The sequence below is a fragment of the Neobacillus sp. MER 74 genome, assembly GCF_023714155.1.
Map to the genome: position 1 here is coordinate 288,358 of NZ_JAMAUV010000002.1, position 57,671 is coordinate 346,028.

Annotated in this window: 65 protein-coding genes and 1 riboswitch (2 of these 66 only partly in view); of the genes, 23 read left to right on the forward strand and 42 right to left on the reverse strand. The window is 37.6% G+C overall.

Annotated elements, in window-relative coordinates; genetic code table 11:
- Positions 1-1,491, reverse strand: the 5' portion of a protein-coding gene (locus tag M3610_RS05805; RefSeq protein ID WP_251457235.1) for a vitamin B12-dependent ribonucleotide reductase. 1,068 nt of this gene lie to the left of the window's left edge; only the first 1,491 of its 2,559 coding nucleotides appear in the window; its start codon is at positions 1,489-1,491; its stop codon lies off the left edge, out of view.
- A 329-nt stretch (positions 1,492-1,820) separates the two neighbouring features.
- Entirely contained in the window at positions 1,821-2,657 is an 837-nt protein-coding gene (locus M3610_RS05810; protein ID WP_251457238.1) for a lipoate--protein ligase family protein, read from the reverse strand.
- 192 nt (positions 2,658-2,849) lie between these two features.
- On the opposite strand from M3610_RS05810, the gene M3610_RS05815 reads away from it, so the two are divergent.
- Both M3610_RS05815 and M3610_RS05820 read left to right on the forward strand, forming a co-directional pair.
- Entirely contained in the window at positions 2,850-3,233 is a 384-nt protein-coding gene (locus M3610_RS05815; RefSeq protein WP_251457240.1) for a rhodanese-like domain-containing protein, read from the forward strand.
- A gap of 40 nt (positions 3,234-3,273) precedes the next feature.
- On the forward strand, positions 3,274-3,477 hold the full coding sequence (locus M3610_RS05820) for a hypothetical protein (protein WP_251457242.1): 204 nt from the start codon (positions 3,274-3,276) through the stop codon (positions 3,475-3,477).
- A 41-nt stretch (positions 3,478-3,518) separates the two neighbouring features.
- Here M3610_RS05820 and gcvPB read toward each other — a convergent pair whose 3' ends face one another.
- From gcvPB to gcvT, 3 genes are read right to left on the reverse strand one after another with little or no spacing between them, the layout of a single operon-like run.
- On the reverse strand, positions 3,519-4,979 hold the full coding sequence (gcvPB, locus tag M3610_RS05825) for an aminomethyl-transferring glycine dehydrogenase subunit GcvPB (RefSeq protein WP_251457244.1): 1,461 nt from the start codon (positions 4,977-4,979) through the stop codon (positions 3,519-3,521).
- Complete coding sequence (gcvPA, locus tag M3610_RS05830; RefSeq protein WP_251457246.1) at positions 4,972-6,318, reverse strand: aminomethyl-transferring glycine dehydrogenase subunit GcvPA; 1,347 nt, start codon at positions 6,316-6,318, stop codon at positions 4,972-4,974. Before gcvPA ends, gcvPB begins: the two co-directional genes overlap by 8 nt.
- A gap of 18 nt (positions 6,319-6,336) precedes the next feature.
- Complete coding sequence (gene gcvT / locus M3610_RS05835) at positions 6,337-7,443, reverse strand: glycine cleavage system aminomethyltransferase GcvT (protein WP_251457248.1); 1,107 nt, start codon at positions 7,441-7,443, stop codon at positions 6,337-6,339.
- Positions 7,444-7,615: 172 nt separating this feature from the next.
- A riboswitch (glycine riboswitch) is annotated at positions 7,616-7,703 on the reverse strand.
- A gap of 174 nt (positions 7,704-7,877) precedes the next feature.
- Between gcvT and M3610_RS05840 the strand changes: the two genes are divergently transcribed.
- The 12 genes from M3610_RS05840 (at position 7,878) to M3610_RS05895 (ending at position 15,979) form a co-directional block, all read left to right on the forward strand.
- The gene (locus tag M3610_RS05840; protein ID WP_251457250.1) at positions 7,878-9,566 is read left to right on the forward strand and encodes a DEAD/DEAH box helicase; all 1,689 of its coding nucleotides are present in this window, start codon (positions 7,878-7,880) and stop codon (positions 9,564-9,566) included.
- The gene (locus M3610_RS05845; RefSeq protein WP_251457252.1) at positions 9,544-10,335 is read left to right on the forward strand and encodes a YqhG family protein; all 792 of its coding nucleotides are present in this window, start codon (positions 9,544-9,546) and stop codon (positions 10,333-10,335) included. Before M3610_RS05840 ends, M3610_RS05845 begins: the two co-directional genes overlap by 23 nt.
- Before the next feature lie 157 nt (positions 10,336-10,492).
- Positions 10,493-11,575: a competence type IV pilus ATPase ComGA gene (gene comGA / locus M3610_RS05850; RefSeq protein WP_311315810.1), complete on the forward strand. Its 1,083-nt coding sequence runs from the start codon at positions 10,493-10,495 to the stop codon at positions 11,573-11,575.
- Entirely contained in the window at positions 11,556-12,593 is a 1,038-nt protein-coding gene (comGB, locus tag M3610_RS05855; protein ID WP_311315811.1) for a competence type IV pilus assembly protein ComGB, read from the forward strand. Before comGA ends, comGB begins: the two co-directional genes overlap by 20 nt.
- Positions 12,594-12,614: 21 nt before the next feature.
- On the forward strand, positions 12,615-12,926 hold the full coding sequence (gene comGC / locus M3610_RS05860; RefSeq protein WP_251457255.1) for a competence type IV pilus major pilin ComGC: 312 nt from the start codon (positions 12,615-12,617) through the stop codon (positions 12,924-12,926).
- Between the two features lie 6 nt (positions 12,927-12,932).
- The gene (gene comGD / locus M3610_RS05865; RefSeq protein WP_251457259.1) at positions 12,933-13,373 is read left to right on the forward strand and encodes a competence type IV pilus minor pilin ComGD; all 441 of its coding nucleotides are present in this window, start codon (positions 12,933-12,935) and stop codon (positions 13,371-13,373) included.
- Complete coding sequence (locus M3610_RS05870; protein ID WP_251457262.1) at positions 13,357-13,695, forward strand: hypothetical protein; 339 nt, start codon at positions 13,357-13,359, stop codon at positions 13,693-13,695. Before comGD ends, M3610_RS05870 begins: the two co-directional genes overlap by 17 nt.
- Positions 13,643-14,119 carry a competence type IV pilus minor pilin ComGF gene (gene comGF / locus M3610_RS05875; RefSeq protein ID WP_251457264.1) on the forward strand — a complete coding sequence of 159 codons (477 nt, stop codon included), beginning with the start codon at positions 13,643-13,645 and terminating at the stop codon, positions 14,117-14,119. Before M3610_RS05870 ends, comGF begins: the two co-directional genes overlap by 53 nt.
- Positions 14,116-14,502 carry a competence type IV pilus minor pilin ComGG gene (gene comGG / locus M3610_RS05880; protein WP_251457266.1) on the forward strand — a complete coding sequence of 129 codons (387 nt, stop codon included), beginning with the start codon at positions 14,116-14,118 and terminating at the stop codon, positions 14,500-14,502. Before comGF ends, comGG begins: the two co-directional genes overlap by 4 nt.
- A 49-nt stretch (positions 14,503-14,551) precedes the next feature.
- Positions 14,552-14,737: a YqzE family protein gene (locus M3610_RS05885; RefSeq protein WP_026563593.1), complete on the forward strand. Its 186-nt coding sequence runs from the start codon at positions 14,552-14,554 to the stop codon at positions 14,735-14,737.
- Between the two features lie 217 nt (positions 14,738-14,954).
- Positions 14,955-15,653: a helix-turn-helix transcriptional regulator gene (locus M3610_RS05890; RefSeq protein ID WP_098571130.1), complete on the forward strand. Its 699-nt coding sequence runs from the start codon at positions 14,955-14,957 to the stop codon at positions 15,651-15,653.
- A gap of 83 nt (positions 15,654-15,736) precedes the next feature.
- Positions 15,737-15,979 (forward strand): DUF2626 domain-containing protein, encoded by a 243-nt coding sequence (locus tag M3610_RS05895; RefSeq protein ID WP_088088969.1) that lies wholly within the window; start codon positions 15,737-15,739, stop codon positions 15,977-15,979.
- A 44-nt stretch (positions 15,980-16,023) separates the two neighbouring features.
- Here the strand turns inward: M3610_RS05895 and M3610_RS05900 are convergent, their stop codons facing one another.
- Positions 16,024-17,115: a class I SAM-dependent methyltransferase gene (locus tag M3610_RS05900; protein WP_098571129.1), complete on the reverse strand. Its 1,092-nt coding sequence runs from the start codon at positions 17,113-17,115 to the stop codon at positions 16,024-16,026.
- A 163-nt stretch (positions 17,116-17,278) separates the two neighbouring features.
- Positions 17,279-17,914 (reverse strand): MBL fold metallo-hydrolase, encoded by a 636-nt coding sequence (locus M3610_RS05905; RefSeq protein WP_098571128.1) that lies wholly within the window; start codon positions 17,912-17,914, stop codon positions 17,279-17,281.
- A gap of 216 nt (positions 17,915-18,130) precedes the next feature.
- On the opposite strand from M3610_RS05905, the gene M3610_RS05910 reads away from it, so the two are divergent.
- Positions 18,131-18,307 (forward strand): DUF2759 domain-containing protein, encoded by a 177-nt coding sequence (locus M3610_RS05910; RefSeq protein ID WP_098571127.1) that lies wholly within the window; start codon positions 18,131-18,133, stop codon positions 18,305-18,307.
- Between the two features lie 95 nt (positions 18,308-18,402).
- Here the strand turns inward: M3610_RS05910 and M3610_RS05915 are convergent, their stop codons facing one another.
- The 20 genes from M3610_RS05915 to M3610_RS06010 all read right to left on the reverse strand — a co-directional run bounded on the left by M3610_RS05915 (position 18,403) and on the right by M3610_RS06010 (position 36,453).
- The gene (locus tag M3610_RS05915) at positions 18,403-18,720 is read right to left on the reverse strand and encodes an MTH1187 family thiamine-binding protein (RefSeq protein ID WP_098571126.1); all 318 of its coding nucleotides are present in this window, start codon (positions 18,718-18,720) and stop codon (positions 18,403-18,405) included.
- A 91-nt stretch (positions 18,721-18,811) separates the two neighbouring features.
- Positions 18,812-19,957, reverse strand: coding sequence for a YqgU-like beta propeller domain-containing protein (locus M3610_RS05920; protein ID WP_251457268.1), 1,146 nt, complete (start codon positions 19,955-19,957; stop codon positions 18,812-18,814).
- A 174-nt stretch (positions 19,958-20,131) separates the two neighbouring features.
- A complete protein-coding gene (locus M3610_RS05925) occupies positions 20,132-21,103 on the reverse strand; it encodes an ROK family glucokinase (RefSeq protein WP_251457270.1) in 972 nt (323 codons plus the stop codon).
- Between the two features lie 14 nt (positions 21,104-21,117).
- Positions 21,118-21,324, reverse strand: a complete 207-nt coding sequence (locus M3610_RS05930; RefSeq protein ID WP_098571123.1) for a YqgQ family protein — start codon at positions 21,322-21,324, stop codon at positions 21,118-21,120.
- A 113-nt stretch (positions 21,325-21,437) separates the two neighbouring features.
- Entirely contained in the window at positions 21,438-23,000 is a 1,563-nt protein-coding gene (locus M3610_RS05935) for a rhomboid family intramembrane serine protease (protein ID WP_251457272.1), read from the reverse strand.
- 172 nt (positions 23,001-23,172) lie between these two features.
- On the reverse strand, positions 23,173-23,367 hold the full coding sequence (locus tag M3610_RS05940; RefSeq protein ID WP_251457274.1) for a hypothetical protein: 195 nt from the start codon (positions 23,365-23,367) through the stop codon (positions 23,173-23,175).
- A gap of 70 nt (positions 23,368-23,437) precedes the next feature.
- Entirely contained in the window at positions 23,438-24,394 is a 957-nt protein-coding gene (locus tag M3610_RS05945) for an L-lactate dehydrogenase (RefSeq protein WP_098571121.1), read from the reverse strand.
- 59 nt (positions 24,395-24,453) lie between these two features.
- Entirely contained in the window at positions 24,454-25,242 is a 789-nt protein-coding gene (locus tag M3610_RS05950; protein ID WP_251457276.1) for a DUF92 domain-containing protein, read from the reverse strand.
- Positions 25,239-25,805 carry a 5-formyltetrahydrofolate cyclo-ligase gene (locus M3610_RS05955; RefSeq protein ID WP_251457634.1) on the reverse strand — a complete coding sequence of 189 codons (567 nt, stop codon included), beginning with the start codon at positions 25,803-25,805 and terminating at the stop codon, positions 25,239-25,241. Before M3610_RS05955 ends, M3610_RS05950 begins: the two co-directional genes overlap by 4 nt.
- Before the next feature lie 61 nt (positions 25,806-25,866).
- Positions 25,867-26,016 (reverse strand): 50S ribosomal protein L33, encoded by a 150-nt coding sequence (gene rpmG / locus M3610_RS05960; protein ID WP_015594975.1) that lies wholly within the window; start codon positions 26,014-26,016, stop codon positions 25,867-25,869.
- A 105-nt stretch (positions 26,017-26,121) separates the two neighbouring features.
- The gene (locus M3610_RS05965) at positions 26,122-26,730 is read right to left on the reverse strand and encodes a hypothetical protein (protein WP_251457279.1); all 609 of its coding nucleotides are present in this window, start codon (positions 26,728-26,730) and stop codon (positions 26,122-26,124) included.
- Between the two features lie 218 nt (positions 26,731-26,948).
- The gene (gene phoU / locus M3610_RS05970) at positions 26,949-27,608 is read right to left on the reverse strand and encodes a phosphate signaling complex protein PhoU (RefSeq protein WP_251457281.1); all 660 of its coding nucleotides are present in this window, start codon (positions 27,606-27,608) and stop codon (positions 26,949-26,951) included.
- Positions 27,609-27,621: 13 nt separating this feature from the next.
- Positions 27,622-28,395: a phosphate ABC transporter ATP-binding protein PstB gene (pstB, locus tag M3610_RS05975; protein ID WP_251457284.1), complete on the reverse strand. Its 774-nt coding sequence runs from the start codon at positions 28,393-28,395 to the stop codon at positions 27,622-27,624.
- Between the two features lie 12 nt (positions 28,396-28,407).
- Positions 28,408-29,202: a phosphate ABC transporter ATP-binding protein PstB gene (pstB, locus tag M3610_RS05980; RefSeq protein ID WP_251457636.1), complete on the reverse strand. Its 795-nt coding sequence runs from the start codon at positions 29,200-29,202 to the stop codon at positions 28,408-28,410.
- A gap of 43 nt (positions 29,203-29,245) precedes the next feature.
- Positions 29,246-30,133 carry a phosphate ABC transporter permease PstA gene (gene pstA / locus M3610_RS05985; protein WP_251457287.1) on the reverse strand — a complete coding sequence of 296 codons (888 nt, stop codon included), beginning with the start codon at positions 30,131-30,133 and terminating at the stop codon, positions 29,246-29,248.
- Positions 30,133-31,053, reverse strand: a complete 921-nt coding sequence (pstC, locus tag M3610_RS05990; protein ID WP_251457289.1) for a phosphate ABC transporter permease subunit PstC — start codon at positions 31,051-31,053, stop codon at positions 30,133-30,135. The genes pstA and pstC overlap by 1 nt, the downstream gene beginning before the upstream one ends.
- Before the next feature lie 79 nt (positions 31,054-31,132).
- A complete protein-coding gene (locus M3610_RS05995; RefSeq protein WP_251457292.1) occupies positions 31,133-32,050 on the reverse strand; it encodes a phosphate ABC transporter substrate-binding protein in 918 nt (305 codons plus the stop codon).
- A gap of 194 nt (positions 32,051-32,244) precedes the next feature.
- A complete protein-coding gene (locus tag M3610_RS06000) occupies positions 32,245-34,323 on the reverse strand; it encodes a peptidoglycan D,D-transpeptidase FtsI family protein (protein ID WP_251457639.1) in 2,079 nt (692 codons plus the stop codon).
- 191 nt (positions 34,324-34,514) lie between these two features.
- Positions 34,515-35,744: an MFS transporter gene (locus M3610_RS06005; RefSeq protein ID WP_251457295.1), complete on the reverse strand. Its 1,230-nt coding sequence runs from the start codon at positions 35,742-35,744 to the stop codon at positions 34,515-34,517.
- A 100-nt stretch (positions 35,745-35,844) separates the two neighbouring features.
- Positions 35,845-36,453 (reverse strand): superoxide dismutase, encoded by a 609-nt coding sequence (locus tag M3610_RS06010; RefSeq protein ID WP_251457298.1) that lies wholly within the window; start codon positions 36,451-36,453, stop codon positions 35,845-35,847.
- 347 nt (positions 36,454-36,800) lie between these two features.
- On the opposite strand from M3610_RS06010, the gene M3610_RS06015 reads away from it, so the two are divergent.
- The gene (locus M3610_RS06015) at positions 36,801-37,496 is read left to right on the forward strand and encodes a Crp/Fnr family transcriptional regulator (RefSeq protein WP_251457300.1); all 696 of its coding nucleotides are present in this window, start codon (positions 36,801-36,803) and stop codon (positions 37,494-37,496) included.
- Positions 37,497-37,781: 285 nt separating this feature from the next.
- On the opposite strand, the gene M3610_RS06020 is transcribed toward M3610_RS06015, so the two are convergent.
- Positions 37,782-38,267: a DUF456 domain-containing protein gene (locus tag M3610_RS06020; protein WP_098575515.1), complete on the reverse strand. Its 486-nt coding sequence runs from the start codon at positions 38,265-38,267 to the stop codon at positions 37,782-37,784.
- A gap of 176 nt (positions 38,268-38,443) precedes the next feature.
- On the opposite strand from M3610_RS06020, the gene M3610_RS06025 reads away from it, so the two are divergent.
- From M3610_RS06025 to ispG, 3 genes are all read left to right on the forward strand, one after another.
- Positions 38,444-39,217: a DUF1189 domain-containing protein gene (locus M3610_RS06025; protein ID WP_251457304.1), complete on the forward strand. Its 774-nt coding sequence runs from the start codon at positions 38,444-38,446 to the stop codon at positions 39,215-39,217.
- A 97-nt stretch (positions 39,218-39,314) separates the two neighbouring features.
- Positions 39,315-39,647: a hypothetical protein gene (locus M3610_RS06030; RefSeq protein WP_251457307.1), complete on the forward strand. Its 333-nt coding sequence runs from the start codon at positions 39,315-39,317 to the stop codon at positions 39,645-39,647.
- A gap of 117 nt (positions 39,648-39,764) precedes the next feature.
- Positions 39,765-40,865 (forward strand): flavodoxin-dependent (E)-4-hydroxy-3-methylbut-2-enyl-diphosphate synthase, encoded by a 1,101-nt coding sequence (gene ispG, locus M3610_RS06035; RefSeq protein ID WP_180230196.1) that lies wholly within the window; start codon positions 39,765-39,767, stop codon positions 40,863-40,865.
- A 57-nt stretch (positions 40,866-40,922) separates the two neighbouring features.
- Here the strand turns inward: ispG and M3610_RS06040 are convergent, their stop codons facing one another.
- A complete protein-coding gene (locus M3610_RS06040; RefSeq protein ID WP_251457309.1) occupies positions 40,923-41,405 on the reverse strand; it encodes a DUF4190 domain-containing protein in 483 nt (160 codons plus the stop codon).
- 197 nt (positions 41,406-41,602) lie between these two features.
- On the opposite strand from M3610_RS06040, the gene M3610_RS06045 reads away from it, so the two are divergent.
- Entirely contained in the window at positions 41,603-42,196 is a 594-nt protein-coding gene (locus M3610_RS06045; protein WP_251457311.1) for a 5' nucleotidase, NT5C type, read from the forward strand.
- Between the two features lie 44 nt (positions 42,197-42,240).
- On the opposite strand, the gene zur is transcribed toward M3610_RS06045, so the two are convergent.
- The 3 genes from zur to M3610_RS06060 are packed head-to-tail and all read right to left on the reverse strand — an operon-like array spanning position 42,241 to position 44,269.
- The gene (gene zur, locus M3610_RS06050) at positions 42,241-42,651 is read right to left on the reverse strand and encodes a zinc uptake transcriptional repressor Zur (protein WP_251457313.1); all 411 of its coding nucleotides are present in this window, start codon (positions 42,649-42,651) and stop codon (positions 42,241-42,243) included.
- Positions 42,648-43,499, reverse strand: coding sequence for a metal ABC transporter permease (locus M3610_RS06055; protein ID WP_251457316.1), 852 nt, complete (start codon positions 43,497-43,499; stop codon positions 42,648-42,650). Before M3610_RS06055 ends, zur begins: the two co-directional genes overlap by 4 nt.
- Positions 43,496-44,269 carry a metal ABC transporter ATP-binding protein gene (locus tag M3610_RS06060; protein ID WP_251457318.1) on the reverse strand — a complete coding sequence of 258 codons (774 nt, stop codon included), beginning with the start codon at positions 44,267-44,269 and terminating at the stop codon, positions 43,496-43,498. Before M3610_RS06060 ends, M3610_RS06055 begins: the two co-directional genes overlap by 4 nt.
- Positions 44,270-44,440: 171 nt before the next feature.
- Here M3610_RS06060 and M3610_RS06065 point away from each other — a divergent pair, with 171 nt between their 5' ends.
- Positions 44,441-44,698 (forward strand): DUF2624 domain-containing protein, encoded by a 258-nt coding sequence (locus M3610_RS06065; protein ID WP_251457321.1) that lies wholly within the window; start codon positions 44,441-44,443, stop codon positions 44,696-44,698.
- Positions 44,699-44,727: 29 nt separating this feature from the next.
- Here M3610_RS06065 and M3610_RS06070 read toward each other — a convergent pair whose 3' ends face one another.
- Entirely contained in the window at positions 44,728-45,621 is an 894-nt protein-coding gene (locus M3610_RS06070; RefSeq protein WP_098575524.1) for a deoxyribonuclease IV, read from the reverse strand.
- Between the two features lie 22 nt (positions 45,622-45,643).
- The gene (locus M3610_RS06075; RefSeq protein ID WP_098575525.1) at positions 45,644-46,960 is read right to left on the reverse strand and encodes a DEAD/DEAH box helicase; all 1,317 of its coding nucleotides are present in this window, start codon (positions 46,958-46,960) and stop codon (positions 45,644-45,646) included.
- A gap of 252 nt (positions 46,961-47,212) precedes the next feature.
- Here M3610_RS06075 and M3610_RS06080 point away from each other — a divergent pair, with 252 nt between their 5' ends.
- On the forward strand, positions 47,213-47,872 hold the full coding sequence (locus tag M3610_RS06080; RefSeq protein ID WP_251457323.1) for a YqfQ family protein: 660 nt from the start codon (positions 47,213-47,215) through the stop codon (positions 47,870-47,872).
- 137 nt (positions 47,873-48,009) lie between these two features.
- Complete coding sequence (locus M3610_RS06085; RefSeq protein ID WP_251457326.1) at positions 48,010-48,951, forward strand: 4-hydroxy-3-methylbut-2-enyl diphosphate reductase; 942 nt, start codon at positions 48,010-48,012, stop codon at positions 48,949-48,951.
- A 49-nt stretch (positions 48,952-49,000) separates the two neighbouring features.
- Here M3610_RS06085 and M3610_RS06090 read toward each other — a convergent pair whose 3' ends face one another.
- The 8 genes from M3610_RS06090 to ccpN all read right to left on the reverse strand — a co-directional run.
- Positions 49,001-50,116 carry a Nif3-like dinuclear metal center hexameric protein gene (locus M3610_RS06090; RefSeq protein WP_251457329.1) on the reverse strand — a complete coding sequence of 372 codons (1,116 nt, stop codon included), beginning with the start codon at positions 50,114-50,116 and terminating at the stop codon, positions 49,001-49,003.
- The gene (locus tag M3610_RS06095) at positions 50,103-50,822 is read right to left on the reverse strand and encodes a tRNA (adenine(22)-N(1))-methyltransferase (protein WP_251457334.1); all 720 of its coding nucleotides are present in this window, start codon (positions 50,820-50,822) and stop codon (positions 50,103-50,105) included. Before M3610_RS06095 ends, M3610_RS06090 begins: the two co-directional genes overlap by 14 nt.
- A gap of 225 nt (positions 50,823-51,047) precedes the next feature.
- Positions 51,048-51,413 carry a cytochrome c550 gene (gene cccA, locus M3610_RS06100; RefSeq protein ID WP_098575530.1) on the reverse strand — a complete coding sequence of 122 codons (366 nt, stop codon included), beginning with the start codon at positions 51,411-51,413 and terminating at the stop codon, positions 51,048-51,050.
- Positions 51,414-51,609: 196 nt separating this feature from the next.
- Complete coding sequence (locus tag M3610_RS06105) at positions 51,610-52,749, reverse strand: acyl-CoA dehydrogenase family protein (RefSeq protein ID WP_251457337.1); 1,140 nt, start codon at positions 52,747-52,749, stop codon at positions 51,610-51,612.
- A 377-nt stretch (positions 52,750-53,126) separates the two neighbouring features.
- Positions 53,127-54,257, reverse strand: a complete 1,131-nt coding sequence (rpoD, locus tag M3610_RS06110) for an RNA polymerase sigma factor RpoD (RefSeq protein ID WP_098575532.1) — start codon at positions 54,255-54,257, stop codon at positions 53,127-53,129.
- A gap of 42 nt (positions 54,258-54,299) precedes the next feature.
- Entirely contained in the window at positions 54,300-56,108 is a 1,809-nt protein-coding gene (dnaG, locus tag M3610_RS06115) for a DNA primase (protein ID WP_251457339.1), read from the reverse strand.
- A 598-nt stretch (positions 56,109-56,706) separates the two neighbouring features.
- A complete protein-coding gene (locus M3610_RS06120) occupies positions 56,707-57,516 on the reverse strand; it encodes a pyruvate, water dikinase regulatory protein (RefSeq protein ID WP_251457342.1) in 810 nt (269 codons plus the stop codon).
- A gap of 34 nt (positions 57,517-57,550) precedes the next feature.
- Positions 57,551-57,671: the 3' end of a transcriptional regulator CcpN gene (gene ccpN, locus M3610_RS06125; protein ID WP_098575536.1), read on the reverse strand. It continues 500 nt past the right edge of the window; only the last 121 of its 621 coding nucleotides appear in the window; its start codon lies beyond the right edge, outside the window — the gene reads right to left on this strand; the stop codon is at positions 57,551-57,553.

Below are 57,671 nucleotides of genomic sequence, written 5' to 3' on the forward strand. Positions count from 1 at the left end.
CAAGTTGACTGCTGCAAGGTTACAGACGGAAAATGGTGCAAGTGGTTGTTCCCCACATGGGTTTGTTGCAACTACCTGTTGGCCATATGCTTTTGCATTGGTCATGTCGTTGGCATTGTCGATAAAAAATATTCCTGGTTCTGCTGAGTAGGTAGCACAAATATTGATAAGGTTCCATAGTTCTTTTGCTTTGAACTTTTTGTACACCCGTACTTTATGTCCAAGTTTTTCCCACTCGCGGACATCTCCCACTTTATGCCATTCTTCATTATAAATCTTCATTTCTTCTTGATCATAGTGTTCAACATATGGGAAGCGCAGTTCGTAATCACTATCGTTTTCAACAGCTTCCATAAATTCCTTTGTTAAACAAACAGAAATATTTGCACCAGTAAGGAACTCAGAATTGTGTACCGTGTAGTTACCACCGGTTAATAATTTCTCTTCTGCATCAGCAATGATTTTTTCATCAAATCCACCGAAACCTTGAATGTTTTTATAATTTACAATTCCTTGGTACATTGCAGTTTCACTTAGAGTTAGAGGGGTAAACTTTAATTTATCTTTTGCAAGTTTTTTGATCGTATCATCATTTGTATTTTCAATTAAGAATCGTAGAATTCTAGGATTTTGCATCTTAGAGATAATAAATTCAATAATGTCTGGATGCCAGTCTGCTAACATGATCATCTGAGCTCCACGTCTTGATCCACCCTGCTCAACCAAATGTGTCAACTTCGCAATATCATCCAACCATGAAACCGAACCAGATGATTTACCATTTACGCCTCTGGCCAGTGTATTACGCGGTCTCAATGTTGAGCCATTTGTACCAACTCCGCCGCCACGGCTCATAATCTCCATCACCTGCTTACGATGGTCAGAGATACCCTCACGTGAGTCTGGGACAAAAGGCATAACATAGCAATTGAAGTAAGTAACATCGGTATCTGCCCCAGCACCGTAAAGAACGCGGCCTGCAGGAATGAAGTTCATGTTTACAAGTTCTTGATAAAACCGTTCTGTCCATTCTCTTCGCTTCTCTTCCGTTTCTTCGACAGAGGCCAGACCAGTAGCATTACGCTTCGCAATTTGCTCGTAGAAAAGCTCTAACGGCTTTTCAATCACATCTAATGACCTAGTAATCACACCTGTGCTAGCTTCTTCAGGATCATCGAGTACTCCTCTAAACTCCTCTTCCACTAAAACTTTTGCTTTTTTCTTTTCCCAATCGATTTCCTGGATATAGCCAAGGCCGCGTGCTGGAAATTTCGGATCTTCTTTTATAGTTAAAACAACGAAGTCGTCGTTAGAAAGGGTAATTTTTGCAGTGTCTTTAAAGGTATAGCGGTCCAACATTACCAAACGAGAAACACCTTTGTGAGTTATTTTCATATCTGGGGTAACTGGATGCACCTGGGGGAATAAGCGGATATCCTCATTCAACCTTTCAAAATCAATATTCATTGTATGTCTAAAAACTACAGACATGAGAACAACTCCTTCATGTTAATATCTACCTATTGTGCTAAATCTAGCAGTATTGCGCTATATCTAGTTGGTTTGTATTTTTAGGTTATCATAGGCACCTAGAATAAATCAACTAAATATCAATATATAGTACCGAAAATATTTTCGACACCACTATATATTGTAAATCAAACAAACAAGATTCTTTTTGTCAAACTCAAAAATTAATATAATTAATAGTAATCAATAGCAATAATAAGATTTTCGTCATAAATCAGGAAAATTCAACAAAATTCGCAGGTTGCTTATTTTGCTCAAATAACAAAGAAGCGACATGTCGCCGCTTCCAATTATCTCTTATAATTCCATTCATCATTCTCATAGCGCTCTTTTGCAATCTTATTAACGTAGGCTAGCTCTTGTTCATTTAATTGATAAGGCTCTAGTTCAACATTTAGACCTTCCGCAAAGCCCTTATAAAAAGCTTCCTTTGCTTCCTCAAGAGAAATTCTCCTCGGACTAATAGCGTTGATAGCAACCGCTTTATCCTTAAAGGCTTTCCTCATTCGTTCCTTTACCCTTTCACTAGGATATTTAAATAAACTAAATAATTTATCCTCATCTAAATCTAACAATATGGATCCATGCTGTAATATGACTCCCTTTTGCCTTGTTTGTGCACTGCCAGCTACCTTTCTGCCTTCGACCACAAGCTCATACCAACTTGGGGCATCAAAGCAAACAGCAGATCGAGGGTTTTTTAATGCATCTCTTTCCTCCGCTGTTTTTGGGACAGCAAAGTATGCCTCAAGTCCTAAATGGTGAAATCCTTTTAAAATACCTTCAGATATCACACGATAGGCTTCTGTCACTGAATTTGGCATTTCTGGATGGTCTTCAGAAACGATTACACTGTACGTAAGCTCGTGCTCATGAAGTACTCCACGGCCGCCTGTAGGTCTCCTGACAAAACCTAATTGATGAGCCTTAACTGCTTCCATATCAATTTCCTTTTCCACTTTTTGAAAATATCCTACTGACAGGGTTGCTGGGTTCCAGCCATAGAATCGAATCACTGGAGGAATTTTCCCCTCACTATGCCAATCGAGCAGCGCCTCATCTAAAGCCATATTAAAAGATGGTGAACTATTTCCAGTATCAATAAAACGCCAAACTTCTTTTTTCATTATAATGACCTCATTTTTTATATTATTACGAGTTTAAGTCTACCAAAATCTGATATAGATTCAAAATAAGATGTTTCTGCTATAATTAATTTAGGAAGTTTTGAAAAGATTTTTTAGCATTCATCTTTATCTTTATGAGATTGGCTTATATAATAAACTAGTGCAGGAAAGCTTGAAAGGAGCAAAAAGAAATTGAGTTCACTTTATCCCTTATTAATTATCATTGTAGCAGTTATCATCTATTCCGTTTTCACCTATTTCTATCAGAAAAGGATTGTTAAAACGGTAACAGAAGAAGAATTCCGTGCGGGATACAGAAAGGCACAACTAATAGATGTTCGTGAAGCAAACGAATTCGAAGGCGGCCATATTTTAGGATCACGTAATATCCCCATGTCACAAATGAAAATGCGCATGAAAGAAATTCGACCTGATATGCCGGTATATTTATACTGCCAAAGTGGGATGCGCAGCGCCCGTGCAGCACAATTCTTACACCGAAAAGGTTACCGGGATCTAACCCAATTACAAGGCGGGTTTAAAAAATGGTCTGGTAAAGTTAAAACGAAGAAATAATGAGATAAACAAGGTTCCGTATTTCGGGGCCTTTTTTATTTTGGCTGTGTTAAAGGTTAATGTTGATTTTGGCACTCAGATGATTGGAGTGGAGGGCGCGAAGACTCCTGCGGGAGTACGGGGCTGGGGAGACCCCACAGGTGCTGAAAGCGCCGAGGAGGCTCCCCGCAACGCCCGCGGAAAGCGAAGCGCCTGGAACGGAAATCAACAGACAAGTTTAACACAGCCTTTATATAAAAAATAGAGAAGGTCAGATTCCATTTTCGAATCTGACCTTTCTAATATTTAAGCTTTTTGATATTTTAAGACTGGCTTACGAGCAGCTTTTGTTTCATCCATACGGCCGACCACTGTTGTATGTGGGGCTTCTTGAACGATTTCTGGATTTTCCTCAGCTTCTTTAGCAATTTGGATCATAATATCGATGAATGAATCTAATGTCTCTTTTGATTCGGTTTCTGTCGGTTCAATCATGATACATTCTTCTACATTCAACGGGAAGTAAATGGTTGGCGGATGATAGCCAAAATCGAGCAGTCGTTTCGCAATATCTAATGTGCGGACACCTAATTTCTTCTGACGTCTTCCGCTAAGGACAAATTCATGCTTACAATGACGATCAAATGGTAGATCGTAATATTCAGCAAGCCTTCTCATCATGTAGTTCGCGTTTAATACAGCATACTCTGTTACTGCTTTTAATCCATCCGGACCCATCGAGCGAATATATGTGTACGCACGAACATTAATGCCAAAGTTTCCGTAATATGGCTTCACACGACCTATTGACAGTGGGCGATCATAATCAAGAACAAACTCATCGCCTTGTTTTGTGATAATTGGTTTAGGAAGGAACGGAATCAAATCTGCTTTGACACCGACTGGGCCAGAACCAGGACCGCCGCCACCGTGTGGGCCTGTAAACGTTTTATGAAGGTTTAAGTGAACCACATCAAACCCCATATCTCCCGGACGTGCTTTTGAAAGGACCGCATTTAAGTTAGCTCCATCATAATAAAGCTTTCCACCTGCTTCATGAACAATTTCAGCTAATTCAAGAATGTTTTCTTCAAATAAACCAAGCGTATTCGGATTGGTTAACATTAGTGCTGCAGTATCTTCACCAACCACTCTTCTTAAATCTTCAAGGTCAACTAGACCATGTTCATTGGATTTAACGGTAATGGTTTCTAGACCTGCAATTGTTGCTGATGCTGGATTTGTCCCATGTGCGGAATCAGGAACAATAACTTTTGTACGTTTCATATCACCGTTGGCTTCATGGTAAGCACGGATCATCATTAAACCGGTCCATTCCCCATGTGCTCCAGCTGCTGGCTGCAGAGTCACTTCATCCATCCCGGTAATTTCAATTAAATGCTCCTGCAAATCATATAAAAGTTCAAGTGCACCTTGTACAGAACTTTCATCTTGCAGCGGATGGACATGTGCAAAGCCGTTAAAGCGTGCTACATTTTCATTAATTTTTGGATTATATTTCATTGTACAAGAGCCGAGTGGATAAAATCCTGAATCAACACCATGATTTCTTTTTGATAGTGCCGTGTAGTGGCGCATAATATCAAGTTCTGAAACCTCAGGAAGTTCTGGCTCTTCCGTACGAATATAACCATCAGGAAGAAGTCCATTGAGATCTAGCTCTGGTACATCCATTTCTGGCAGACTATAACCGATGCGGCCTGGTGTGCTAAGTTCAAAAATGAGTGCCTGGTCTTGATTATGCATGGAAATCCCCCAATTCTTTCACTAGAGTATCAATTTCTTCCTTCGAGCGTTGTTCTGTTACAGCAATCAGCATATGGTTAACAAGATCTGGATAATCACGACCCAAATCATAGCCGCCAATAATTCCTTTTTGTAAAAGCTGTTGATTAATTTCTTTGACAGGTTTATTTAATTTTACAACGAATTCGTTGAATGAATGACCATCATATACCACTTCAAAGCCAGCTTCCTTAAATGCATTTTTTGCATAATGAGCCTTTTGTAAGTTGGCAGCCGCCATCTCATGTACACCCTTTTTACCTAAAGCTGTCATTGCCACAGATGCTGCAAGGGCATTTAAAGCTTGGTTGGAACAAATATTTGATGTCGCCTTATCACGACGGATATGCTGTTCACGAGCTTGCAAGGTTAAAACAAACCCACGACGGCCTTGGTCATCTGTCGTCTGTCCAACAAGACGTCCAGGAACTTTTCTCATTAATTTAGTAGTAACTGCGAAATATCCGCAGTGAGGTCCGCCAAATGCTGTTGGAATACCAAACGGCTGGGCATCACCAATCACTATGTCGGCACCAAATTTGCCTGGTGGTGTTAACACCCCAAGGGATAATGGATTGCTTGAAACTACAAACATGGACTTGTTTGCGTGGATAATTTCTTCCAGCTCTTTTAAAGGCTCGATTCGGCCAAAGAAGTTTGGATATTGGACAATAACAGCTGCAACATCCTCATTTACGAGCCCTTTTAATGCTTCTAGATCCGTAACTCCATCTTTCACAGGTACTTCGACCACATTGAGGTACTGACCCTTTGCATATGTTTTAAGAACATCGCGTGCTTCAGGATGTACGGCACTAGAGACTATAATTGTTTTTCTTTTTGTATGGCCCGCACTAAGCATTGCTGCTTCAGCAAGTGCTGTTCCGCCATCATACATAGAGGAATTGGCCACATCCATGCCAGTTAATTCACAAATCATCGTTTGAAATTCAAAGATTGCTTGAAGTTCACCTTGAGATATTTCTGGTTGATATGGTGTATAAGCTGTATAAAATTCTGATCTAGAAATAACATGGTCGACAATAACAGGCATGTAATGGTCATATACACCTGCACCAATAAAAGAAACATTTCTTTTTAGGTCAGCGTTCCTGCTAGCCATATTAAACAGTTCTTTCATTAAGGCTGTTTCAGACTTAGCTGCTTTGATATTGTATTCACCCTTAAATCTTACTTTTTCAGGGATATCGCTAAACAGTTCATCAATAGAGGAAACACCAATTGCCTCGAGCATAGCATTCTTATCTTGTTCAGTCATAGGTAAATAGCGATGTTTCATAAAACTAACTCCCTTCTGTTATTTCTTTTCTCTTTTATAAAAAGGTGTTGGAACGACAGTAGCCTTTAAGCGTTTACCGCGAATCTCCACTTCAACAACGGATTCAAGGCCTGTAAATTCCGAATTAATTAGAGCAAGACCAATATTTTTCTTTAAAGTTCGTGATTGAGTGCCTGTTGTAACCTCACCAATTAACTGATCCCCACTATATACTGGGTATCCATGACGTGGAATCCCACGATCAATCATTTCAATTCCTACCAATTTTCTTGGTAAGCCCTTTTCCTTTTGTTGGATTAATGCTTCTTTCCCAATAAAATCAACTTCCTTGGATAATTTCACGGCAAAGCCAATCCCTGCTTCTAGTGGTGAAATTTCTGCAGAAAGTTCTTGGCCATAAAGTGCTAATACTGCTTCAAAACGCAGTGTATCGCGGGCACCTAATCCAACAGGAATTACTCCGTCTTCCTTACCTGCTGCTAAAATATCTTTCCAAAGATCAACTGCATCCTCTGCATCACAATATACTTCAAAACCGTCTTCACCGGTATATCCTGTTCTTGATACTAAGGATTTTTTCCCATTAAGGATTACTTCTTGCTGGAATTTGAAAAAACCAATCCCACTCAAATCCGTATTCCCAGCGAGCTTTTGCAGTACTTTTTCTGCAAGTGGTCCTTGAAGGGCAAGCTGCGCTGTTTTTTCTGATAAGTTTTCTAAAGTAACATCTCCAGTTACATGGTCTTCAAGCCACTTATAATCTTTTTCAATATTTGATGCATTAACAACTAACAGGTAATGATTGTCCTCAATTTTATATACAAGCAGGTCATCGACAGTACCGCCATTTTCATAACACATGGCCGTGTACTGGGCACCGCCATTTTTAATTTTTGAAATGTCATTTGTCATCATTTTTTGTAAAAAATCCAAGCTATTCTTGCCTTTTACTTCCACTTCACCCATATGGGAAACATCAAATAATCCTGCACGTGTGCGAACAGCTTCATGCTCTTCTTTAATGCTGGAAAATTGAACTGGCAGCTCCCAACCACCGAAATCAATGGTTTTTCCTCCCCATTCCTTATACACATCAAAAAGCGGAGTTCGTTTTAATTCAGACATTCTTAATCCCCCTTCAATCTTTGGCACATACTATTCTTAGGATAACCATAAAAAAGGACAGAAACCTCCCATGTAAAATTAGGAAGGTCTCTGTCCTTGCACCTGAAAGTTTACCTTTAAAGGCTTTCCCCTTTGGTGGCTGTAAATGTCTAATCAGCACTCTCCAGAGCTGCGTCAAACAAGAGTTCTTTTGCCTGAGAGATTCACATTTCTGCTTGCTCCTTCGGCGCTACAAAGGTAGTCTCTCCCCTTGTTATCATTCGCATTATAATATTATCCAAATTGGTCATACTAATTATACTTATAAAATAAATTACTTTATTAAAATATTTAAAACATTCAAGACTATAATCATCCTACCATTAAAATAATACATTGGGCAATAATTTTATTTGAAAGAATAAAGCTGGAAATTGAAAAAAGGAGTTGACACCATGTCGATCGAAATTGAATTTGATTCCTCCTGGAAGGATGATTTTTTACATAGAATCGATAACGATGGTCCATGGGGGAATTGGGAGCTTTTTAAACTAGCAATTGGAGTAGAAAAACATCTCGTTGTTCCTGATTTCAACGGTTTATTGGCACCAAGTCATTTATCTAATTTAACCCCGCTTCCACACCAGCTCGAAACAGCGAAACAAGTAATTGAAAATATGAACGGAAAAGCTATCCTTGCTGATGAAGTTGGGCTCGGAAAAACAATTGAAGCTGGATTAATTCTAAAAGAATATATGATACGCGGATTGGTGAAAAAGGTATTAATCCTTGTCCCTGCTTCTTTAGTTACACAGTGGTCGACCGAGCTAAATAGCAAATTTTTCATTCCTGCTATATCACAAAGAAAAAGCTATGTGTGGGAACAGTGCGATGTCGTCGTATCCTCGATTGATACAGCAAAACGTAATCCACATCGCGACATTATCTACCAACAAGACTATGATCTCATCATCATTGATGAAGCACATAAACTAAAAAATAACAAAACAAAAAACTACGAATTTGTTCAAAATCTGAAAAAGAAATTTTGTTTATTGTTGACGGCAACACCGATTCAGAACCGAGTCGAGGAAATTTTTAATCTGGTTTCGTTATTAAAACCAGGACATTTAGGGAGCGAAACGGCATTCTATGAAAAATACAAGCGTGATGCACGATCCTTAAATGATGATGAACATTTAAAAGAATTAGTAAACAAGGTCATGATTCGGAACAGGCGGGCAGATACAGGAATCGAATGGACAAAACGGCATGTTGAGACGATTCCAATTGAATGTACCCCTGAGGAGAAAGATCTTTACGAGTCAATTACAGACTTAAAAGGCGAAGGGAATTGGGTACAAACTAGTTCATTCTCAGTCATGACGTTGCAGCGTGAGGCATGCAGCAGCAGAGAGGCCGTTTTTTATACATTAAAGAATATGCTGCAAAAAAAGGAAAATCCAACTCCAGCTTTCGAAGAACAAATTCAATATTTAATGAAAAAGGTCGAAGCTGTTCAGAAAAATTCCAAAGCGGAAAAAGCATTAGAGTTAATTCAAAAGGTAAATGATAAAGTGATTATTTTCACAGAATATCGAGCCACTCAAATGTACTTACAATGGTATTTAAAACAGCATGGAATAACATCTGTCCCTTTTCGCGGCGGGTTTAAGCGCGGGAAAAAGGACTGGATGAGAGAATTATTTCAAAAGCATGCACAAGTTCTAATTGCGACAGAAGCGGGCGGCGAAGGAATTAATCTTCAATTTTGCAACCATATAATTAATTTTGATTTGCCATGGAATCCAATGCGGCTAGAACAGCGGATTGGTCGAATTCATCGTCTTGGGCAGGAAAAAGATGTCATGATTTATAACTTTGCAATAAAAAACACGGTCGAGGAGCATATCTTAAAGCTTCTTTATGAAAAAATCCATTTATTCGAAAAAGTAATCGGCGAACTGGACGATATTTTAACAAAGTTGGAATTTGGCAATATTGAAGACCACTTAATAGATATATTCGGACAATCCTCTACTGAAGGGGAAATGCGCATAAAAATGGAAAACTTATCATCAATGATTGAATTTGCAGAATCGATGAAGAAAGGAGATTCCCATGCAGCAGCAGGAAATTCATAACTTTCTATTGACCTATTTTCAGGCTAATGATTGTGAAATTGTGGAGAATGGCCCTGGATATTTAATGGTTCAGTTAACAGTGGAACTTGACAAGGAATTAATGAACCGCCCTTTTTACTGGCATTATTTAGAAAAAACAGGCGGGATTCCAAATCCGATGAGGCTAACCTTTATCACGAATCAAGATGCAGCTCCTGAAAATATAAAAGGGGAAATCATTCATTTTGGTTCTCCTCGTCTACATCAAATTTTTGCTTCAACTAAGAAACTAGCCAGCTATATGCGGCTTTACGAAAATCATCGCCATCAGAACAGGCAGACCCCCTTACTGCCATGGCTATGTATGAATGTTAAAATCTCATATCAATGTGATCGTAAGCGTGATATTTTTAAGTCCATCGGTTTACAACTCATAAACGGAACAATGGTCGAAGATTTCCATGACAGGCTTCTGCAAATACCGTTAACACCAAAAATTCCGGATTATTCCTTTACCTTATCACCATTAGTGAGGCCGCAGAGTGGGATGTCAAGGATAGAAGCGTATCTAACTTCCGTGATTGAGAAAGATGACCACTCCTGGGCTGAAGACGCAAGAAAACGCTGGGAGCAGGATTTACGACTCTTAAACCATTTTTATGAAGATGTCGAAGAAGAAAATGAAAACTTCGAAACGGAAAAACTAGCCCTAAAAGAGCAATACGAACCAAAAATATCCATATCCTTCATCAACGGAGGCCTCTTCTATCTAACCGACAAAGCCATATAAAGGCACAAAATGAGGGTGTCAGGCACCATGTGAAAATTTCACATGGTGCCTGACACCCTTAAAATATTTTGCTGAAAAAATAAAAATATTTTTTGAAAATAAAGAAGGATAAGCAGGAACGCTGTCGAATATTATCAAATGAAAAATATTAAAGGCGGTGGTACCTATTGTTAGCGCGATAGAAATCTTAGCAAATCGAATTATTGCCGATGCGGCAAGGAATCAGGCAACAGATATTCACATTATTCCAAGGAAGAATGACACACTCATTCAACTACGATTAACCAACAAACTCATTCCCCGACTATCCCTTCCTAAAGACGAATGCGACAGATTAATTTCACATTTTAAATTCACAGCCAATATGGATATCGGTGAAAGAAGACGGCCACAAAGCGGAGCATTTTTTTGTGAAATTGGCGGACAATTAATGGGTTTAAGACTATCCACGCTTCCTTCTAATAACAGAGAGAGCCTTGTCATCCGGCTGCTCCCACAGCAAGAACAAATCCCATTTCACCAACTCTCACTATTCCCGTCAATGACACGAAAACTACTCGCCCTTCTCAAACATGCTCATGGACTTATCATTTTCACCGGGCCAACTGGCAGCGGCAAAACAACTACACTTTATTCCCTTTTAAATGAAACAGCCCACCTATTTCACCGCAATGTCATCACGCTTGAGGATCCCATCGAAAAAAACTATGACTCCGTCCTGCAAATACAGGTCAATGAAAAAGCAGGCGTAACATATGCGGCTGGTCTAAAGGCAATTCTGCGGCATGACCCAGACATTATTATGGTCGGTGAAATTCGCGATGCTGAGACGGCAAAAATCGCAGTAAGAGCTGCCTTAACAGGCCATCTTGTCCTCTCCACAATGCATACTCGCGACGCAAAGGGGGCAGTTTATCGCCTGCGAGAGTTTGGTGTGAATTGGTTAGAAGTTGAACAGACACTGATTGCCATTACCGCACAAAGATTGGTGGAACTCTCGTGCCCTTTTTGCGAGGGGGATTGCACACCTATTTGCTATTCCTATAACAGATGGAAACGCGCAAGTGTGTTTGAACTATTATCAGGAAGAAATTTACACGGGGTAATGAAGGCAGCCCAAGGTGATAAAATAAATACGCGTTACCGCACCTTAAAAGATGTAATAAACAAAGGTATTGCCCTTGGTTATATTCAAGAATCTGAATACGAGCGATTGGTGTATGATGATGAATCGTCATAAATGGACAGTGAATGAACAAGCAAATTTCTTGAGAAGAACTGGTGAACTTTTGGCAAGGGGATATCCAATTGCACTTGCAATTGAATCCATAGCATTACAATTACCCTCAAAACGAAAGGAGGAACTTAATGATTGTTTAGAAGAATTGAAAAAAGGTCTACCATTTCATGTTGCACTAAATAATCTTGGCTTCCAAAAAGATTTAGTCGGTTATGTCTATTTTGCCGAACAACATGGCTGCTTTGCGGATGCTCTGCTGGAGGGAAGTGAACTTGCATTACTTAAAGATAAAGATTTACACAAGCTTCTAAAACTGCTTCAGTATCCTGCTTTGCTCATTGTCATTACAGGATTTCTATTTATTTTCGTCGAAAATACATTACTCCCAAGGTTCACAAGTCTTTTTTCGTCCCTTGGTCTAGAAGCAAATTTTTTTATGAATGTCGTTTACGCTTTCGATCGTTATTTTCCAATCGTGATCGGCATGTTGCTTTTTACTCTATCATTGGGAGCAATGTATTATTTGCTGATATTTCGAAAGCTCACCGTCCTAAAACAAAGGGCACATCTAGTTCGCATCCCAATTGTTGGCAGGATCCTCAAATTACTATTCACTCACTACTTTTCCATTCAACTAAGCTTCTTACTTTCCGGTGGATTATCGGTTTCTGAAGCACTACTACTTTTTGAACAGAATCTCAGACATCCTTTTTACAGTCACTTAGCTGCTGCAATTAAAAGTAAGCTAATTACCGGAGAAAGATTAGAGTCAATTTTGGCAACGATGTCATACTTCGAAAAAGAATTTCCGATGATTGTAAAACATGGACAAGAGAATGGAAAGTTGGAGCAGGAACTGCTATTTTTCAGCAAGCACTGTATCACAAACATGGAAGAAATGATTCAAAAACGCTTAGCAACTATTCAACCTATTCTTTACATCATTATTGGATTTCTTGTCGTGTCAATGTATTTAGCTATTCTTTTACCCATGTTTCACCTGCTTGATGGTATTTAAAAAAATTGGAGGTTAGTTAGAATGATAAAAAATGAAAAAGGTTTTACATTAATAGAAATGATGATTGTTATGCTAGTAATCTCAGTACTGTTAATTATTACAATTCCTAACGTTGCAAAACATAATTCAAATATCAACAATAAAGGCTGTGAGGCCTACGTGAAAATGGTTCAGGCTCAAGTTCAAGCATATGAAATGGACAAAAACAAAATCCCCACAATTGCGGAACTAAAATCAGAAGGATATTTAAAGGAAGACTCAAAAGGTTGTCCGAATGGGAATACAGTTGCAATAGACGTTGATGGCAATGTAACTTCAACTGAAAGTAACTAATCCCCAATGAAAAACGATCAAAACGGCTTCACTTTAATTGAGTCCCTGTTAGTTCTCTCCATCTTCATGATTATCTCCTCAATTACAGTTTTCTCCTTAAAACCGCAGCACTCAGTCCTGGAGGATGAGGCCTTTTTAACCCAATTAAAAGCAGACCTATATTATTCACAACAATATGCTATCTCTCATCAACATGAAGTATCCGTTGTTATTCTTCCAACGCAGTTTAAGTATTACATGTTTTTGAGGACCGACATGCCGCCAATCCTCGTACGAAATTATTCAAGAAATATTTATCTTGCTGAAGCTTCCATACCCTTATATTTCAAATTCCTAAACGATGGAAATGTGAACCAGTTTGGTACCTTTCTCATCCAAACCAAAAATAAAACCTATCAAATGACCCTGTTAATCGGAAAGGGACGGTTTTATGTTAAGGAGTTCTAAAGGCTATTTTCTGCTTGAGCTTCTACTGTCCTTATCAGCATTGTTTATAATTAGTTCGTTTTTACTGCCATTATTGACCGAACTAAGAGAACAATCCCGGCAATTGGAATTAGAAAATATGTCTAGACAGTTGATGTACGAAGAATTACAAGCGAATTTAGTCAGTAATCAGGGAACATCAAATTCCACTTCTATTCAAAATGGAATTGAATTTCAAATCATATGGAAGGACAGTGAGATGGCTGGACAAAAGGAGGTGTGTGTGAGAGTTGAAAAAAATTCGTTCCTTCCTGAAGTTGAAGTTTGCGGGCTGCTTGAATGACGATGCCTTTACACTCATTGAAGTGCTTATTTCTTTTTCTATTTTCACAACAATTATTTTTTTTATGACACCATTATTCCAAATAATTCTTAATCATAAGGATACGGAGGCTTCTTTACAAGCAATGGAGTGGGATGTTTTTTCGAGCCAAATTAAAAAGGAGATTCGGCTTTCCAGTCGTGCAGAGGTAATCTCGAATCGCTTAATTCTAACAAAAGATGCGGAAACCATTCAGTATGAAAAATACGGAACGAACCTTAGGCGCCGTGTCAATTCAACTGGTCATGAAATACTCCTCCAAAATGTTTCACAGCATTCGTTCACGCTCTTAAGTAATGCAGTCAAAATCGATGTAACCGACCTAAGGGGAAGAAAAAATTCAGTTACTGCTTTCTCCATGGGAAATTGGCTGAATGTCCCATGAAAAATAATGAGAGTGGCTTCACTTACCCACTAACCTTGTGCCTTCTAATCATTTTTTTATTATTTCTTTCGAGCCGAATTGAAGTATTTTTATCTGAAAGAAAAATTGCTCACGAAACGAATACCATCATGCTCGAGGAGTATTATTTCCTCTCATCAGTAAAAAAGATTGAATCGATTTATCAAAAGACTGGCATACTGCCTGCCAAAGGGACGCTGCCGTATGTAAAGGGAAACATAGATTACCAAACTGAAACACCCATAGGGTATATTCAAAAGGTCAATTTTACATTGCACCTCAATACTGATGGTATAACAGTTAACGGAAGGGGATATTTTGATACGCGGACCAAACGATTATCCAAATGGCTTGAATTGAAATAACTAAATATGGGCATACTTGTTCATGAAATTTAAAGGCAGGTGTATGTCCATGAAAACCAATGATTATGTAAAATTCATGACACAAACGATTGTAAAATATGCAGATCAACCAAAGGATGAAAGGAAGCGTCTTCGTACCGAACGAAAAGAAACAAAAGCTTCTTTCTGGTATCGTTGGTTCGGTATACTTCCTTACATCCTCTATTTTGAAGTTAAAAAAAGGCGAAGAATGTAGCTTCTCTAAATGCCTTATTTTTCAAAAAATGATAATTTTACTGTTGACAAATGATTTTATAACCTAAAATTGCTATCTTTTAACACATTGTTACAATATAAAGTCGCAAATTGTGAACATTTTCTAAACATACTGTGTTAACATTGTTAATCTCATTCCCATGTTAGAAGGGCTGTATTATAATGGAATAAATTATGGGGGTCCGAGGTGAACAATGATGGAACAAACATTAAAGATAACAAACGTTTTATCAGATCCAACGCGGTACTATATTTATCAATACATTACCAAACGTCATCAAGAAGTAACAGTACAAGAAGTGGCAGAAAACTTTAATATTCACCCAAATGTTGCACGATTACATTTATCAAAACTTGAAGATGTGAACATGTTAGTGTCTGAAACTAAGAAAACCGGTAAAGGCGGCAGACCGAGTAGATTGTATCGTCTCTCAGATGATGTAATACAGTTGCATTTCCCATTTCGTGACTACATGCTCTTATCTAAAGTCGCATTCCAAACCATGATTTCACTTGGAGAGATTGGTAAAAAAGCACTTTTCCATACTGGAAAGCGTTTCGGTGCAGAGCTGATTGAACAAGAAAAGGCAAAAAGGGCGTTTGGAGAGGAATTAGAATTTGACCAAAAGCTAACAATATTAAAAAGTGCGGCAACGCTTGCTGGTTTTTATCCTGAATTTGAAGCAAATGGCGATAAAACAAAAATCTATTTCCAAATTTTCAATTGCCCTTTCAAAGAAGTGGCAGAAGATCATTCGGAAACAGTTTGCAGTATGCACCATGAATTCTTAAAAGGAATGTTTGGAGCACTTTTTGAATCAGTTGAGTTAATTGAAAAAGATAATATTATTTCTGGTTGTGAAACTTGTTCTTATCAAGCGCTTGTAACAAACTAAATCGAAACCATTATTTACATTGTACCTCCTTTTACTTTATAATATTGTAATGATGGGATCGAAGGGTAAAAGGAGGGATACATATGGATCGCATGTTCAGAGTTTGTGGTTTCTGGACGGGCATTTTTACAGTAATGTTTTATCTTGGTGATATGGATAAGACGGCAATGTTATTCTTAGCCCAAACAGGTTTTTTCGTTCTGCTTAGCTATCTAAAACTATCCGAGCGCATGTATTTGTGGGTATTCGGAGCTTATTTAACAGTTTTCTTCGCAGGCTTCACTTATTGGACAACGTTCATGATGGTGCCTGGTGCAGGACATTAAGTAACCATTAGAAAAAAACGCCGGAAAATTCCGGCGTTTTTTCTTTATTCGCTGAAGAAATCACTCCATTTTAATTTTAGCTCTTTTTGCTGGATAACCACATGAAAATAGGAACTAATTCCTGAAGGCATAATCAAACTGCGAATCGCTCGATTCCGTTTGCTTACCTCTGAAAAGGGATTGGGATCGTAATGGTTTGCTAATTCTTTCAGAATACCTGCCTGTAATAAAAACTCATCCTGCCTTAGCTTTGAAACAAGTTCTAAGTTTTCCTGTTCCCCTTTTTGAATTAGGTAATCAAAATGGATATGAGTGGTAATGTCCATTTCACCAGGGTTTTGCAAGATATCATCAATCATCTGATGCTGATAATAACCTCTCAAACTCCCCTTTACCCTTCTAGGGTCCATCCACTCTTCATTTGTATAACCATAATCAGCTGTTACTACAATCCCTTTTATCAATGCACGGGAGATTCCCTTTATCATCTCCACCATGGCTAACGGGACCTCCAACCGCTGCTTTTCCTTTAATTCAATCTGGCTTTCCTTTAAAAACAATTTGATATCAGTATTGGTTAAAGGTACCTTTTGTTCATACAGTTCATTATTTCGAATCCCTATCATAACTTCATGCAGTTCCTGATTTTCTTTTTCAATGACATGAACTGGTAATGCATCAAAGAGTTCGTTTGAAAAAATCATTCCTTCAAATGCGTTAACTTCGTTGATGTTCTCCACTTGAACAATGGGAAAATCATCCATTAACAATTCCCGTTGCAGTTTTCGATGAAAAGGGCTGCTTTCAACAATAATATATGTTAAAGGCGTTTGAATCCTTTCTTTCCATTCCTGTAAAAACGCTTTGGCAAATCGTCCATTTCCAGCACCTATTTCACAAAATACAGGGTCAAGTTGTGAATTGGTGCATACGTGAGAAAACCAAGTTGCCATCATTCTTCCATATATATCAGAAATATTACTTGTTGTAATGAAATCACCTTGCCGCCCAATTTTTTGTTTATCCTTCATATAATAGCCAAATTCAGGATGATACAATGCTGAGCCAATGTATTTTTCATAGGAAATTAACTCATTGGGAGAAGTTGAAATTAATGTTCTAAAAAATGTGTCCATATATACTCCTTTTCAAATAAACACTATTGACACAGTGAAAACTTTATAATATTGTAAGGATAGTAGCTTAAACTTTATCCCCTCCCATATTAGAATAGAATATCCCCCAGAAAAACCCTTCTCATTTCGGAGAAGGGTTTTTCTATATCGTCTCCCCTAATTGCTAAAATCCATTCAAAAATGGATTACTATCCATTTCTGCACCAATGGTTGTCACAGGTCCATGACCAGATAATACATACGTATCCTCAGGTAATACAAGCAGTTTATCGTGGATACTTTTTAATAACTGTGATGCGTTCCCTTCCATTAGGTCTGTACGGCCAATACTGCCTTGAAAAAGGGCATCTCCAGAGATAACAAAGCCTTGCTCTTCAAAATAACAAGAAATACTTCCTGGTGAATGACCAGGAGTATGAAAAATGCTAAATTCAAATTCGCCAATTTTCATAACACCTTCATTATTAATAATCTGATCAGCGGGATTGACTCTTATTGAATCCTGAATCATAAAAAATTGTGAACCATTTCGCGCAGGATCACCAAGCCAGTTTTCTTCCTTTTTATGAAGATATACTGGAATTTTATAAAAGTCCCTTACTTCATCGACACCTCCGATATGATCAAAATGTGCATGAGTTAGAATAATAGCAAGAGGTTTCAGTTTTCTATTATTCAACAACTGAATGAGCTTCTTCCCTTCACCGCCGGGATCAAAAATTAAACATGCTCGGTCAGAATTTTCTACGATGTAACAGTTAGTTTGAAGTGCCCCCAATGGAATTTGCTGCCATTTCATATTTTCGTACCTCCAATTGAATTTGCGATATCATTATTTTACACTAAGTATTAAGCAGAGAGAAAGAATACAAATTCACCCGAGTTCTTTTTTGCTCTCGACAAACGAAAGAAAAAAATATAAAATAAGAAACGAATGTAAATAATATAGGTACATAATTTTCTTAAATTTGTTTGATGTATGCCTGCTTATCATAATAAAAAAGGGGGGGTTTCCATGGGTTTAGTAATAATTTTTGCTCTTGTAACCATTCTTGCTGCTTTCGGTGGACTTTCAGCACTTAAGAAAAAAAATTTCTTAGCTGCATTTTGGGGTGTAGCTTCATTTGTGGTTTTCGGCTGGTTTACAGTAATGACCATCATTAATTCTGGATTTCCAACAGGAACTCACTAAGAATTTTAAAAGACTGCCAACCGGCAGTCTTTTTATTTTACATGGAGTGAAATTGTCCTCGACGCACATATTACTTTTTTTGTAATCTCCTTAATTTAGTCCTCATTTAAAAGGCTAGTAACCCGGTCTACTTTATATTCCATGCTTCGCTTGACATCTCTTCTGTCATCAATACGAATCGTCGTAGCGACCCGATGGATCCCTTCAGAGAAGGGTACCTCGTGCATTTCTTGGATAACTTCAAATAGGATGGGAAGCTCACCTTCGATAATGGTATTCATGGGTGTTAATTGAAAACGTATTTTCCCTTCGTCTTGATATTTTCTCAAAACCTTTTGAACACTTGCTACATATTTACTTACACTAGGAGTTTCTGTTCCAATTGGAATAACAGTTACATCTACAATAGCCATGACTGAATACCTGCCTCTTTTAATTTTTGATTCAACGTGATTTTATCATAACAGAAGATAAAATAAAAAAATGACACTGTGTATCCTAGTGTCATTCTTTTATCAATTCATATATTTTCTTATGATTAAGATCAATAATTTTTTCAAACCGATTCCCATACAAAAGTGCCCCACCTGTAGGTGACAGTATCAATGGCTCATTTTCTAAGCCTTCCATTATTAGCTCGCTGCGGCCATTTTTAATATTATAATTTAGAAGCTGGAAACCCTCTGAATAAGCATCCGATTCTCCGCTTGATAGGGGTCTTAAGGTTGTAAATTGTCCTTTTTCTTTATTATAGTCATAAAAAGGAACGAACCAATCTGAATACTTTGTTAATTGCGGCATTGAAAAAGTAGATAGTTTACGCAGGTCTTTATCATAAAATGAATAACTGGACATGGATTGGTCTTGTTCATTTATGGTGATTGTCATGGTTAAGTCAGGAAATGCAGAAAAATGAATAACTGAAGAAAACAACTTCTTCTCCATTCCAGTATCTAAATTTCTACTATTAAGCGGTGCAAATAACGATGGCTGATCCACATTCCAACTAATCCAAGCTATCTGATTCGAAGCTATCCACTTCATAAAAGGCTGAGGCACATCAAGTTCGGTTGTGGTTGATTGTTCCAAATCCAGCAATAACAATTGAAAACTCCAATCCTCAGCAAATTTTGTTACTAAGACCCGAGATTCATTATATGGATTCCATTCAAATGCTAATTCATAGGATGGAAAATCCTTTTTAAAGATTACGTTTCCTTTCGTATCAATTATTGTAACTAATCCTTCAGTATTTGTTTTCGAAGCATGGATAAGAATACTTTTTCGGGATGGACTAATTTGTACATTGATAATGGGATATTCACTTTTATAAATTAATTCACTTTTACCTGTAAAGAGTTCGTAGCGGTATATACTTGAAGTTTGTTCTAGATTCGTAATATAGAGGATTTGTTTCTCAGAAAGCCAGCCGGCGAGTTTGGAAAATTCACCTTCAGGGATCGAAATTGGTAATTTCCACTTATTTCCTGAAGCATTGGTAACAAGAGAATTAGTTTTACCATTTTTAGCAGGAACTTTTTGTTTTACTTGCTCGTTATGAGCGCATGCACCTAAGATGAGGACGGATATAAATAAATAGAGGATCAGAAACATTGGATATTTACTATTATTCCTTTTCAAAGTATTCAATACTTCCTCCTCTCTTATTCTCTCTCATAAATAAGTACGTTTTTTAAACTATATTGTTTCAATATTATAACAAGTTTTTCAAAATAGGAAAAAAGCCATAATCATCTATTACAAGTATTACGGAAAGTAATAAAGGAAAAGCCACATATCTGCGGATTTTCCTTTATAGTCTGTTTATTGATTCAATTGATTTTTAATAAGCCAAGCAGCACCAAGCACACCTGCATCATTTCCGAGTGTAGCCAATGCTAGTTTTGTTGAGTCACGAACTGCTGAAAAAGCAAACTTCTCAAAATTACTTATGACTGAATTTAATAAAATATCGCCTGCTTTAGAAACACCGCCGCCAAGAACGATTTTCTCTGGATTTAGTGTATTAGCAATACTAGCCAATGCAAAACCTAAGTGAAAGGAAACCTCATTCAAAACGGTCTGAGCCAACTGATCGTTATTTCGTGCTGCATCAAAGACGTCTTTAGCTGTAATCGTGTGATTCTCAGCCATTATTGCAGTTAATTCACTTTGTGTTCCCTTAGCAAGTTCCAATCGGGCAAGGCGTACTATTCCTGTTGCAGAAGCAACTGTTTCTAGACATCCCGATTTCCCGCAGTTACACAGTGCACCATTAGAAGGAATGGCAGTAATATGACCGATTTCACCAGCTGCACCATTAATACCTTGAACAACTTTTCCACCAGCAATAACACCCCCGCCGACACCTGTTCCAAGGGTTACGCAAACAAGATCCTTGGCTCCATTGCCCGCTCCCATCCACATTTCACCCAACGCTGCACAATTTGCATCATTTTCAATTGCAGCTGGGAGTGATGTTGCGGTCTCGAGACTGTTCTTTAAAGGATAGTTATTAGGCCAGCCTAAGTTTACAACATTTAAAAGTATGCCCTTTTCATAGTTAACTGGACCGGGTGCTCCCATCCCAATTCCTATTAAACAATCTTTTGTTTGACCCAGTTCTGTTAATTTTTCATCAATTGCTCTTGCAATATTATGGGTTATGTTTTTTCCTTCATTCGTATTATCTGTTGGTATTTCCCATTTACGAACAATCTCTCCATCCATTGTTATAAAAGCTAGTTTAGTCGTTGTACCACCAAGGTCAACACCGACAATCCATTGTTTCGACAATAAAATCACCCATCTTATTTTTGACTTTTTTCTTTTTGAAATTGTATTTCATGCCTCAAAATTAATAATGCAGTTTGGAATTCTCTTGGTTCTATTAGTTGTGACTGATACAGTTCCTTTAATTCCATTTCCATTAATTCAAGGTCAGCAACCCGATCACCAATATAAATTATCGTTCCAAATCTCTTTAAAAATTGTTGAATATCATAAATTGTTTTCATCCTATATCTCCTAGTTATGTAATGGAGAAAAAATATTATCCAAGAAAAAGTATAACCCACCCCGGCATCTATCCTCAAGAAAATATAATCTTAGTTTTAGAGAAACTTCAATTCTACTCCCCATTATTGGAAGATTGGAGTTGGCGATTAATCTCTTGTAGTAAATCAGCATAATCCTGTTGTTTTGGATTAAGCTTCTTAGCCTGCTGTATATTTTCTTTAGCTTCTTTCAACTCTTTTTGTTCTAGGTTAATAAGAGCTAAATTATAAAACGCCTCATCAAAACTTGGATCTAGTTTTATTGCCTTTTCCAAATGTACCTTGGCTTCAGGGAGCATATCCTTCTTAATTTCTACGTAGGATAAGAGAAAATAAGTTCTCTCCGATACATTCACTGCATTTTTTTCAGATTCCTTTAATACGGTATATGCCTTATCATAATTGTTTTGTTTTATATATTCCTGTGCCATTAACAAACTGGAGTTTTCATCATGAGCTTTTCCAGATGCACTATAACCATACAATAAAGAACCCCACAACAATGCTGCAGATGCAATTAAAAATAACATTTGCAACAGTAACTTTTTTTTCTTCGGCAAGTGGACAACACCAGCGGCAAGGAATCCCCCAACCAATCCGCCTAGATGTCCTGCATTATCTATTCCAGATGCAGAGAACCCGATCATCAAATTAATTCCTAGCACAACAAGCAAATTTACTCCCATTGTTCGGAAAAATAATTTCGGGTAAATAACTCCAAAATAAAGTAAAGCGCCAAAACAGCCAAAAATTGCACCACTTGCCCCTGCTGATAAGTTCGCACTAAAGATAAAACTAGCAACAAAGCCTATAACTCCAGAAAATAAGTAAATCACTAAAAACCGAATACTGCCATAAATTCTTTCTACTTCTATACCAAGAAAGTATAAAGCTAGTGTATTCATCGCTAGATGGACAAAACCAATATGAAGAAAAACTGGCGTAATAAATCTCCACCATTCCCCATCAACAATCAATTGATTAACTTTTGCTCCATATTTAATCAAAGTGGATGTATTGGTGCTGCCACCATGTACTTGAAGCCAGAAAAAAACAGCAAGCTGGATTGCGATAAATACATAAGTGAAGAATGGTTTACCACTTAATAAAATCGCTCGCTCCGTCTTTACCTTTTTTATTGCATAATCTAAGGCTGCTTTCTTCATTAACTCAACATCTTCTTCTGAATAGTTTTCATTTATTGCAAAAGAAATATCAAGCGATAGCCTCTCGGATAAATGTCTGAAGCCTTCCTCGTATTGTCCCTGTGCAAATAGGACCGAGGTGACCATAGTCTTATTTGCACCTGAATGGACAAAAGGCTTTGTAAGTCGAAATTCGTATTCATCAACAGGTGGAAATTGACTGACGTAGATGTTAACAACCTTCAACTCATGACGACCAATTTGTTTTCGAACTTTTTCACCATTGGCAGCAGTAAACTCAATATCCCGCTGCATGGCATTACTCCAATCCAAATTATGATGCAGCATGCGAATGATAGGTGCTCTTTTATTTTCAAGCTTTTCGAGCCATAATTCTTTTTGATTTTCAAATAACTGAATAATACGATAACCATGATCAGATATCAATGAATAGGCCAAATTCCAAAAAATGAATCCTTCTTTATTACTCATATCCCCCCAACTTCCTATGTAAGAATAAGCTTTAGGCAAATCTGCTTTCATTTTATTCGTCTATCCCTTATAACTTTCATTATAAACGAAATCTCTCGTTACAATAATTAAACAAGTTGATTATTTTTTGCAGTTAACTCTCCAAATCAAAACAAAAAACCATCTGTGGTTTTCACCATTCAGACGGTCTTCCAAACATCGATTGCATCATTTTTTGCTTTACTCCTGGGAAACTCATGATTGATCCTACAGCAATTCTGCGGATCCAACCAGATCCCAGCAGGACATTAATCAGTCGGAATTTATACTTATAAACCAAATACCCTATCGAACCAATCATTAATATGGATGTTAGTATTCGAGACATCATCATCCCTCCTTTTTCTATTTTGTGATGATGACGATTAAATTATCCAATTAAAATGATTGAATTCTTATTAATAGTTCTTAAAGACCGGCTCCATTGTTTTCTTTAATACATTAACGGAATTCTCGAATTTTGTTTGCTCTTCTTGATTTAAATTCAGTTCAACCACTTGTCTAACTCCCTCACGATTAACTACGGCTGGTACGCCAATAAAAATATCGGTTTGTCCATATTCTCCATCTAAATACGAGGAAACAGTGAGGACTGAATTTTCATCACGGAGAATCGCTTTGGTCAATCTGACAAGACCCATAGCAATTCCATAATAGGTTGCACCCTTTCGCTCAATGATATGGTAGGCTGCATCCCGAACATTTAGAAAAATTTGATCAAGATCTGTTTTCTTAAAACCAGTTTTGTTTTTTGACCAATCACTAATGGAAGTTCCAGCAATCTCAGCATTGCTCCACACAGGCAATTCTGTATCGCCGTGTTCTCCAATGATATAAGCATGCACGTTTCGGGTGTCCACATCAAAGTAATCTCCCAACAAAAACCGAAATCGCGCTGTATCTAAAATCGTCCCTGAACCAATTACCCGTTCCTTTGGCAACCCTGAAAATTTCCAAACCGCATATGTTAAAATATCTACTGGATTTGTGGCCACAAGGAAAATACCGTCGAAACCACTTGCCATAATTTCATCCACAATTCCTTTAAAGATTCTTGTATTCTTTTCAACCAAGTCAAGCCGTGTCTCCCCAGGCTTTTGATTAGCTCCTGCTGTAATTACGACTAGATCAGCCTGACCACAATCCTGGTAACTCCCAAACCATATCTTTGTTCGTGATGGAGAGAACGGTAATCCATGATTTAGGTCCATCGCGTCTCCTTCTGCTTTTTCCTTATTTAAATCAATTAAGACTAGTTCTTCCGTAATTCCTTGATTTAATAGTGCAAAAGCATAGCTTGAGCCAACAAACCCGGTTCCGATGAGGGCAACCCTATTTACTCGTCGATTTACCATGACCATTCCTCCATTTGAAAGTATAATAATACTATATCAAGTGCAATTGATAAGCTGAGCTAATTATTTAAGAACGTGATTATGATTGCAAATACCGAAGCAAGAAAGCCTGAAAGAAAATTCACCATATCATTATCTACAAAGACCATTCCTTTTATTCTAGCGGTTGGCATCTGACAATGACTCTTCTTCTCAGTTTCAATACCACATTGCCCACATACATATAACTGCTGATAAAAGGCCCCAATCAACGTATCAATGACATTCCCGAGATATCCAAATAAAAACACCAGACAAGTAAAAAAAAGACCTAAATCAAAAAGCCAAAATCCTATAATTGAAATGAGAAAAGACCCTGCAAGCGAAGCCGCACTTCCTAAAAAACTAATCGCTCCAGAAGTCCCCTTTTCAACTCGCTTAAAGGTGCGTATGTATAAGGGGTCTTGTTTACTTAAACTGCCAATTTCCGAAGCCCATGTATCAGAATTAGCACTTGCAAGACAAACTAAAAAGCCAATTAACCAAATCATATCATGATTAAAATAATGAATGATACTGAAAAGCCCCGCAGCACCACCATTCGCAGCAACTTGACGCCAATCTCTTGTAGCACCTTTTGCCAACTTTTCTTCTATTATGTACTTTGAACTACTCTTATATTTTGACCAAAAAGTTGATGAAGCAAAAAAAGCACCAAGCAGGTAAAGACCATTTATCCCGAATCCTAAATAAACAGCTAGTCCAACAATACTAGCTGCCAAAGCACCCGATCGAGTCAAGGATTTAGATTGATATCCTGAAGCAGATCCTAATAGGATAAAAATCACTATAATAATGGTTACAATCATCTTATTTTGATAACCTCATCGTTTGTAATAATTTTTGAAACAGGAATATCATGATCCTCTACGTGTAATTGTGGAACCAACTGCTCAGCAAAGGCAAGTGATAGGGTTTTACCAGAGTAATTTTGTAAATAACGATCATAATACCCTCCGCCAAAACCCAAACGGTAGCCTTCTCGTGTGTAGGCCAAACCGGGGACTATGATTAAGTCAATCCTATCAGCGTTCATTTGATTGGTTAATGCCTCAATTGGCTCTAGTAATCCATAAAATACTGTTTCAAGTTGAGAAAAATCAGTAATTGCTCTAAAAGTCATTTTCTTTTCTTTGGGGTCACATTTTGGGACAACCACTTGTTTCCCTAATTCCCATGCTCTCTCAATAATTTGATAGGTATCTACTTCTGGCTTTTTTGATATGGTTAGACCTATCACTTGTGCTTGTTTCCAATCTGGATCTTCATAAAGCCTGGAAGCTATATTATTTGAATAATGTTCATATAAAGGTTTTGTAAGACTGGAAAGTTTCACTTTCATATCCTTACGAATAGACACTTTATTATTCATCACAGGTAACCTCACATCTAATTTTTTAGACAACAAAAAAAGCAGCAGGAAGCCCTACTGCTTATTTTGTTTCACGGTGTGCTGTTGTACGTTTTTCTCTTGGGCAATATTTCTTAAGCTCAAGACGATCTGGATTATTACGTTTATTTTTTGTTGAAATATAGTTACGATCTCCACACTCAGTGCAAGCTAATGTAATATTCACGCGCATGTTTATTTCCCTCCAAACAATTAAGCATTTCATTCATACGACTTATCCATAATATCATTTTTTAAAAGGAAATGCTAGTATGTTTTTTTTAGATAATTATTGCTTTCATTCCGCTTGCTTTAAAAGTGCTTGCTCCAAAGAGAGTAATTCATTTTTATTAGACCCGGTAATCGTCCACGTGTTCATTTTTCCATTCTCCTGCGGATCTAACGACATTTTTATTGAAAAAATACTAGAAGCGGGAGTTTTTGCCATTGGCAGGTAATTTAGGCTCCCTTTATGAAGCGAATTCCATATTTGATCAGTAAAAACCTTCCATTGTGGCATGGCTGTGTATTCTTTCATTCCAACTCCATTATGTTCTCCATTTACCAGATAAATATTATTATTGGCATGATGGAAGATTCTTTTATCTACCGGTGATACAAAGGCAAGATTGTCTTGAATAACAATTGGATAGTAGTGCATGGCCAAAACATGAATCTCTTTCATTTCCTTGCTGTGATTACTAAGATAAACGCTTGAATATCGAATTTTGGAGTGAAGCTGCTCTTCTTTCACTTTGATTATTATTTCTTCGTTATGTAAAACCTTTTCTTTACAATCTTGGAGCCAAACGTACTTTCCGTTTACCCATAAACCAGGAATAAACTGAAGTGTTTCCTGTGGAAAAAGGGGGCTAAATTTTTTTTGTTGCCGTTCAATTATATTCATCTAATTACACCTTTTTATTCATTATAGTGGTTCATTTGCATATGAAGTAATCTTCAAATTATTCATAATAAATGATAATTTAATCGTACCACCAGTTGCTACCGCGCACAATAAACACAAATTGTCGTTTTTTGGAAACTTTGAGGCCCATAACTTTTTCCTATTATTAAAAAAAGATAAGGCAAAAAACTCCTTATCTTTTACAACTCTATGATCCTTTAGGCATTTAAATTAACTCGTGCTCCTGTCACGAGGTAAATGACATGTTCTGCAATATTCGTTGAATGGTCTGCGATTCTTTCGATATATCTGCAAACAAATGCCAATTGAATAATTTGGTTTGTTGCATGTGGATTTTGTGGAATATGACTCAACAATTCTTGTATTAAACGTCCAAACATTTTATCTACTTCATCATCTTTTTCTGCACATTTTTTTGCAACCGTAATATCCTCTGAATAATAAGCCCTAATCGAATCTGAAACCATCTCCAAGGCCATTTCCATCATTTTTGGGATATCAATGATTTCTTTAAAGTGTTTTTCATTACCAATATGCAATGCTGATTTAGCAATATTTACTGCTATATCTGCAAATCGCTCAACCTCAGATGATACTTTTAAAGCTACATTTATTTTCCTTAGATCCGTCGCAACGGGTGATTGTCTTGCAATTAATAATAATGCCTTATCATTTATTTCGTATTCTAAATCATCGATTTCATTATCACCATCGATAACTTGGTTAGCCTTTTCCATATCCTGATTAATAAGAGCAATCATCGCTTCCTTGATTGCATGCTCCGATTTTTCAGCCATTGTTAAAAGCAAATCTTTCAACTCTTTTAAATCGTTATCAAAAATTGCCCTTGTACTCATAGTAGACACCTCATCATCCGAATCTTCCTGTAATGTATCCTTCAGTCCGTTCGTCTCTTGGATTTGAAAAAATTGTCGATGTTGAATCTAATTCGATTAATTCACCCATTAAAAAGAATGCAGTCTTATCTGAAACCCTTGATGCCTGTTGCATGTTGTGGGTTACAATTACAATCGTGTATTTTTCTTTTAATTCTAATATCATCTCTTCGATCTTTAGCGTCGAAATTGGATCTAACGCAGATGTTGGCTCATCCATTAATATCACTTCTGGTTTGGTTGCCAGTGCTCTAGCAATACATAACCTTTGCTGTTGTCCCCCTGATAGTCCTAATGCAGGAGCATGTAAACGATCCTTTACTTCCTCCCATAACGCCACATCCATTAGTGATTTAATGACAATTTCATCTAGATGCGTCTTTTTTGTGATCCCATGTACTCTTGGTCCATATGCAACATTATCATAAATAGATTGCGGAAACGGATTTCCCTTCTGAAAAACCATTCCTACGTGTTTGCGTAGATCGACGAGATCCACTTTCTTATCTAATATATTTTGGCCATTAATGTTAATTTCGCCCGTCATTTTTACATTTGGGACCATATTAATCATCAAATTTAGTGTTTTAATAAATGTAGATTTACCACATCCCGAAGGTCCGATGATGGCAGTAACCTCTTTCTTGTTTATCGGAAAATGGATGTTTTTTAATGCGTGATGCTCACCATACCATAAATTCAGATCTTTTATATCAAAAACCTGTCTGGTTAATGTTGAAGTTTCCACAACTTTTCCTCCTTATCCAAACCTTCCAGAGATATATTCCTCTGTCTTTTTTACAGATGGATTGGTAAAAATCTTTTCAGTATAATCATATTCAATGATATCACCACTCAAAAAGAAGGCAGTTTTATCGGAAATACGTGATGCCTGCTGCATATTATGGGTAACGATGATTATTGAATATTCCTTTTTTAAATCAACGATTAAATCCTCCACTTTTGCATTGGATATCGGATCTAGCGCCGATGATGGCTCATCAAGAAGCATGACTGTAGGTTTCATAGCAATCGTCCTAGCAATGCAAAGACGCTGCTGCTGCCCGCCTGAAAGGGATAGTGCAGATTTATGAAGCCTGTCCTTTACCTCTTCCCATAATGCCGCCTTTTTCAAACTCTCTTCTACAATTTCATCCAGTTCGCTTTTCTTCTTGATACCAGCAAACTTAAGGGCATGCGTAATATTTTCATAAATTGATTTTGGAAACGGGTTGGGTTTTTGAAAAACCATCCCAATTTCCTTGCGGAGAGCAACAACATCTATTTGTTCCGACAAGATATTAAGATCTTCATAAATGATTTCTCCCTTTGCCCTTGCACCGGGAATGAGATCATTCATTCGATTAATACTTCTTAAAAAAGTCGACTTACCACAACCTGACGGACCGATTAGAGCAGTAACTGAATTTTTTTCTATATCGATTGAAATTCCATTTACTGCTCGTTTTTCTCCATAGAATATTTCTAAATTATTTACCTCTAGGATTAAGTCATTTTGTAATTGACTGTTTGACCGAACAGCTTGGTTTACCATTTCCTTTTCCTCAAAAGTTGTAACCATTCTATCTCCCCGCCTTTTATTTAGATGCAGTAGCTTTCTTATGAATCATACTTCCAATCCACCTAGCAAGTAAGTTAAATACTAATACCGATAAAACTAAAACAGCAGCTGACCCATTGGAAACTTCCTCAACATCAGGTATTAACCCTTGTGTGTTTACGGACCAAATATGAACAGCAAGCGTTTCAGCCGGACGAAAGATATTTAATGGTGATTGAGGGGAAAATGGATTCCAGTTTGCGTAATCAAGTCTTGGTGTTGAAAGACCAGCAGTAAATAATAGCGCAGCAGCTTCCCCAAATACACGCCCTGCAGCAAGAATCGCTCCTGTTAAAATAGACGGAAAAGCACTTGGTAATAAAACAGTTTTTATCGTATGCCACTTAGTAATCCCTAATGCTAGACTTCCTTCTTTCAACTCTCTCGGGACTGCACGAATAGCATCCTCACTTACACGAACAATTACCGGTAAGTTGAAAACAGTTAATGCTAAAGCTCCTCCCAAGATGGTGTAGCCCCAGCCTGTTAAATTAACGAACATTAATAAACCAAACATCCCAATAACAATAGATGGCAGCGAAGCTAAAACTTCTATACAGGAACGAACCATATCAGTAATTTTTCCTGGCTTAGCGTATTCCGCCATATAGATCCCCCCGCCTATTCCTAACGGAAGGGCGATTAACATCGTAATAAATAATATATAAAACGAATTGAATAATTGGTCGCGAATGCCCCCACCAGCACGTACATTGCTTGATGGAGTGGTTAAAAATTCAAGAGAAATATGTTTAAGTCCATTACCCAAAATATAATAAAATAAGCCAACTAAAATAGAAATGATTATGATTGCAATGGTAATAAATACGCCTGTAGCAATTCGATCTGCAGTTTTACTGTTCATTACATTTTCCTCCTTGATGATAGGTAGCGAATGAGGAGAATAAACGCAAACGACATGATTAATAATATTAAGCCCATTGACCAAAGCGTATTATTTTCTACACTGCCATAGGTTGTATGACCCATGTTTAGAGTAATAATGGTTGTTAAGGTTGCTGAAGCATCTAATAAACTTGTTGGCAAGTCTCTTACGTTACCAATAACCATTTGTACCGCAAGAGCCTCTCCAAATGCTCTTGCCATACCAAGAACAATAGCAGTTAAGAGGGTAGGTAATGCGGCAGGTATTAATACTTTTCGAATCGTCTGCCAGCGAGTAGCGCCAAGAGCATACGAACCTTCACGAAGATTTTTAGGCAGTGAACTCATCGCATCTGTTGCAATTGTTGTTACTGTTGGCAAAATCATGATAGATAAAACAATCGTTCCAGACAGCAAGCTAAAACCCAGTCCGCCCACATGCTCCCGAATAAAGGGAACTAATACTGTAAGCCCGATGAAACCATAAACAACCGATGGAATTCCAACCAAAAGCTCGATGACAGGCTGTAAAATTTTCCTCCCCCATGAGGGTGCAATTTCCGTCATAAAAATCGCTCCGCCAATCCCTAATGGTGCTGCAACCAAAGCTGATAAAAAGGTTACCGCAAAGGATCCAAAAATAAACGGTAATGCCCCATATTCCGGTTTTGCTAGATTTGTAGGATTCCAGTGTGTACTGGTTATGAACTCAATAAGACTTACACCATTTTTTATAAAGGATTGTAACCCTTTTGATCCTAGGAAAATGGTAATTGAGATGGTTGCAGATATCATTATGACAGCACATAGAATAACGAGAATTCTCCCGCGTATTTCCCCATCCAGCCAATTTTTCTTAGACTTTAATAATCTATCTTTTGCAGGTTCTAATTTTTCCATAATGCACCAAACACCCCTAAAATACGTCATAATAGGGTAAACGCCTACTTGCATTTACCCTTTTATTTTCAACCTGTTGTTATAGGTCTTTTTGATTCCCTTCAGCATCGCGTTCTACTTTCATTTTTGTGACAGGTAGATATCCTTGTTCTTTTAATAAAGTGTTTTGGATATCATCAGACATTAAATAGTCAAGGAACGCTTTAGCAAGATCTGTTGCCTCGCCCTTTGTATAAGAGTGTTGATAAGCCCAAATCGGGAAATGTCCAGATTGTACATTTTCTTCTGTTGGTTCTACTCCATCAATCGCTAGTGGTGTGACAGAATCGTCAGTGAAGTATGAGAATGCAAGGTAACCAACTGCACCATCAGTTTCATTAATAATCTTTTTAACTGTGTTTGATGAGTCTTCCGTAATACCTTCCGCAGGTGTTGCTCCATCAAGGGCGAATTTATTGAATACTGCACGTGTACCTGAAGAGTCTGGACGGTTTACTAGAACGATCTTTTGATCAGCACCGCCAAGTTCTTTCCAGTTTGTAATTTTACCAGTGAAAACTTTAATTAAATCCGCTTTTTTAATTTCTTTAATACCAACTTTAGGGTTAACAGCAGCAGTCATGCCCACAACAGCTACTTTATGGTCAACAAGCTGGTCAGCAGGGATTCCTTCTTTTTCTTCAGCAAATACATCAGAGTTACCAATTTGAACAGACCCTTCCGCAACTTGCGATAAGCCTGTACCAGATCCACCCGCATTTACCTGAACATCGACATTTGGATTTTCAGCCATAAACTCTTCAGCAGCAGCTGCAACTAATGGCTGCATCGCAGAGGAACCTGAAACAGTTAATGAGCCTGAAAGTTCAGCATTTTTACTATCTTTATTAGAAGTTCCTTCATTTTTATTAGTAGAAGCTCCTCCACCACATGCAGCAACAAGTACCATTAATGCTGCTAGAGTAAGTGTTAGACCAATTTTTTTATAACTTTTCATTGGTTTAATTCCCCCTGTGAATTTAAGTTTGTTTTTGATTTGTTCTGCCTTACATGTATAAGAATAAAGCTAAACTGTTAACTGAGTTTTAATCTTGTGTAAAGGTTATGTAAATGAATATTGAGTTTTTGTAAATCATGAATAAAAAAAACACCTGTCTCCGACTTGAGAGACAGGTGTTAGGGATGTTGAGTTTACTCGTTATTACTTGTGGTTTCTTCCTTTTGTTCAGATGTTGATTTTTTATCCTTTTCTTGACGCTCTTTTTTTAAATCAAAATAAGCATCCAAGACTCTTCGCCCTATTAGGTTATTAATACTTGGACCGCTGTTTCCTTGATATGCCCATGGGACGACAACAGCCATGGCTACCTCAGGATCATTTGCCGGTGCAAAACTTACAAGACTTAAATTCATTACAGGTGTCCCTCGTTTTGATTTATCGGAACCATCATAAAATGCCTCGGCTGTACCCGTTTTTCCCGCAGGGTTATATTTTGCGCTTTTGAAGTAGCTGACAGCCGTCCCATCACCCACTTGCATGACCATTCGAAAACCTTCTTGGACCCGCTTGATCCATGACTCTTTCATATCTAGTCGGTTTAATACCTTAGGCTGGATTTCCTCAACAATCGGACCCAATTCATTATTTTCCATTACAGGTTCGCGAATTTCCTTCACTAGATGAGGCTGGATACGATTCCCGCCATTTGCTATCGTGGAGACATACTGAGCGAGTTGGATTGGTGTATACGTATCATACTGACCAATTGATAGGAAAAGGAGTAAACCAGGCGTTCTTTCCGGACCTGGAAAGCCGCTCATTTCATTAGGCAAGTCAATTCCTGTTCGCGTTCCTAATCCAAACTGACTAAATGACTGCCGCATCGTATCAAAGGCTGAATAATCGAGTGGTAATGGTTGATTTGCTCGATACTGTCCACCCGCCATTGCAATAACTGTTTTCCACATATACACGTTGGATGAAACCTGCAGTGCCCTTAAATCATTGATCCGGCCAAATGTTCTCCATGAAGACATTACAGGAGAACTAGCAATTCTCAAAGGCTCATCAAGTAGTGTGGTGCCTGGTTGTATGGCCCCTGTTTTATAACCAGTTAAAATCGTTGCTCCTTTTACTGCTGACCCCACATTGTAAGAAGTCGTAATATTTCCTCCGGCAAAGTCATTCATGACTGTTTTACCTTTTTTATCTTTACTAATTTGTTTTCCAGCCAGTGATAAGACTTCACCGGTATGAGGATCCATCAAAACGACAAATGCACGGTCGAGAAGGGCTGTATTTGGTTTTTGCTTTGCACTCCACATTTCTTCTTCGATGATATTTTCTACCTTCTTCTGAAGATCCATATCAATCGTTAAAACAAGATCTTTACCTCTTTTACCTTCTGAAACAACTTCTGTTGAAAGGATTTTTCCCGTTTTATCTGTTACATTTTTCACTTTTGCCTTTTGACCATGTAAGACATCTTCGTATTTTAATTCAAGATAACTTTTTCCAACTCGGTCATTACGGCTATAGTCACGGGCCATATATTTTTCTAATTGCTCTTTGGGAATTCCTGCCTCAGAGGTAGTAACATCTCCTAATATTGACTTTAGTGTCTTCCCGAAAACATACTTTCGCGTCCAATCCGTTGTTGTATCAACACCAGGTAAATTTTCTAGGTTTTCGCTGACCACCGCAAATTCTTCAGGTGTAACGTCTTTGTTTTTAACAATTTGTGGTGTTAAGGCATAACCACTGTTAAAGACTCTATAGATCGCAAGAGTTTCAAGCTCTTCACCGACAATACTTTTCACTTCTTCATCAGTTACTCGATCCACCTGAAGTTGATAAATTTGCTTATCATCTAACTTCTTTTGTTTATAGAGAGCCCATTCTTTATCAGTAATTTTTGCTTTTGCTTCTTCGGGATGTTTTGTAATCCAATAATCTTTTCTTTCCCGAATAGGGACTTTTTTTGCATCATCAGTTTTGTCAATAATTTTTGCCAATTTCGCTGCACTTTCCAACATTTCCTCTTGGGTTGTTTGTTGATATTTCGTATAAGTAATCGCGTTCAATGGTGTATTATCAACAATAATTTTCCCATTCCGGTCAAACATTTTCCCTCTTGGGACAGGGTTATTGACTGTTACATCTTCTGTCCGTTCAATTTCACGTTTAAAATCATCCCCAAAAACGATTTGTAATTCTCCAAGTCTAAGAATGAGGACAGAAAATAGTATGAATACCACAAAGAATAACATGTTTAAACGAAACGGCACATGTTCCTTCTTTTTTTTCTTTTTATTATTCAAGGGGTAAAAACACTTCCTTTTTCACGGCTTAAGCTTAACTTTCTCTATTTTATAGGATAAGTCTGCTTTTTTCTATGAAAAACCCTTACCAATTTATAAGGTAATAATGCCAATGAAAAAAATGGCGTTGAGTAAATAATTTACTCAACGCATTCCGGGGCTGGTAAGTGTACCCTTTTAAGAAAAAAATAGATGCATGAGTGCCCCGCACCTAAAATGAGAAGGAGAATGGGAATACTGTTCTCAGCTTTGAACCAAGTGATACCAACTAAAAAAGATACGATAGAAATGATCCTGCCCAGATTCAAGTATATTTCACGAACAACAATATATTCAATTCTCATTTCCGCAGCCTTCCATCCGGTTCCAATAACATCGTATGTAGTCGACATATATGGCACGAGTAAAAGCGGATAAGCGATTGCAATCATCCCGCCATAGATAAGTAATTTGACAAAACTAACGTCCCAAACAATTAACAGAACAGATGCATATAAAATAATCCCTCCAATAAGAATGGCTTTTTTTCGATTTTTTTGTTTTATTAAACGTGAAGCAAAATAATACGCTACGAATGATACTCCTGAATTAAGAAGACCGAATGTCCCAAGAGACATTTCACTTCCCGTTGAAAGGTAAACAAAAACAGAGATAACAAAGGCAAAGGTACCTTCCCTCAAGCCCTGAAAGAAGTTAGCATTTGTAATTAAACGCCAATTTTCATTTTGTTTTCTTTCATTTACAATTTTCATGAAGCAATAACTGCCTGATGACGGTCGTGGTTTCAATGAAAAACTCATAAAAACCGCCAGTGCAAATAAAGCAAGTGATAGTCCAAAAACAATCGTGTAGCCAGTATATTTTTCAAATTTGGTAATAATGATACCTGCAGCGATGGGGCCAATCATCCCCCCTGCAGATGATAATATCCCTAAAAAACCATTAAAAAAATCTCGAGTATCTGGTTCAGTTATTTCAAATGTTAATACATTGTAGGCAAGCCAATAAAAACCATACCCTACTCCTAAAAAACTTCCTAAAAGAAGTAAATAGGTTGAAGCATTTGTACCAAACACTAAAACCAATACATAAAATAAAGCTAAAAAAATAACCCCAATCCTAAGCACAATTACCCTGTCAATTTTTTTCGCCCATCGTCCTGCTAAGATAAATGTCAGCAATTGTAGAATCACGGTCGAAAGGTTAAAGAAGGCGATATCCGAGTATTTCCCCGTCTGTTTCCAAAGATAAATATTAACAAAGGTGTTAGACAAAGCAATACTTAATGAGTATAGCCCTCCAATAACCAGCAATAGTAATAAATCTTTTGTAAGTGTAACATCACCCAGAATCTTAATTTTTTTTGCCATCAAAAACTCCCCTTTTATCTTATGGGTAGTCTTTAACAAGCTAGTTTTTCTTATTCACAAAAAAAGACAACCCTTGGGCTGCCTTTTTTCATTATCATTATTATTTAGCTTGGCTGTAGCGGTTTGAAACTTCATCCCAATTTACTACATTCCAGAAAGCGGAAATATAGTCTGGGCGTTTGTTTTGATAGTTTAAGTAGTAAGCATGCTCCCAAACATCAAGACCTAGAATTGGAGTTTTGCCTTCCATTAATGGAGAATCTTGGTTTGGTGTACTAGAAACTTCTAACTCACCATTGTTTACAGATAACCATGCCCAACCAGATCCGAAACGAGTAGTTGCTGCTTTAGCAAATTCTTCTTTAAAGTTTTCGAAGCTGCCAAATTTACTGCTGATTGCGTCAGCTAATTCACCTGTTGGTGCACCGCCGCCATTTGGAGAAAGGATTTGCCAGAATAAAGAATGGTTAGCGTGTCCGCCGCCATTGTTACGAACTGCTGTACGAACAGCCTCTGGAACCGCATCCAAATTAGCAATAACTTCTTCAACTGATTTAGAAAGTAATTCTTCATTACCAGCTAAAGCGTTATTTAAATTTGTTACATATGTGTTATGGTGTCTTGTGTGGTGAATATTCATAGTTTCTTTGTCAATATGTGGTTCAAGTGCGTTTTCTGCATAAGGTAATTGTGGTAATTCAAATGCCATTTTAATTCCTCCTATGTATAAGTGATTTTATCGGCTTTAGAATTTCGAATATTTCTAAAGCTTTCCTCCTTAAGATACCAAAGTTGGTTATTTGTATCAAATAAAATGCTTAGGTTCTTAACATATTTACCATTCCCGTTCAGTTGGATATTATTCAAAAATATGTATTGAAGCCCATCCATTCGTAATTTTTCGAAAAATTGTCACCTTTTACCTAAAGGGCAATCTGTCAACGATTTTTGTCATATCCAACTTTTGTCACTTCTAAATCCTGTAATAGCCATATTGACACTTAATAAATTATCTATTTAAATCAAAGGGAAGTGGTAGATAAGGAGTGATTTTCTATGCAATTAAACCGTTCTTCTATATATAATTTATTAGTTGCCTTTTTTCAAAAAAAAGAACCTATTCAAAAAATAAAAGCCGGTTCAATCCTTTTTCAAGAAAAAGATGCTGCTCAGTATGTTTATTTATTACTTAAAGGGAGCATTTCAATTGGAAGAGTTCATTTACGCGGCAAAGATTTTATCTTAAAAATCTTAAACGATCAAGAATTAATTGTAGAGTACCAACTTTTCAAGGAAAATCCTCATTATCAATTTTACGCAAAAACACTAACTGAGTGTGAAATGATACTAATAAGAAAAGAGCAATTTGAAGATTTCATTTTAACAGACCCTGAGGCAATGAATTCTTTTGTTACATGGTTAAGTACAGGTTATTTAAAAGCACAGATGAAATGTCAGGACCTCATTATGAATGGAAAAAAAGGCGGTTTATATTCGATCCTTATTCGCTTATGCAATTCATATGGGATAAAAACAGAAGAAGGTATTCTAATTGACCTTCCATTAACACATCAGGAACTGGCTAATTTAACATTTGGAACACGTGAAGTAATTCAACGCTCATTAAAAGATCTGCGCGAAAAGAAGATTATCTCCTATGATAATCAGAAGTTTACCGTAAAAAAACTAAACTACTTAAAAGAAGAAGTCGACTGCCAAAACTGCTCCTTTGAAATTTGTGGATTGAATTAATTGAAAAAAAGCCACCTAGGTGGCTTTTCAGACTGTCATCAAATCCGAAGGATTTCGGGTTTTAAATCGACAGTCTTTTTTGTTTGGCTACATTAAACTAGTCTGTTGATTTCCGTTCCAGGCGGCTTCGCTTTCCGCGGGCGTGCCGGGGAGCCTCCTCGCCGCTTTCAGCGTCTGCGGGGTCTCCCCTGCCCCGTACTCCCGCAGGAGTCTTCGCCGCCTTCCACTACAATCAACAGGGTTATAAAATCATTAATGATCTCTAAAGCATGGCATGGCTTTTTTCTATTTAAGTACGACGATGAAAAAAAAGATGACCATGATGATTTGAATAATAGTTTTCGTGATAACACTACTTATGAAGCCAATCACTGACCCAAATCCAACTTTTAGGCTCTCCGTGAAACTTCTTTTGTTAAAAATTAATTCTGCTGCTATGGCCCCGATAAATGGACCAATGAGAATTCCTAAAAAAGGAATAACAAATGGGCCAACCAAAATTCCAATCGTACTCCCCCAGACACCCGCCTTAGAACCACCATATTTTTTAATTCCAATCATATTGGCAATGTAATCAGCAATAAAAAGAAGGACGATAAACAAACCTTGTATCAACCAAAAATACCATCGAAAGGGTTCAAAACTAAAAAACACACCATATAATAAAAACCCAGCTAATAAAAACAATACACTTGGAATGATTGGATAAACAAGACCTACAAACGCGACGATAAATAATAATATGACGATACCCCAATATACCATTTCCATTCTACTCATCCCTCATAACTTGTTGATATTATTACATGTATACATTCCTTCATACGAATAATCTTATGAACGGTTTCAAATTTTTTATAAATGGTATCATTCTTGTATATAACCCTTACTAAAGATACAATAGATGCTGAAGCATTTATTTGTATTTATGTGTAAAGGTGGTCATTATGAATATTTTTAAACAACTTTATAAAAGTATCTATTCCCCAAAGGATATTGCCTTGTTTCGGTTTCAAGGAATTGGAAAGACAATTCTATATGTCTTTTTCTTAACTTTTATTTCGATTCTCCCTTCCGTTATTTATTTAAGCACAGCTGTTACCACTGGACTGGAAAGTGCAGATACAATAATCAATGATAAATTACCTGATTTTTCTATTGAAGATGGACATTTAACTGCGGATACCAAGGTTCCAATTACGATAAATAGAGATGACTTTACAATCATTCTCGACCCAACAGGTGCTGTTTCTGATACTGATGTTGAGGATGAAGGTAACGCTTTTGCATTATTGGAGGATCAATTTGTATTTGCAGCAGGGGGCAGAGTTGAAACATATCCCTATTCAATGTTAGAAGGATTAGCCATCACAAAGGGTGACTTCGTCAATTTTATTAACGGAATTAGCGGTATGAAATGGATCATCATCCCTGTTGGAGCATTATTTATTTACTTATTTGCAAGTGCTGGCAGTTTTATTGAAGTCACAGTATTGGCATTGATAGGATTGTTACTTAAAAATCTTTTTGGAAGAAATCTTAATTACCGGCAGTTGTGGAGAATGGCCGCATACAGTGAAACGTTGCCCACCCTGTTTTTCACCATCATGGCTGCGATTAAAACAACGGTTCCCAGCAGCTTTATGATAAATTGGTTTGTCGTAATCATTGTATTATCTTTAGCAATAAAGGAAATTCCGAAACCCAAAAAAGTAAACTAAAATTCGCCCATTGCGGGCGTTTTTTTTATAAACTCGTTCTTTTTACCATTGGACAAGCATACCAATGTACAAACTGTCCTATTTGGAGGCTTGTCCGATGAAAAAATTATTTGGTTTCTTATTAGCCGTTTTAATTATATACGTCATCTATATTGACTTAACTGTTGGTACTCTCCCCTCTTCACTAACACAGCAGGTCGACGCTAAAGTCGAGGCACCCAAACTGCAGGTGAAATCAGACCTGCCTTCCTTTGAAGCAAAAGTGGAACCCGGAGCAACCGTAATATCAATTGTCGAACATCAACTGGATAAACCACTTCCTGTCTCGATCACTGACTTAATTCAGGACTTCCGAAAACTAAACCCCGGGGAAACACCAGAAAAAATTCAAATTGGCTCTACATATCATTTCCCTGATTACTCAAAATAAAGAGGATAATGCTTATTATTGTCAAAAATAGTGAAAGGCTGATAAAATAAAAGGCGGATTGTTTTTTAATACCATATTCGAATCCCATTTTGAAGGAGCGAATTACACGTGAGTGAAATAATACATCGCACAAAGACCCGGCCAATTAAAGTAGGTAACTTAACAATTGGCGGGAGTAACGAATTATTTATCCAAAGTATGACTACAACAAAAACACATGATGTGGAAGCAACTGTTGCTGAAATAAAACGTCTTGAAGAAGCGGGCTGCCAGATCGTGCGGGTGGCTTGTCCTGATGAACGCGCGGCAAATGCTATATCTGAAATTAAGAAAAGAATTAACATACCACTTGTCGTTGACATTCATTTTGATTATAAATTGGCTCTGAAAGCTATTGAAGGCGGAGCAGATAAAATTAGAATCAATCCAGGAAATATTGGTAAACGTGAAAAGGTAGAAGCAGTTGTAAAGGCTGCAAAAGAACGTGGTATTCCAATCCGGATTGGTGTCAATGCAGGTTCGCTCGAGAAGAGAATATTAGAGAAATATGGTTATCCAACAGCCGATGGCATGGTTGAGAGTGCACTCCACCATATTAAAATTCTTGAGGATTTAGATTTTCATGACATTATTGTATCCATGAAAGCATCTGATGTTAATCTTGCGATTGAAGCGTATGAAAAGGCATCTCGAGCATTCGATTATCCCCTCCATCTTGGGATTACGGAATCAGGCACTCTTTTTGCTGGCAGTATAAAAAGCGCCGCTGGTTTAGGTGCTATTTTACACAAAGGGATCGGGAACACACTTCGCGTTTCCTTAAGCGCGGATCCTGTTCAAGAAGTAAAGGTTGCCAGAGAACTGTTAAAAGTTTTTGGACTTTCTTCTAACGCTGCCACATTGATCTCATGCCCGACTTGCGGCCGGATTGAAATTGATTTAATCAGTATTGCAAATGAAGTGGAAGAATACATTGAAAAAATTAAAGCACCGATTAAAGTAGCGGTATTAGGCTGTGCTGTTAACGGTCCTGGCGAGGCACGCGAAGCTGATATTGGAATTGCTGGTGCTCGTGGTGAAGGGTTACTATTCAGGAAGGGTGAGATTGTCCGCAAAGTTCCTGAAGCGCAATTAGTAGAGGAATTGAAAAAGGAAATCGATCAAATTGCCGAGGAGTACTTCCAAAAAAAAGCAGAAGAAGAAAAGGTCATTCAATAACACGAAGAAACCCGGTATAAATCACCGGGTTTCTTTTTGCTCCTCTGCAGGTTTACATTAAAAGAACGGGAGAATAAAGATACCGATTACAATTGAAATTGCACCGATACCAATTGCCCAAGCACCTAAACCATTGGCTCCTCTTCTTCTGGCAACGAAGCCTAACACAATCCCTGCAGCACCAAAAAGTATTGGCATAACAAATAGTGATAAAATCGAAAGCACTAACGCAAGCGTCCCGATACCAGTACCACCAGCAGCTTTTTCCCTTACCCCATCGTGTTCCTTTCTGCGAACAAGGGGAGCAGGTGCAGCAATCTCTGCAGCTGTCTCTTCCCTATATTCAGAAGAATGTATCGGAACCGAAGCACCAATCCTTGGCGTAGACTCATCTTTTTTCAAAGTGTAGTGAGCCTTAATAGGTTCAGTAAATTCTGATGCGGTTTCCTCCCTAAATGAAGCAGGAGAATTGGGTATATCTTGACCAATTGTTGAGCTTTGAAGAGCCTCTTGCACTTTCGTGTCTCTTTCGTCTGCCATCCTAATCCCTCACTTTCAGTAATAGGAGCATTAATTATTGTTTGCTTTAGAATCAATTTTAGTATGTCAATGTTTGCCTAAAATAGTTTTTTATTTCTATTCTTAAAAAATTAATTGTAAATAGTTACTTTATTGAACCCAATACTTTGGTAAAATATAAAGAAATACGGAAAAGAAATAGGAAAGTGAGTCTACACATGAAAAAAAGATTTGGCATCGATATCGATGGAACCGTAACGTGCCCAAAATCATCCATCCTACCTGTTATTAATAAAGCATTTGGACTGAACATATCGTATGAGGACGTTACCCAATATGAATATACTCCATACGTAAATGTCTCTGAAAAGGTGTTTGCTGAATGGTTTACAGCAAACGAACCGGTTATTTACGCCAATTCCCCACTTGCGAATGGAGCAGAACATGTCCTTAAAAAATGGGAAAATCAGCATGAATTGTTTTTTATCAGTGCTCGCAGTTCTCATTTGCTTGATATTACCATTAAATGGTTTATTAATAATGGCTTAACCTTTGATCACATTGAATTAATTGGCTCACATGACAAAGTCGCATCCGTTAAAAAGCATCGCTTAGATATCTTTTTTGAGGATAAGCATGATAATGCGGTTATGATACATGAAGAGTGTAAGATCCCAGTCATTTTATTTGATACGCCGTATAATCAAGACCCCATTCCAAATGGGGTAATTCGTGTTAATAACTGGAATGAAGCAAAGAATTGGGTAGAACATTGGATGAAGGAAAGTCGCCCATTGGTACAAACGTTCTAACAATACCTATAAAAAAACAGCTTGTGAATTTCACAAGCTGTTTTTTAATGACACTCAGGACAAAGACCGTAAATCTCGAATTTATGACCGGAAATGTCGTATCCTTTTAAATTTTCACTTAGATCTTGCATTGGGCAGGTATCAATTTCTTTCGTTTTTCCACAAGTCAAACAAATGAAATGATGATGATGGTGCTGCCTTGAACAAGAAAAACGGAAGTGCTTTTCACCTGATAATTCAGTCATCTCTAGAATTCCCATATTAACAAATAAAGAGAGATTCCGATATATCGTATCAAAACTCAGACCAGGGTAATCATCTTTGAGGTGATCCAATACGTCCTTAGCCGTTAAATATTTATCACTTTCTGCAAACAATTGCAGCATATCTTCTCTTTTACCTGTTTGTTTAAATCCCTTTTCTTTTAAATATTGTATCGCTTCATCAACGTTCACCAGGCTGCCCCCCCCTTATGAATTAATAATTTTTTGTAAAAGATGGAGATAATTAAGATGAGAACGGCAATCATTACGATTGTTCCTCCGGGAGCCAAATCTAGGTAGTAAGCTGTAAACAAGCCGCCTAGAACTGAAACTTCGCCAAACAAAACAGATAAGAAAATGGTTTGCTTAAATCCTCTCGCGATCCGAATGCTGGCAGCAACAGGTAATGTCATTAGTGATGACACCAACAAAATCCCAACAATTCTCATCGATGCCGCGATCACCAAGGCTACCATGACAATAAAAATGAAATGAATACTTTTTGCTGCAATACCGGAGGCTTTGGCATGTTCCTCATCAAAAGAAAGTAAAAACAGTTCTTTATATAATAAGATAATCACCAGAATCACTAAAATTCCAATTATAAACACGACCCATAAATCAGTTCTGCTAACGGCGGAGACACTGCCGAACAAATAACTGAATAAGTCAGTATTAAAGCCATTGGCAAGTGAGATAAATATGACACCTAAGCCAATCCCGCTCGAAAGGATAATTGGAATCGCAAGTTCTTGGTAGTGCTTATAAACACTTCTTAGTTTCTCAATGAATAGTGATCCTCCCACTGAAAAAACCATTCCTAAGTACAGTGGATTTAAACCCGCCATCATGGCCACATTTCTTTCTACAAGCAAACTAGCTGCTATCCCGGCTAATGTTACATGGCTTAGGGCATCTGCTATTAATGATAATCTCCTGACAACAACAAACACTCCTAATAACGGGGCAATAATCCCGATCATCATCCCAGTTAAAAAGGCATTTTGTAAAAATTCATAATGGAAAATTCCTTGAATCATCTTATAACGCCTCCGTGCTCATGATGATGGGCTAGCAGGTGAACATCGTGCCCATAGGCTTTAGACATATCATCCGCTCGGAGTTGTTCAAATTCGTTTGTTTCTCCATGAAAATGCAAATGTTTATTTAAGCAGGCTACATGTGAAACTTTATCCGAGATTGTTCCAATATCATGTGTAACCAATAGAAGGGTAATTTCACGATTTTTATTTAATTCACCAAGCATTTGATAAAAATTACTTACATTCTCCGCATCTACGCCTACGGTGGGTTCATCAAGAATAAGGAGGCTCGGTTCACTAACTAGGGCTCGGGCAATAAAAACTCTTTGTTGTTGACCTCCAGAGAGTTCGCCAATATTTCTGTTACTGAACTTAGTCATCCCAACTGCATCCAAGGCATCGCGAACTTTTTGAGCATGCTCCTTTTTAAAAAACTTAAACATTCCTAGCTTTTTCGTCAAACCACTCTCGACCACTTCCGATACAGTTGCCGGAAAACCAGTGTTGAAGGAATTAGCCTTTTGAGAAACATAGCCAATTTTTTGCCAATCCTTAAATTTATTAATTTCCTGGCCAAATAAATAAATTTCCCCTTTTTGCGGCTTTAATAAACCTAAGATTAACTTCAAAAGTGTTGATTTACCAGAACCATTAGGCCCGACAATCGCTAAGAAAGAACCATGAGGAACAATAATATTGATATCCTCCAAAACCGCATCTTTTTCATAACGGTAAAAAAGTTTTTTTATTTCAATAATTGATTGCATAAATTGCACATCACCTTTTAATTATAAGAATCATTCCGATTTAACTCAAGTAGTATACAATAGGTCTGATTGATTGTAAAGCCAATAACACTAAAGTTAGTTAGTTGTTTCAAAAAATCTGTAATCACACTCTGGGAACTTCATCATACATTAAGGTGAGGAGTGGTGAGTGTGACAATTTTTCAGAGCATCATCAATCATAAAATCAATACGATAACCGCTGAAGAACTGCTAAAATATGCAGAACAGTTTAATATCTCTGTGACTAAGCAGCAAGCTGCGAAAATTGCGGAATACTTAAGAGGGAAAAATGTTAATATTTTTGATGATTCACAAAGGGCTCAATTAGTAAAAGAAATTGCCAAAACTGCTGGTCCTACAACCGCGCGAGAAGTAAATAAATTATTTATGCAACTGGCCAAAAAGTAAAAAGCTGTGACTTCTCACAGCTTTTTTCCTTATGATTCCATGATTAGATTCAGCAAATTCTCATCAAACTTCTGCTCACGAAGCATATTGATTTCATATTTATAGGGTGCTTTTTTATTATTCTTATCTTCACCCACAAATGGAGTTTCTAAAATTTTAGGAACATCTGAAAGTTGTGGATGGTGGACGATATAATTAAGTGCCTTGAAGCCGATATGGCCAAAACCGATATTTTCATGTCTGTCCTTTCTCATCCCGACAGCATTCTTACTATCATTAATATGCAAGACCTTCAGTTTGTCCACGCCAATAATTTTATCAAAATCATTTAAAACTCCATCGAAATCCTCGACAATATTATAACCCGCATCATGGGTATGACAAGTATCAAAGCAAACGGATAGCTTATCACTATAGTTGACACCGTCCATAATCATGGCTATTTCCTCGAACGATTTACCACATTCAGAGCCCTTCCCTGCCATCGTTTCCAAGGCAATTTGCACTTGCTCTTTCCCTGTTAGAACTTCGTTTAATCCTTCGATAATTTTTTTAATGCCCGCTTCCGTTCCAGCACTAACATGTGCTCCTGGATGTAAGACAATTTGCTTTGCTCCGATTGCTTCGGTTCGTTCAATTTCTGATCGAAGAAACCTGACACCCAATTCAAATGTATCTGGGTTAGTTGTGTTTCCAATATTGATGATATATGGAGCATGGACAATAATTTCAGAAATACCGTTTTGCTCCATATGTCTGCGTCCAGCTTCAATATTAAGGTCCTCTATTTTTTTTCTTCTTGTATTTTGCGGTGCTCCTGTATAAACCATAAACGTGTTTGCACCATAGGAAACTGCTTCTTCACTTGCTGCAAGAAGCATGCCCTTTCCACTCATTGATACATGCGATCCTAATTTCAGCATGACTTTTCTCTCCCTGCTTCCATTATTTTTTTCTTTGTTCGATTCTTCGTTCTCGTTTTTTTATTTTATCCATTTCCCACTGCATTTTCTTTTTATAACCAGGCTTCACTTTGGTTGGTTTCTTTACCATTGATTTGGCTTTTTGATCGGCCTTATCCTCTTGTCTTACACGGGTCTTCCGCTTATTACGCTCATCAATTTTCACAAGTTCGTTATTTTTAAGATCAACGTAATTAAATTGTATCCCCATTTTCTCTAATCGATTTAACGCATCCTCATCTGATGCTTCATAGATTGTCAGTGCAATCCCAGAATATCCGGCACGAGCAGTTCGCCCGACGCGATGGATATAAAAATCTAAGTCTGTAGGAAGCTCATAATTGATGATATGGCTGATCCCTTCAATATCAATTCCTCGTGAAGCAAGGTCCGTCGCAACTATATATTGGTACTCTAAATCCTGTATTTGTTTCATCATTTGTTTTCGTTCACGCGGGTTTAAATCACCATGAACTCGGCCAACCTTTAATCCTTTTTCATTTAAAAAGTAAGCGACCTCTTCAGCCATTTTTTTAGTATTTGTAAACACAATCGCTAAATAGGGATTGTAAGCAACAAGTGCATCATGAACCAGCTGCTTCTTACTCCGATGTCTTGAAGGAAGGAGGTAGTGCTCTAGATTTTCTGCTGACCTTCTTTTCGGTTCAATTTGAATTGTTTTCGGATTTTCCATATACTTTTTAAGGAAAGGTTTTAATTTTTCAGGGATTGTTGCTGAGAAAACAAGCATTTGCAGATTTTCAGGCATTTTTCCAGCCACTCTGTCCAAATCCTCAATAAATCCCATGTCTAACATCATGTCTGCTTCATCGACCACCAGTATTTCCGCAGTATGAACAAATAACGCCTTATCACTCATCAGGTCCTTGATTCTTCCAGGAGTCCCGACAACAATATGTGGTTGGACTTTTAATTTTTCAATTGTTCGCTGCTTGTCTGTTCCCCCAATGTAGCATCTAGTCATTATCGCTTGCTCTGGGTTGCAGTGTTCGGTTATTTTTAGAATTTGATGGTAAATTTGCGAGGCTAGTTCTCTGGTAGGTGCAGTTATGACAGCCTGTACTTCCGAGCGTTTCGGATCAATTTTTTCAAGAATAGGCAGGACAAAAGCGAGGGTTTTCCCCGTCCCTGTTTGAGATTGGCCAATTGCACTTTCTCCCTTTAAAGCAACCGGGATCATGCGCTCTTGAATTTCAGTCGGATTGGTAAAACCGAATCCTTTAATAGCTTCTATAATAAATGGTTGAAACGTAAAACGATCAAAACGATTTTCTTTCATATTGTTTCTCCTTATATTAAAACTTTGAATTAGTTTTTCTTATTTCAGCATGATTAACACTTTTTATTCCATCATGCAATTATAGTCAATATTCCTTCAAAACTCCAGTTATCTTTCATTTTAATATCATTTTCTACCTTCTGCTAACTTTTAAACAACTAAATTTAGTCTTTGTCCTGTGCATAATACCTAAACCAAATTAGGATAAATGCATAATTTAAAGCATGAGGCAATTTGAAAGGAGGCTAAGATATGCAACCAAGATCTAGAATGCCAATGCAAGGGGGAATGGGACCTGGGCCATTCGGGCGGAATAATCAGATGATGAATCCCGGATTTAACCCTTTTGGCAGCAGGAGCCCAATGATGGGGCCCTCATCCAACCAATTTGGAGGAGGATTCAACCCAATGATGGGACAAATGATGGGAAGACCGAATCAGATGAATACACGGGGCGGTGGAATTCTTTCGAAATTATTTGGAAGAAGCAACCAAGCAGGCGGCTTTATGGGAATGCAATCAGCTGGCAAAGCTGCATCCGGAGGTGGAGGTCTGCTTCAATCGTTAAGTAGCCCCGGCGGCTTAACAAGCATGTTAAATAATACCCAGCAGGTACTAAAAACAGCCCAATCCCTCGGTCCAATGGTCCAACAATATGGACCAATGATTAAAAATCTCCCTGCCATGTGGAAAATTTATAAAGGATTTAAAAATGCCACAAAGGATACGGATGCGGCCTCAGACAAAAATAGCCAACAAACCGAAGCAGCCTCAGAAGAATCATCTTCTCATGACGTATCTGAAAATAAAAGTACCCAAAAAAAGGTCAAACGCAAGAACCATCAACAGCCAGTTTCTTCACGAAAAACTTCTTCCCAAAAGGGATCTTCCATTCCTAAAATGTATATTTAAATGAAGGATGCTGGCAACAGCATTCTTTTTTTCCTAAAACTGTTAAGGAAAAATGTATCTTTGTATTATATCTATTAGTTTTATATAATAAATACATAAAACTATGAATCAATGTCTTTTTTAGGGGGACTTTTAATATGCAAATCATCAAAATTTCACCACGAGGCTATTGCTACGGTGTTGTTGATGCAATGGTAATTGCACGTAATGCCGCTTTAGATAAAACATTGCCTCGCCCTATATACATATTAGGGATGATTGTTCACAATAAACATGTTACTGATGCGTTCGAGGAAGAAGGGATTATTACCCTAGATGGAAAAAATCGCAAGGATATTCTCGATAAAGTAGACACAGGAACCGTAATATTTACGGCCCATGGAATATCGCCTGAAGTAAGAGAGTTAGCTAAAAAGAAAGGACTAGTAACGATAGACGCTACCTGTCCAGATGTAACTAGAACCCATGATCTAATTGAAGAAAAAACAAAACAAGGATATCAAGTCATCTATATAGGAAAAAAAGGCCATCCTGAGCCTGAGGGCGCCGTTGGGGTCGCACCTGAAATGGTACATTTGGTTGAAACTCCACAAGATGTAGAGCTCTTAACAATTGACAGTAACAAATTGTTAGTCACTAATCAGACAACAATGAGTCAATGGGATGTATCCGATACGATGAAAAAAGTTCAGGAAAAATATCCACATGTTGAAGTCTATAATGAAATTTGCCATGCAACACAAATTCGCCAAGAAGCAGTTGCTGAACAAGCAACAGAAGCAGATGTAACGATTGTTGTCGGTGATCCGAAGAGTAATAATTCCAATCGTCTTGCACAAGTTTCAGAAGAAATCGCCGGAACAAAAGCGTATCGAATTGCTGATATAACCGAGTTAGAAATTGATTGGATTAAAAACGCGAAAAACGTTGCCGTCACATCAGGAGCTTCCACTCCGACACCAATAACAAAAGAAGTTATTACATTCCTGGAGCAATTTGATCCAAATAATGAAGTTACATGGGACCGCCGCAAAAAAGTTCAGCTGAGCAGAATTCTCCCAAAGGTAAAAAAATTATAAACCTAAAAATAATCGAAAGAACCGAGTCTACATGACCGGTTCTTTTCTTTTATATAAATTGGAATGGATCGGTATTTTCAGCAGAAGGAAAAATCTCCACTTCAAAACCTGAATCATGGCACATCTTCTGTAGAACTGTTGTTAACCCTTTTTTCATTACTTTTTCAACATTATGACCTGGATCAATCATATTCAAGCCTTGCATCATTGCATCATGTGCGGTGTGATAATAAATATCCCCCGTAACATATACATCTGCCCCTTGAAACTTGGCATTCATAAAGTATTTATTTCCATCTCCGCCTAACACAGCTACCTTTTTAACTTTTGAAGACAAATCCCCAACCACTCGGACATGAGAAACTTCTAATGTCTTTTTAACTTTTTCCGCAAATTCTTCTAATGTCATTTCAGGAACTTTTCCGATACGTCCAAGACCGAGTACTTCTCCTTTGTTTTCAAGTGGATAGACATCATAGGCCACTTCTTCATATGGATGGGCTTTGATCATGGCCGTTATTGTCTTTTTGAGAATAGATTCTGGGACAATCGTCTCAATCCTCACTTCCTCCACTTCTTCTAAACGGCCTGTTTCACCAAGAAATGGAGTCGTATTTTCTCCTGGTAAGAATCGTCCCGTACCACTTCCGGAAAATGAACAATGGCTGTAGTTCCCAATAAATCCTGCACCTGCATTTCCAAGAACCTTCCTGAGATCCTCTGCATGACTGACTGGAACAAAAACAACTAATTTCTTAAGATTAGTTTCGAATGTAGGTACTAGAACCTCTGTACTTTCCAGCTCTAGTGCTTCTGCAAGCAGATCATTTACCCCGCCTGTTGCTATGTCAAGATTCGTATGCGCTGCGTAAACAGCAATATCGTGTTTCAATAATTTTTCAATGATTTTCCCCTGAACGGATTCCGTTAATAAATTCTTAAGGGGACGATAAATAATCGGATGATGAGCGATAATGAGTTGGACATCTTTTGCAATCGCCTCATCGATAACATTTTCAAGGACATCGAGTGCAATCATGATTCGCTCTACTTTTTTATTTAAACGACCGACTTGTAATCCAATCTTATCACCCTCCATCGCCAATCCTTTTGGTGAAAACTGTTCAAACAATTGAATGACTTCATGACCATTAGGAATTTTCATCCATTAAAACCTCCTTTACAAGCTGAATTTTGCCAATAATTTCTTGCTTTTTATCTTCCGTTTCAGGAGATTGTGCTGCATTTTCTAGTGCCTTATATATACGTTTCCAGTTATTCAGTTCTGCCGTCCATTTTTTCTTAAAAGTCTCATCCAGTTCTTCAACAAGGAAAGGTCCAACTAATAGCCCTAAATCTTGATTTTTATTATACGGCTTATACGGGTCGCCCTTTTCTCCGATTAATATTTCGTATATTTTCCCATCTTCTTCAAGTATTTCTTCCGCAATAAGCTCCCAATGATTTTCTATAAACCATTGCCTAATGGAAATAGCATTAATATTGGGCTGTAAGACAAGGCGCTTGACTGAGGTTAACTTTTCTTTACCATTCTCTAAAATACTCGCAATTAAAGCCCCGCCCATACCAGCGATAGTAATACAATCGACTTCTCCATCTTCAATAACCTCTAGACCATCACCCATTCGCACCGAAATGATATCCGTCAATCCTTCTGCTAATACATTTCTTTCAGCTAATTGAAATGGACCTACTGCAACTTCACCTGCAATTCCAAATGATATCCCTTTGTTTTTCGCTAGGAAACAAGGTAAATATGCATGGTCTGAGCCAATATCAGCAACCCTCGCCCCACTTGGGACATATTTGGCAACCGCTGCTAACCTAGCTGATAATTTATCTGTATTCAATCATACCACCACTTTAATAAAAATTATTAAATCCAAAACATTGAACTTTGAGAATTGTCCAGCTCCAGTGCCTAGGGGCTCGGGGTCGTAAGCCAATCCGTCAAGAAGGTTAAAGAACAACCTTCTCGCCGGCTCGTCTTATGCCCGTCGCCCCTGATCAAGGCCCTTCCGCTTTTCGTTTTAGTATAAAAAAAGTCCTTTACAGATGCAAAGGACCTTTTTTACTTATTTTATTGTTGCTAACCAGTCTGCCATTGCAGCTGCTTGTTCTTCTGGAACAAGTCCTGCTGGCATACCTGTACCCTTACCTTTTGTTACAAAGGTCATAATTTCTTCTTTAGAATACTTGCTGCCTACACCTTTAAGTGATGGTCCTACAACCCCTTGGTACTGATCGCCATGACAACCAATACAAGATTGCTTGTAAATGTCCTCAGGCTTTGATGCGGCAACCTCAGTTTTCTCAGTGCCTTCTCCTTTATCCTTCGCAATTTCTTTACTATCACCAAGACCTTTGAAAGACAAAATTAGCATCAGCACAATTCCAAAAGCCATGATAAGAACGTAAGGAATAACCGGATTTCGCTTCATGATATTACCTCCCTTATGTACGAACGTCAGTAAATATGAAAATAGTCTGCAAACAACTACTATTTTACTCGAAAAAGAACAGAAGGAAAAGCCCTAAACTTATTTTATCACTATAATCTTCATAAAAAAAAGAAAACAGGCTAAATTTGTAAAATTTTCTAATTTAGCCTGTTCTAAATTTCACTCTTTTATCTTATTAACATCCAATTAACCTTGAAATGACCATTCTTTGGACCTCTGAAGTACCTTCGCCAATTTCAAGCAGCTTTGCATCTCTCATCATTCGCTCCACATGATATTCTTTCATATAACCATAACCGCCATGAATTTGAACAGCTTGGTCAGTCACTTCCATGCAAATTTCTGATGCATAGAGTTTACACATTGCTGACTCCTTTGAAAATGGTCTTCCCTGATCCTTTAACCAGGCTGCCTTATACACCATATTCCGGGCCAATTCGATCTTCATGGCCATATCAGCAAGCTTAAACTGTATAGCTTGGAAAGAGGAAATAGACTTCCCAAACTGTCTCCTTTCCTTTGCATAGGCTAAAGCTTTTTCATAAGCCCCCTGAGCAATTCCTACAGCCATCGCACCAATTCCTATACGACCACCGTCTAACGTTATTAAAAACTGTTTAAAACCCTCTCCACGCTTGCCTAAAAGGTTCTCAACAGGCACTCGTACATCCTCTAACACTAATTCGGTTGTATTTGATGAATGCAGGCCCATTTTCTCATAGTTATCAATAATAGAGAATCCATCTGTACTAGTTGGAACAATAATTGCACTTATTTCTTTTTTTCCGTCCTTTTCTCCTGTAATGGCCGTTAACGAAAGGTGCTTCGCATAACTAGCATTTGTAATAAAACATTTATTTCCGTTTATGACAAACATACCGTCTTCTTCACGTGCAGATGTTCTAGTCCCGCCAGCATCAGATCCAGCGTTAGGCTCTGTAAGCCCAAACGCACCAAATGATTCCCCAGTACAAATCGGAGTTAGATATTTTAACTTTTGCTCCTTGGTGCCAAATAAATTTAGTGGTGCCCCTCCTAAAGAAATATGAGCAGAATAGGTAATCCCTGTCGAGCCGCATGCTCGGCTTAGCTCTTCGGTTACAATCGCAAAGCTGACTGTATCTGCTCCTCCCCCGCCGAATTCCTCAGGAAAAGGCAGTCCCATAATGCCCATTCCAGCTAATTTTTTAAATATTTCTACTGGAAATTGTTTATTTCGGTCGCGCTCAATCGCACTTGGTGCGACTTCCTCTTCCGCAAATTGACGCATTGTTCTCTTTATCATTTCCTGCTCAGAAGTTAAGTCAAAATTCATGTTCATCCCCCTTATCAAAAACCAAATGAATGCGCTTTCTTTACTATTATAAGAGGAATTATCTTTATTTCACAATACTTAAAAATTTTAAAAAATATTCTATTATATGGATATAATAAAAATTCAATCAATGATAACGGATAACTAAAATATTTCACTATTCTGTTAATGGAAAACAAATTCTATCTCTTTTTTACAAAAGTAAAAGATAAAAAACCATGTCAGGAAATTCTCATGTCTATTTGCAAAATGAGAGACAATTCAGTAAAATGGATTCAAATACAGAAAGTGCTTACATTTCCATTTATGATATTACGTATGCTTGGCAAAAAAATAGCCTACTTCAAATGATGAAGTAAACTATTTATTAATGAATTTTATTCTAAGAAATCTTTTAATCGCTTACTGCGGCTAGGATGGCGTAATTTCCTTAATGCCTTAGCTTCAATTTGACGGATACGTTCCCGTGTAACACCGAAGACTTTACCAACCTCTTCAAGTGTACGAGTTCGGCCATCATCCAGTCCAAAACGCAGGCGGAGGACATTTTCTTCTCTGTCAGTAAGTGTATCTAGGACATCTTCCAACTGCTCTTTTAATAATTCATAAGCAGCATGTTCTGAAGGAGAGGTTGCATCTTGGTCCTCAATAAAATCACCTAGATGGGAATCATCTTCTTCACCAATTGGTGTTTCAAGTGATACAGGCTCTTGGGCGATTTTCAAAATTTCTCTAACCTTATCAGGTGTGAGATCCATATCTTCACCAATTTCTTCTGGTGTTGGTTCACGGCCAAGATCCTGAAGTAACTGACGCTGAACACGGATTAATTTATTAATCGTTTCAACCATATGCACAGGAATACGAATCGTCCTCGCTTGGTCAGCAATTGCACGTGTAATCGCTTGGCGAATCCACCAGGTTGCATAAGTACTGAATTTAAAACCTTTTTGATAATCAAATTTTTCAACGGCCTTAATTAATCCCATATTTCCTTCTTGGATTAAATCAAGGAACAACATTCCGCGGCCCACATAACGCTTGGCAATACTTACTACCAGCCTTAGGTTTGCCTCTGCAAGGCGTCGCTTGGCTTCTTCATCACCTTGTTCAATACGGAGAGCCAATTTTTTTTCTTCATCAGCGGAAAGCAGGTCAACCCGGCCGATTTCTTTTAGATACATACGAACCGGATCATTAATCTTAACTCCAGGAGGAACGCTAAGATCGTTTAAATCAAATTCATCATCATCACCTTTTGCCAATTGCTTAGGATTTGGATCTTCCTCTTCACTATCGCCAACCAGTTCAATACCTTGGTCACCGAGGAACTCAAAAAATTCTTCCATTTGGTGAGAATCTAATTCATAGTTAGCCAATTTCTCAGCAATATCATCATAGGCAAGGACGCCGGTTTTCTTCCCCAGTACCGTTAACTGGTCTTTCACTTGTTCAAAAGTGAATTCATTTTCCACTTCTTTTGAACGGGCTGATTTTTCAGCAGCCATATGTCCCACTCCTTCCAGAATCAAAGACAGTAAAAATGGAATCTATAGAGATTTACGCAATTGAAGAATTTCCATTGCAATTGCAGCAGCTTTACTAAAATCACTTTGCCGCTCTGCTTCTTTTTGTTCCACTTCTTTTTCTTTTATCTTTAACAATTTTTGATAATTCAACACCTGTTTGATATAATCACTTAATTCATGATTTGTTAACTCATCGTTAATGGGCATCATTTCAATGTTTGCAACCATTCGTCTGAGATTATCATCTTGAATATAGGACAAAAACGCACTTGAATCAGACTGGAAATGTTCTTCATAAAATGCTAACAGATAGGTTATTATTGCCTGATGTTCATCAATATTAAACGTATTACCCTGTAACAAATCCTGCACCTTATAAGCCACATCTCGATCCTTTAACATGTGAGCAATTAATCGTCTCTCTGCTGTATAATGCTTTGGCTTAAGTTTGCTATCTTGCTTTGGGACTAAAATAGGCTTATTTGCAGGTTGCTTACTTCCAGTTGATTTTCTTTTTTCTGCGAAGAATATCTCCTTTTGCTGCTGTTTTAAAGCATCAAGTGAGAGTGAGAATTCAGCGGCAAGTTGACGTAAATAGTGATCCCTTTCAACTGCTTTATTCAAAGTGCTAATTTCCTTTATTAACACTTCGATATATGCAAGTCTATCTCCTTCAATTTGCAGATTTTTCCCCCTGCGAAAGTAAAGAAATTTGAACGCCATCCACGTTAGACTTGCACTAATAACCTCATTTCGGAATTTTTCGGGACCATTCTTTTTAATATATTCATCTGGGTCCATTCCATCTGGCATCATCGCAACCTTTACTTGAAATCCACCATTACTAAGATGGTTTCCAGCACGATAGGCTGCCTCAATTCCGGGTTTATCAGAATCGTAGCAAATGGTTACGGATTGGACATTTTGCCGTAAGAGGGCTATATGTTCATCTGTCAAGGAAGTCCCCATCGTGGCTATACCATTTTCCACACCAGCGCGATTTGCAGAAATAACATCAGCAAATCCCTCAAATAAAACAGCAAATTGCGATTTTTTTAAACTTGGCTTCGCATTATGGTAATTGTATAAAATTTTACTTTTATTAAAGATTGGCGTTTCAGGACTATTTAAATATTTGGGCTCGTCGGCCCCAAGTGTTCTTCCTGAAAAAGCAATCGTATTGCCGTTTCGGTCAAAAATCGGAAACATAATCCGATCCCTAAATCGATCGAAATAAGTCCCATCTCTTTCACGTTTGATAATTAATCCGGCTTTCTCCATCCATTCAGGCGGAAAATCTCTTTTTGAAAGAAACTTAAAAACATAATCCCATGAATTTAAAGAATACCCAATTTGAAACTTATCTATTGATTCTCGAGTGAATCCCCTCTGAAGCAAATATTCCAAAGCATGTTGACCTTCTTTTGTATTTACTAGCAAATGATGGTAAAATTTCTGTAACAGCTCATGAGCACCTAAAAATGCTTGGTGCTCTTCCGAAAACTTTTTCTCACCATATCCGCCAGACAAATTGATTTCAAGGTCTATATTAGCCTTTGCAGCTAGTTTTATGGCTGCTTCTTGGAAGGAGATCCCTTCTAGCTCCATTAGAAATGAAAAGACATTACCACCAGCGCCGCAACCAAAGCAATGGAAAATTTGTTTATCAATAGATACAGAAAATGACGGGGTGCTTTCTCCATGGAATGGACATAATCCGAAGTAATTTCGCCCCTGCTTTTTCAGTTGAACATAATCGCTGATTACTTCGACAATATCAACAGACTGACGAATTTGATTAATCTTTTCTTCGGCAATACGTTCTGCCATGTAAAACAACTCCATTTGGTCTATCAGGTATTCGGCAGGCACCCTCTTAATTCCTGCAAAATTCGACAAAATTTTTGGAATTTAATTCTGTCTTAAATTTTTCACGCTCTTCTGTTTGAAAAAGTTTTGGTTCCTTTCCATAAATCCCCCTTTTTCTTGCTTGTGCACATCAACATATTTCCAGTTTGTATATGTAGAGTTTTCTTCTTTCATATGATGAACGTAGAAAGCAGCAAAAAGAATATGAGGACTAAACACCAACACTATTTCGACAATCTCCGTTTAATCCGGGCATGAATCTACACCGGCATAAATAGTCGAATTGCCGTTTACATAAGTATTAATTCTACATTACTCCGCATATTCCTTCTTTAAGAAATAACTTTTGCAAAAGGAGTTATGTCGAATTCTTTTTAGGGGGTCCCCTTGACATCTAACAATAAATAGTTTATTCGTTCATAAGCAAGTCTAAACCTAAAAAGATATATTTTTATCACAATTTTTTATTATAGTACATTTATTATCATTTTACCATAACTTTTTATCATTATTATTCCACTTTCTATCAGTAGAAAACACATAATCAAATGATTATGTGCTAGACTCTCCCTTTATGAAAATAATTTAAGATAACATTTGCCGTTTCTTCAACCGCTTTATTGGTAACATCAATAACTGGGCAATTTATTTTCTGTACTACTTTCTCAAAAAAGATTAATTCCGCTTTAATCCTGTCGAGCGTAGCATAACTTGCCTTATCATTTAAGCCTAAAGAAATTAACCGTTCCCGTCTGATATGGTTTAACTTTTCAGGACTTATTTTCAAACCAAAACATTTCTCGATTGGAACTCTATAGAGTTCTTCTGGCGGATCCACTTCTGGTACAAGCGGGACATTTGCTACCTTTAATCTTTTATGAGCTAAGTACTGTGAAAGTGGTGTTTTTGAAGTCCTTGAAACCCCTATTAATACAATATCTGCTTTTAATATTCCTCTCGGGTCACGACCATCATCATATTTAACGGCAAATTCGATTGCTTCGACTTTTTTAAAATAATCTTCATCCAATTTTCGAACAAGTCCTGGTTCACATAAAGGTGTTTTTCCACTAAACTGTTGAATCTGATCCATAATTGGACCAATTAGATCGACAGCTAAAATCCCTTCCTGTTCAGTTCTATTCTTAATATATGTACGCATATCAGGTTTGACCAGCGTAAATGCAACCATTGCTTTATCTAATAAAACCAGTGAAAGAACTTCATCAATATGTTCCTTATCTTCCACATATGGGAATCGTTTTAATATCATTCCTGAGCCATTGAATTGGCTTATTGCTGCTTTTGTAACTAATTCAGCTGTTTCCCCCACTGAATCGGATACGACATAAATAATTGGCGAACTCATTCTCCCTCAACAACCCCTTAACATATTATCTTTGTTACTCATCACCCAGTGCGACGAACGCTTTGGTAATACTTGTTTTGGTTATTCTTCCGATAACCTCAAATCCATTTTCTGTTTTCCGAACCACTGGAAGTGCATCGATCTGTTTTTCAATT

Bases quoted from the DNA above. Each gene is read 5' to 3' on its own strand.
- M3610_RS05995 (WP_251457292.1), bottom strand. From the start codon at position 32,050: ATGAAAAGTTATAAAAAAATTGGTCTAACACTTACTCTAGCAGCATTA.
- phoU (WP_251457281.1), bottom strand. From the start codon at position 27,608: ATGAGTACAAGGGCAATTTTTGATAACGATTTAAAAGAGTTGAAAGAT.
- M3610_RS06010 (WP_251457298.1), bottom strand. From the start codon at position 36,453: ATGGCATTTGAATTACCACAATTACCTTATGCAGAAAACGCACTTGAA.
- M3610_RS06120 (WP_251457342.1), bottom strand. From the start codon at position 57,516: ATGAGTTCGCCAATTATTTATGTCGTATCCGATTCAGTGGGGGAAACA.
- M3610_RS05965 (WP_251457279.1), bottom strand. From the start codon at position 26,730: ATGAATATAATTGAACGGCAACAAAAAAAATTTAGCCCCCTTTTTCCA.
- M3610_RS06070 (WP_098575524.1), bottom strand. From the start codon at position 45,621: ATGCTGAAATTAGGATCGCATGTATCAATGAGTGGAAAGGGCATGCTT.
- M3610_RS05810 (WP_251457238.1), bottom strand. From the start codon at position 2,657: ATGAAAAAAGAAGTTTGGCGTTTTATTGATACTGGAAATAGTTCACCA.
- rpoD (WP_098575532.1), bottom strand. From the start codon at position 54,257: ATGGCTGCTGAAAAATCAGCCCGTTCAAAAGAAGTGGAAAATGAATTC.
- M3610_RS05840 (WP_251457250.1), top strand. From the start codon at position 7,878: ATGTCGATCGAAATTGAATTTGATTCCTCCTGGAAGGATGATTTTTTA.
- rpmG (WP_015594975.1), bottom strand. From the start codon at position 26,016: ATGCGCGTGAATATTACATTAGCTTGCACTGAGTGTGGAGATCGTAAC.
- M3610_RS06005 (WP_251457295.1), bottom strand. From the start codon at position 35,744: ATGGCAAAAAAAATTAAGATTCTGGGTGATGTTACACTTACAAAAGAT.
- M3610_RS06075 (WP_098575525.1), bottom strand. From the start codon at position 46,960: ATGAAAGAAAATCGTTTTGATCGTTTTACGTTTCAACCATTTATTATA.
- dnaG (WP_251457339.1), bottom strand. From the start codon at position 56,108: ATGGCAGAACGTATTGCCGAAGAAAAGATTAATCAAATTCGTCAGTCT.
- M3610_RS06000 (WP_251457639.1), bottom strand. From the start codon at position 34,323: ATGTTATTCTTTGTGGTATTCATACTATTTTCTGTCCTCATTCTTAGA.
- M3610_RS06080 (WP_251457323.1), top strand. From the start codon at position 47,213: ATGCAACCAAGATCTAGAATGCCAATGCAAGGGGGAATGGGACCTGGG.
- M3610_RS05950 (WP_251457276.1), bottom strand. From the start codon at position 25,242: ATGATTGTAACCATTATTATAGTGATTTTTATCCTATTAGGATCTGCT.
- gcvT (WP_251457248.1), bottom strand. From the start codon at position 7,443: ATGTCTGAATTAAAACGAACTCCGCTTTTTGATGTGTATAAGGAATGG.
- M3610_RS05915 (WP_098571126.1), bottom strand. From the start codon at position 18,720: ATGGCTATTGTAGATGTAACTGTTATTCCAATTGGAACAGAAACTCCT.
- comGC (WP_251457255.1), top strand. From the start codon at position 12,615: ATGATAAAAAATGAAAAAGGTTTTACATTAATAGAAATGATGATTGTT.
- M3610_RS05900 (WP_098571129.1), bottom strand. From the start codon at position 17,115: ATGGACACATTTTTTAGAACATTAATTTCAACTTCTCCCAATGAGTTA.
- M3610_RS06045 (WP_251457311.1), top strand. From the start codon at position 41,603: ATGAAAAAAAGATTTGGCATCGATATCGATGGAACCGTAACGTGCCCA.
- M3610_RS05930 (WP_098571123.1), bottom strand. From the start codon at position 21,324: ATGAAAACAATTTATGATATTCAACAATTTTTAAAGAGATTTGGAACG.
- pstC (WP_251457289.1), bottom strand. From the start codon at position 31,053: ATGGAAAAATTAGAACCTGCAAAAGATAGATTATTAAAGTCTAAGAAA.
- M3610_RS05870 (WP_251457262.1), top strand. From the start codon at position 13,357: ATGTTAAGGAGTTCTAAAGGCTATTTTCTGCTTGAGCTTCTACTGTCC.
- M3610_RS06040 (WP_251457309.1), bottom strand. From the start codon at position 41,405: ATGGCAGACGAAAGAGACACGAAAGTGCAAGAGGCTCTTCAAAGCTCA.
- M3610_RS05955 (WP_251457634.1), bottom strand. From the start codon at position 25,805: ATGAATAATAAAGTGTCTATTCGTAAGGATATGAAAGTGAAACTTTCC.
- comGB (WP_311315811.1), top strand. From the start codon at position 11,556: ATGATGATGAATCGTCATAAATGGACAGTGAATGAACAAGCAAATTTC.
- M3610_RS05910 (WP_098571127.1), top strand. From the start codon at position 18,131: ATGGGTTTAGTAATAATTTTTGCTCTTGTAACCATTCTTGCTGCTTTC.
- M3610_RS05940 (WP_251457274.1), bottom strand. From the start codon at position 23,367: ATGTCTCGAATACTAACATCCATATTAATGATTGGTTCGATAGGGTAT.
- M3610_RS05945 (WP_098571121.1), bottom strand. From the start codon at position 24,394: ATGGTAAATCGACGAGTAAATAGGGTTGCCCTCATCGGAACCGGGTTT.
- M3610_RS06085 (WP_251457326.1), top strand. From the start codon at position 48,010: ATGCAAATCATCAAAATTTCACCACGAGGCTATTGCTACGGTGTTGTT.
- M3610_RS06105 (WP_251457337.1), bottom strand. From the start codon at position 52,749: ATGAATTTTGACTTAACTTCTGAGCAGGAAATGATAAAGAGAACAATG.
- gcvPA (WP_251457246.1), bottom strand. From the start codon at position 6,318: ATGAAACATCGCTATTTACCTATGACTGAACAAGATAAGAATGCTATG.
- M3610_RS06015 (WP_251457300.1), top strand. From the start codon at position 36,801: ATGCAATTAAACCGTTCTTCTATATATAATTTATTAGTTGCCTTTTTT.
- comGG (WP_251457266.1), top strand. From the start codon at position 14,116: ATGAAAAATAATGAGAGTGGCTTCACTTACCCACTAACCTTGTGCCTT.
- M3610_RS05895 (WP_088088969.1), top strand. From the start codon at position 15,737: ATGGATCGCATGTTCAGAGTTTGTGGTTTCTGGACGGGCATTTTTACA.
- M3610_RS06025 (WP_251457304.1), top strand. From the start codon at position 38,444: ATGAATATTTTTAAACAACTTTATAAAAGTATCTATTCCCCAAAGGAT.
- cccA (WP_098575530.1), bottom strand. From the start codon at position 51,413: ATGAAGCGAAATCCGGTTATTCCTTACGTTCTTATCATGGCTTTTGGA.
- M3610_RS06020 (WP_098575515.1), bottom strand. From the start codon at position 38,267: ATGGAAATGGTATATTGGGGTATCGTCATATTATTATTTATCGTCGCG.
- M3610_RS05905 (WP_098571128.1), bottom strand. From the start codon at position 17,914: ATGAAATGGCAGCAAATTCCATTGGGGGCACTTCAAACTAACTGTTAC.
- pstA (WP_251457287.1), bottom strand. From the start codon at position 30,133: ATGAACAGTAAAACTGCAGATCGAATTGCTACAGGCGTATTTATTACC.
- M3610_RS05885 (WP_026563593.1), top strand. From the start codon at position 14,552: ATGAAAACCAATGATTATGTAAAATTCATGACACAAACGATTGTAAAA.
- M3610_RS05845 (WP_251457252.1), top strand. From the start codon at position 9,544: ATGCAGCAGCAGGAAATTCATAACTTTCTATTGACCTATTTTCAGGCT.
- M3610_RS06090 (WP_251457329.1), bottom strand. From the start codon at position 50,116: ATGAAAATTCCTAATGGTCATGAAGTCATTCAATTGTTTGAACAGTTT.
- M3610_RS05935 (WP_251457272.1), bottom strand. From the start codon at position 23,000: ATGAGTAATAAAGAAGGATTCATTTTTTGGAATTTGGCCTATTCATTG.
- pstB (WP_251457636.1), bottom strand. From the start codon at position 29,202: ATGGTAAACCAAGCTGTTCGGTCAAACAGTCAATTACAAAATGACTTA.
- M3610_RS06030 (WP_251457307.1), top strand. From the start codon at position 39,315: ATGAAAAAATTATTTGGTTTCTTATTAGCCGTTTTAATTATATACGTC.
- M3610_RS05890 (WP_098571130.1), top strand. From the start codon at position 14,955: ATGGAACAAACATTAAAGATAACAAACGTTTTATCAGATCCAACGCGG.
- gcvPB (WP_251457244.1), bottom strand. From the start codon at position 4,979: ATGCATAATCAAGACCAGGCACTCATTTTTGAACTTAGCACACCAGGC.
- M3610_RS06055 (WP_251457316.1), bottom strand. From the start codon at position 43,499: ATGATTCAAGGAATTTTCCATTATGAATTTTTACAAAATGCCTTTTTA.
- comGD (WP_251457259.1), top strand. From the start codon at position 12,933: ATGAAAAACGATCAAAACGGCTTCACTTTAATTGAGTCCCTGTTAGTT.
- M3610_RS06060 (WP_251457318.1), bottom strand. From the start codon at position 44,269: ATGCAATCAATTATTGAAATAAAAAAACTTTTTTACCGTTATGAAAAA.